Raw genomic sequence first — 57,671 nt, 5'->3', positions numbered from 1 at the left:
CTCAAGAATAATAATCATTCTCGGAGTGTAGGAGGTAGGGGTCGATGGTTGCCTCCTCCTTCCAATTTTGTAGTAGAATTAATCCTGTACATTATTAATCAAGTTTTTCTTTGTAAGTGTATATGGAATTAACTGATTCCCTCAAGAAATTGCTCAGTGAAACTGCACTTCAATTAAAAGGTGCAGCTAAAAGAAGATTCATGGCCCAAACAGTCTTAGAATTAGGCTATGGGGGACAAACCCTTGCTGCACAGGAGTTAGGCTGGAATCGAACTACTATTCGTAAAGGAATTAAAGAACTAAAAAGAGGTATTATTTGTGTTGATAATCATTCAGCTAAGGGGCGGAAAAAAGCAGAAGAACATTTACCTTTTCTATTGGAAAACATCAAAAGTTTAGTGGATTCTCAAAGCCAAACTGACCCAAGTTTTAAAAGCCAAAGGCTTTATGTGAGACTGAGTGCGGCCGAAGTCCGAAAGCAATTAATCTCTAAATATGGGTACAGTGATGAGGATTTACCGAGCGAGGAAACTATTCGGGTTAAATTAAATAACTTAGGTTATCGTCTGAAAAGAGTCGCTAAAGTTTTACCTCAAAAAAAATTCCAGAAACCGAGGCAATCTTTGAGGAATTAGCTAACATTAATCGGGAAGCGGATGAAGACCCTACGATGTTACGTCTTAGTTTGGATGCCAAAGCCCGTGTTAATATTGGACTATTTGATCGAGGAGGTAAGAATAGAATAACTGTCGAAACAAACGATCATGATTTTAATCCGAAAACAACCCTAACCCCTTACGGAATATTTATTCCAGAATTTGATGAGTTGTTTTTGTATTTCACTGCCTCCACAGTCACCAGTGACTTTATTGTTGATATATTAGAAGATTTCTGGGAGTCGGAAAAATCTCGTTTTGAGAAAATTAAAACTTTGATAATTAATCAAGATAATGGACCAGAAAATAATTCGAGACGAACTCAGTTCATGAAACGTATAGTTGAGTTTTCCCAAAAATATCAAGTTAATATACGTTTAGCTTACTATCCCCCTTACCATAGTAAATATAATCCTATTGAACGAACCTGGGCTGTGTTAGAAAACCCTTGGAATGGGAGTATTTTAGATGAAATCGAAACGGCTTTGAAATTCGCCCAAACTATGACTTGGAAAGGAAAACACCCGATTGTTAAGTTGATTACTGAAACTTATGAAAAAGGAGTAAAGCTTACTAAAAAAGCCATGGAAAAAATCGAAGAAAAAATCGAACGTCTCACAGAATCAACGAATCAAGACTTTCCCGATTTGGGACAATGGTTTATTGATATCTATTATGATAAGACCTAGTTTGTAGTTAACTAAGATGGTTAGCTAAAAACTGTCTTTGATTCTTTAACTTGTCCTTGTTATACTCGAAAAAGCTCGGAAGTATAAGAGTTTGTGCTGCCTATTTTTTCGGAAAAATAGGTTGTAATACCAAATTTCTAAATCCATGACAGACATCCACGCTCGAATGCTTGCCAAACCTTCATTCGTTGTGACGCAAATAAAGAAAAATGGTATAATGGGAGACTCTTTGTTTTCCTAGACAAAAATAATTACTTTTTCAAAAAAACACTTTTCTATTTTTTTGTTGGGTATTTTATTCTCTGGAAGTCCCTTAATTTTGCTTAGGTACTTATAGGTAAAAATTCTCAGCGTCAAGTACCAGAGAAACCAAGTATTTTAGGTTCTTCGTTACTTGGTATGGTTCAATAGGGTGGCATAAATCGACTAAATCCTTATCTGGTAAGAGATTTGATTGATTAGTTCGCTCTAGATCGAAAACAATTAACAAAAATCGCCAAATGTCTTTCTCTATGAGAGTTTCATTCCTTATAACCCTGTACGTTGCATAAGACAAACCGAAGAACCGTATTTTAGAGGTTTTGAACTGTATCGTAGGGCATAGGAGAACAGGCTTCTGTAAGGTCGCGAAAGTCTGAGGAGAGAACCACCTCTGAGTTGGATTTCGCCAGGAATCTAATTCAAGTGGACTCGTTGAGCCAGAAATTCTCAGCAGTGATGCTAGTGGGACTTAAACGATCAACAAGAGTATAATAGAGTATAATTGTTAAAGAATAAGCACTTTACGTTGAAAGATCAGCGATGAAAGAGACAACCCCAGCCGCGATGCCCCCATGCTTTGACCGATGGTGTCGGCGGTTTGACAATTGCTTCAAAAACGAAGCGCAAAAAAACGGCTTCAGACAATATTTAGGGTCTGCTGAAAAAGTTTTTCCTAGGGGCAGGGTGTAGGGTGTGGGGTGTGGTGCGATTCGTTGGCTAGAAACTAGACAGTAAGACGTTTAGAGGATTAGCCGCTTGGTAAATGTAGTACCTTGATAACTTTATAACCCTACAGGTGCGGGTTAGTAATAACCTTAGTCCTGTCCTCTAGATGCCTAGAGTGACGGCATTTCCTGCTGCTTTAGACTTGGTACATCTGAGGTAGTGAGCGAGGAAAAAAAAAGCGGTATCTGATAGCCTAAATCAGAAACCCGTTGAGCCAGAACCTATGGATAGCCCTGGGGCGAAGATACGAATTAACCATCGTCAACACCCACGAGCCAAAAGGCTGACAGGCTCGAAACAAAAGTTAACAGAGTTGGGGCTGATAGCTCATACCACTATCAGTAAGGCATTCCCGTTACTCTGTTGTGGACAGTATCATCCTAAGGGTTCAACCAATGGTTATAGGGAACGAAGTAACCCTGATTGACTCTGCCCGTTCGGGGCAGTAGGAAACCATCCGCAAGTCAATAGAGGGAGAGGATGTCCTTAAAAGCCAAGGCTTTGAGTAATATCAAAGATATGCTGACAAAGGACGGGTAACTAGGAAGTCTAAGCAACAATCAACGGTCATATACGCCCTAAAACCAACAATCTTGTCTGGTGGGGATACAGCCAAGAGGGTTGAATAGACAAGGAAATAATAATTCCCATTATTATTCTACTAATGACAGTAGCCTAGTTACTCAGGAGCCGGATACGGCGAAAGTCGTAAGTCCGGTTTTGAAGCAGGGGGTGGGAAGGCGACTTCCTGCTCTACTGTAACGGGTGTGGGGTTTTACCGATTTTGAGGGGGTCAATTACCTAATTTTCAGGGAAAAAGTCCCTGAATTTACCCCTGATCACTCCCATATCTGGTACTTTTTGAGGGGAAAAAAGTCCAAAAGTCTTATCCAACAAGGTTTTTAGATTTATTCAGCCAGCCCTATTTAGGAGGATTATTAGGGGAAAGTGAGAGGAAAAACCTCACTCAAATGGCCAATAATGCCGTCGGAGTAGTTTATAACCGATTACATCACTTTTTGACCGAATCTCCTTGGTCAGACCGTCAGGTGAATGAATGTCGGTTGCAAGTGATGAACCAATGCCGCCAGACGCAAATCCCCCGAGGATTTTCCCTGATTGTCGATGACTCAGGACATCGAAAAAGTGGCAATCTGACCGCCGGAGTTGGCAGGCAGTACCTAGGAGAAATTGGCAAGACAGACAACGGAATAGTCGCCGTCACTACTCATCTCTACGACGGCAAAAAAAGTGTCCCCCTAGACATTGAAATTTATCAACCGGCTAGTTCCTTAGCCGAGGGGAAAGAAGACAAAGAATTTAAGAAGAAACCAGAGATAGCGATAGATTTAATTGACCGGAGCTTAACCAGAGGCTATCGACCGAAAATCGTCTTAATAGATGCTGGTTATGGCAACAACACAAATTTTCTCAAAGCCCTGGAAGAAAGAAAGCTAAAATACTTAGGAGGATTGGCAAAAAATCGAAAAGTAATTATTGAAAAAGAAGGGGGTGTGGAAGAAACAATCCAGCTTGAGCAACTAGCAAAAAGCCTATCAGAAAAGGATTGGGAGAAAATCACCCTAAATCTAGATAAAGAGAAAACGGTTTGGGTAGCGGTATTCAGAGCGAAAATATCTCAACTAGAAGGAGAAAGGAACTTGGCGATCGTCATGAATGCAAGTTCAATGGAAAAAGCCACAGAGGTGGACTATTTCATCACCAATGTAGTTGAGGCAGATACAGTAACAGCTTCGTGGATAGTGAGGACTTACACCGAAAGAAATTGGGTGGAAGTATTCTACCGAGAAGCCAAAGGATGGTTAGGGTTAAGGGAATATCAAGTCAGGGATAAACGAAGCTTACTTCGTCATTTTATCCTGGTGTTTTGTGCCTATACATTTATCCTGTGGCATAAGTTAACTGGGGGATTGCAAAGGCGGTGGGCGAATCGACCTTTAAACACTTTTGTGGAAGCCTTGGAAGCTTTTCGGACAGCGATGTCTTTCCGTTTCTTTGAGTGGCTGACCGAGAATCGGGATGTGTTTGCCGCTTACAAAGCCAGTTTAGGCTTTGTTTGGGCTTGAAATTTGTTTAAGTCCCATTAGGAATTAGTAGCCTCGTGATTACCAGCGATGGCGATAAAGTGTCTAATCCCAAGCATTTTAAAAAGCATTATCGGAGACTGCGAAAGGCCCAAAAAAGCCTTTCTAGAAAACAGAAAGGGTCAAAAAATCGGGAAAAAGCAAGAATCAAAGTAGCCAAGATTCACGCTCAAATCACCGATAGTAGAAAAGACCATTTACATAAGCTAACCACTCAATTAGTTCGTGAAAACCAAACGATTGTGGTTGAGAATTTAGCCGTCAAGAATATGGTCAAAAACCCGAAATTATCTCAGGCAATATCTGATGTAAGCTGGGGAGAAATCACCCGACAATTAGCCTATAAATGCCGTTGGTATGGGAGAAATTACATCGAAATAGATAGATGGTTTCCTAGCTCTAAAAGGTGTAGTAATTGCGGGTATATTGCCCTTGAAAATGCCGTTAAATGTTCGAGAATGGGACTGTCCAGACTGTGGGACTCACCATGACCGAGATATTAACGCTAAGCTAAAACGCACTTAAACCACCTAAAATAGAAATAGTAATTTTAGAAAAATCCTACTTATGCCAGCCAAAGATTTCCTAGACTTAGAAGAAAAGAAAAACTTACAAAAAGCTCTTAAAGAAGAAGAAAGAGCAGAGGTTAGGGAAAGAATTTTAATGTTTCTCTTGCTAAACGACGGAAAAACTCAACGAGAAATAGCTGACTTTATTGGCTGTTCACTCAAAACGGTCGCCCCTTGGTGTGTTCACGGCGATCCTAACAATTTAGAAAGTCTAGAAGATGGGAGAAAAAATGGAAATCATAAAAAAGCCACAGAGGAATATATTAATTTACTATTAAAAATAGTTGATGAAGACCCGAAGGAATTTGGATATGAATTCGGGAGATGGACAGCGGCAAGATTAGCAGAGCATCTAGAAAAGGAAACAGGAATTAAACTGAGTGGCTCGCAAGTGAGAAGAATATTGAGAAGAAAAAAGTATGTGTATATCTGGGCGAAATATAGTCTAGAAGATAAGCAAGACAAGAAATTAAGAAAAGCATTTAAAGAAAAATTAGATGAATATTTAAGGTTGGCTAAAGAAAAGCCAGAGTCAATCCAGGTATGGTTTTGGGACGGGGCTTTCAAGGTGGCGACGCAGGTTCGCCACACAGCCCCTCATGAGTGTGGATTTAGTTTGAGAGTAATAAGAAGGAGAGCTTGGACAAAAAAAGGAAAGCGAAAAAAAGTGAATGGACAAAGAAAAAGAGGAAGGGTGAATGTGATGGGAGCCTTAAGATATAATGACAAAAAACGAGTCTGTTTTATGATCAAAAAAGGAAATTCAGAAACTTTCCATGAACAATTAAAGAAACTTCATGAAGAGATTCGTCAAGAATGGATAAACTTGGGAAATCTGCCCGAAGATTTTCGAGAAAAAGGACCGAAAATTATCATCATATTAGACAATGCTAGTTATCACAAAAAGAAAGATGTTATTGAGCAGGTGGAAAAAGAGTTGCCCAATATTAGGCTAGAGTTTTTACCAGCTTATAGTCCAGATTACAACCTAATAGAATTAGTATGGCATTCCGCTAAAGAATACATAGCTAATCGAGAATTTGAAAATAAAGAAGAACTGGAAAAAGTAGTCAATCAGCTTTTAAATGAAGGGGGATTGATTATTAAATGGAGTAGAAAACTTAAAAATAAGGGTAATGCTGTCAATGTAACTTAAATGCGTAAAAGCTTAGTAAAAATATTTTGGCCGCAGGGCTTGCGGTGTCAGTCTGTAGAGCGACCATAAGACCAGAACAGAGTAAATCTGTTAAGGCAGGTGCGAAAAATCCTTCGGGAAAGAAGCAGAAACCTAAATCGTGAGGTTTGGGAATCACCGTCCGTTTCACGGCGGCGAGGATGTCAAGTCAAGACTAAAAGTTTTTCTAGTTAGGGTTTGCGGCAAAAAGTTTTTCCTGGGGGCAGGGTGTGGGGTGTGGGGTGTTAGGGTGTTAGGGTGTTAGGGTGTTAGGGTTTTATAGCGGTTCTCACACCTGTGTGGCACACTTAAACCTTTGCTAATTAAGCTTTTCAACATCGATAGTGTACCTCTTGCGAACAGGAAACGCTATAGTTGAAATTCCCCATTCCCCCATTTCCCCATTTCCCCATTTCCCCACTTCCCTACTTCCCCACTTCCCCACACCTTTGAAACAGGATTTAGTATTAGTGGTAACAGCAGCTACCCAATTTTTTTTGGTATTTGCTATGCTGATTGTTAACAATTTGTAATCTTTGGGAAATTTCCTCAATACTGCATGGTCGTTTCTGCTACAATTCCACCCCTAGCTCAAGATACCCTCGCCCTGAAAGCGGTGTGGGCAAATGTCGGCTATGATAGTTGTCCCTACCATTACAATTTCCATCTTCATACCCATTGTTCCGATGGTCAAATGAGTCCCCAAGACTTGATGAGACAAGCGTTAGACATCGGACTAAAAGGATTAGCAATTACTGATCATCACTCGATCGAAGGTTATCGACAAGCCCAAATTTGGCTAGAAAATGAGCATTTAAAGGGTTCTCTACCCCATCTCTGGACAGGGGTAGAAATTACGGCGAATCTCTTAGAGACAGAAGTGCATATTCTTGGCTATGGTTTCGATCCTACTCATACCGTTTTGACTCCCTATCTGCAAAGAGCCAAACCGGAAGGAGATCTAGCTTTGGCCTCTAGAGTCATTAACAGTTTACAGCAAGCGGGGGCCTTAGTGGTTCTCGCCCATCCCTTTCGTTACCATCGCCCCGCAGCCGATTTAGTAGCGGCGGCGGTAGAATTGGGTATTGATGGTATTGAGGCCTTTTATGCCTACGGCAATCCCAAACCCTGGCTACCGAGTCAACGGGAAACCGAACAAGCTCTCGCTCTTAGTCGTCAATATCAATTATTTGCCACCTGTAGCACCGATTCCCACGGTAAATCTTTATTACAGCGCATTTAGCCTGATCCCGGGATTAACTGTAAAATAACTAAATTGACTAAACTCGCTCCCTTCTCGATCGAGTGTTAGTTTTTTATGGCCAAAAACAGGGAAGTGGGGAAGTGGGGAAGTGGGGAAGTGGGGAAATGGGGAAATGGGGAAATGGGGAAATGGGGGAATGGGGAAATGGGGAATTTCAACTAAAACCCTAACACCCTAACACCCTAAAACCCTAACACCTATTCGCCACCTGTAGCACCGATTCCCACGGTAAATCTTTATTACAGCGCATTTAGCCTGATCCCGGGATTAACTGTAAAATAACTAAATTGACTAAACTCGCTCCCTTCTCGATCGAGTGTTAGTTTTTTATGGCCAAAAACAGGGAAGTGGGGAAGTGGGGAAGTGGGGAAATGGGGAAATGGGGAAATGGGGAATTTCAACTAAAACCCTAACACCCTAACACCCTAAAACCCTAACACCTATTCGCCACCTGTAGCACCGATTCCCACGGTAAATCTTTATTACAGCGCATTTAGCCTGATCCCGGGATTAACTGTAAAATAACTAAATTGACTAAACTCGCTCCCTTCTCGATCGAGTGTTAGTTTTTTATGGCCAAAAACAGGGAAGTGGGGAAGTGGGGAAGTGGGGAAATGGGGAAATGGGGAAATGGGGAAATGGGGGAATGGGGAATTTCAACTAAAACCCTAACACCCTAACACCCTAAAACCCTAACACCCTAACACCCTAACACCCCAACACCCCAACACCCCAACACCCCAACACCCTGAATGAAAGATTTATTCCTTTACACTTGCTGGTTAATTCCCATTTATGGCTTAATTGGTTCGATTTTAACCTTGCCTTGGTCTTTAGGCATTATTAGTCGCACCGGTCCGCGGCCGGCCGCTTATATTAACCTATTGATGACCGTATTAGGGTTAATACACGGAACGATCGCTTTTAATCAAATTTGGCATCGAGAGACGATTAAACTGACTTTTGAATGGGTAAAAGTGGCCGATCTTAGTTTATCCCTTTCGATCGAACTTTCTCCCGTCAGTTTGGGGACGCTGGAAGTGATTACCCTCGTCAGTCTCTTGGCCCAAATCTATGCCCTTGGCTACATGGAAAAGGATTGGTCTTTGGCGAGATTTTATGGCTTAATGGGCTTTTTTGAGGCAGCTTTGGGGGGAATTGCCCTGAGTGACTCCCTACTATTCAGTTACGCTTTCCTAGAGATGTTAACGGTCTCTACCTATCTCCTCGTCGGTTTTTGGTATGCCCAACCTTTGGTAGTAACCGCGGCCCGAGATGCCTTTTTAACCAAGCGCGTCGGCGATATTATTTTATTGATGGGTTTGGTGGCTCTGTCCAGTTACGGAGAAGGATTGAGTTTTTCTCAGTTAGAAAATTGGGCAGTAAATAACCCTGTACCGCCTCTGACGGCGACTTTGTTAGGATTAGCCCTTATTGCTGGTCCAACGGGTAAATGCGCCCAATTTCCCCTGAATTTGTGGCTAGATGAGGCGATGGAGGGACCAAATCCAGCCGGAATCATGCGGAATTCGATCGTGGTTTCGGCGGGGGCCTATGTTTTAATTAAGCTGCAGCCGGTGTTTACCCTATCTCCGATCGCTGCCAATGTTTTAATAGTGTTGGGGACAATGACGGCAATTGGTACTTCTCTGATGGCCTTATCCCAAATTGATATTAAACGGGTTTTATGCCACTCCACCAGTGCCTATCTCGGTTTGGTCTTTATTGCGGTGGGATTAGGTCATGTGGATATCGCTTTACTAATTTTATTCTCCCATGCGATTGCAAAAGCTTTATTGTTTATGAGCGCAGGAGCCTTAATTCTCACCACCAGTAACCAGAATATCACGGAAATGGGGGGAATTTGGGCAAGAATGCCGGCTACAACCACGGCCTTTTTAGGAGGTTCCGCGGGGATGACGGTTTTAATGCCCCTGGGGATGTTTTGGACATTAAAACGGTGGTTAAGTGGTGAATGGGCGATTCCTTGGTGGTTATTAGCGGTTTTAATCTTTGTTAATTGTCTTAGCATCGTCAATCTCACGCGGGTCTTTCGTTTAGTCTTTTTGGGACAAACCCAAAGTAAGACCCATCGCACCCCGGAAGTGGCTTGGCCGATGGCTTTGCCCATGGTATCGTTGATTTTAATCGTTTTATTGGCCCCGATTATTCCCCTACGTTGGGATTTTTGGCTATCTTTCACCAATCCTCTCGTTAATAACCAGAGTTTTACTATTGTCTGGGGTTTTCCCTTACTGATGGCCTCTGGAGTAATTGGCCTAGTTATCGGGTTAATGGTAGAGTTAAGACGAGCTTGGGCGAGACCAACTGGGTTAATCCTGCGATTCTTGCAAGATTTGTTCGCTTATGACTTCTATCTTGATCGCATCTATCAGTTTACCGTGGTTTTAGCGGTGGGAAGCCTGTCAAAAATTACCGCTTGGCTCGATCGTTATATTATTGATGGTCTGGTTAATTTGGTCAGTTTAGCGACGATTTTTAGCGGCAGTGCCTTAAAGTATAATGTTTCTGGTCAATCACAGTTTTATGTTTTGACTATTCTTTTGGGAATAGGGGGATTAATCTGGCTCTTATTAAACGGTCAATGGTCATTGATAACTGATTATTGGTCATCCCTTTTGACTCATTGAACCTCTGTGTATCGCTCCCTAGTCTTCCGGTCGCGGACTAGGGAGGGAAAGCAGCGGGATGAATCTGCTCGGGGGGGACAGACGGTTAAAATCGGTCTTAGCTTAAAACCCCACACCCTGCCCGCGGGAAAAACTTTTTCAGCAAGCCCTATTTGTGTTATAATTGGTTGGTCAAAAATGCTGGTGTAGCTCAGTGGTAGAGCAGCTGATTTGTAATCAGCCGGTCGCGGGTTCAAATCCCATCACCAGCTTTAATCTCTCACTCCCAATCGAACTTTAAAAAACCTACTTCCCACTTCCCACTTCCCACTTTCAAACCGAAGACCCCTGAACGGAAATTTAAACCAGACAAAACCATTCTAGGGACTGGGGTTCGCAACTGTGGCACACTAGAGAGTAGAACTGAATTGACGGTAAGGTCTTGACTAATCAAATTACCCCTTTCGACCCCCTTCACAACCACGACGAGACGGGACATGACCACGAGTCAAAAGGGACTCCCCACGTCCATAGCGAAGCTTCCCTGAAGCAAATTATTAACCGTCTCTCGCGCATCGAAGGACATATTCGCGGCATCAAGACGATGGTATCGGAAAATCGTCCCTGTCCCGAAGTTTTGATGCAAATTGCCGCTATTCGCGGGGCGATTGATCGCGTCGCCAGAATGATCCTCGACGAACATCTGAGCGAATGTATTGCCCGGGCTGCCCAGGAAGGTAGTATCGAGACAGAAATTGAAGAATTAAAGGCCGCCTTGGATCGCTTTTTACCCTAGATTGTGCTATAATGAGAAGTTGGCATTTTTTAGGCAGAGAGCGATTACAGGAGGTGAATTAGGTTAATGACCCAAGTGGTAGTTGGTCAGAACGAGGCGATCGAATCAGCCCTGCGTCGTTTTAAGCGACAGGTAGCGAAAGCGGGAATTTATGCGGATATCAAAAAGCATCAATTTTTTGAAACCCCTCAAGAAAAGAGAAAGCGTAAAGCAGTAGCCCGGAGACGACAAAGAACCCGTCGTCGTTAAAACTCCCCAAGTCAGAAGCCGCTCGCAAGCTTCTGGCTTGCTTTTATTTTAACCTAGTGGTGGGGGTTGGGTTTTAGGGGTGTGGGAAGTGGGGTGTGGGGTTGGGGGATGGGGAGATAGGGAGAAAAAAGCTGATTACTGATCACTGATCACTGATAACTGACTCCTGAAGGCTTTTTCGCTTAAGATAAAGTTTAGCCCTCGATCGAGTTCTAGTGTTTTCATGGTATTACAACTGCGGGTCTACGTTCCCGAACATCCTCTGGTTAAGCATTGGCTGGCGGTCGCCCGCGATCAAAATACCCCCTCGGTACTGTTTAAAACAGCGATGACGGAACTAGGGCGCTGGTTAACCTACGAAGCGGCGCGGCAATGGTTGCCGACCCTGGAAACTAGCGTTAAAACCCCTCTAGCGGAATGTGCCGCTACTTTTATCGATCCTAGCGTACCGATCGCCGTAGTTCCGATTTTAAGGGCAGGATTAGCCCTGTTGGAAGGGGCCCAAAGCCTTTTACCCCTAGCTAGTACCTATCACCTCGGTTTGGCCAGAAATGAGGAAACCCTGGAGGTGAGTTGTTATTTAAATAAATTACCGGCCAGTTTTGATCCGGCCACGAGAGTCTTAATTCTCGAACCGATGTTAGCCACGGGGGGATCAATTTCCATGGCAATGGCAGAAATTACCGGCAGAGGCGTTGATCCTACCCTGATTCGCCTGATTTCCGTGGTGGCTGCCCCGCCAGCTTTACAGAAATTGAGTCAAAATTATCCCAGCTTGAACATCTATACGGCTATTATCGATGAAGGATTAAATAGCGGCGGTTACATCGTGCCGGGATTGGGCGATGCCGGCGATCGAGCTTTTGGAACCTATTAGGAGAAAAAGGGATTATGAGTCAGCGAGATGGGTTTACGGGCGGTTTTTTAGCCGGTGCGATTGTCGGTGGTTTAGTGGGCGGTGTTTTGGGGACAGTGTTGGCTAATCGCGGCCGTCGCGGTTTAGCAGATGGGGATAATCAAGCTTTTTTGGAGGAGAGCCGCAATGGGCGCTTGACTCCAGAGGAAGGCATGGAAGTGGCCCGCCGCAGTTTAGAAGATAAAATTGCCCAGTTAAATCTAGCGATCGATGATGTGCGTCAACAGTTAGGAGCGGTACAGGAAAACGGTAGCGATCATTAAATAGGGCTGGCTGAATAAATCTAAAAACCTTGTTGGATAATATCTTAAGAATAATGTGTTGACAATTAGGCAGAGCCTTGCAACCAGGAAAAACAATCATCGCTTATACCATTTTTCTAAATTCCTGACAGACATAGAGCTTCTAAAATCCAAGACCATCCCGTCAAATACCCGATCGTGTCATTGGATAGAGAATTTAAAAGATGGTAAAGTTTACTTCTTAAGTTATCAAGGGAGTTAAAATTGCCCCAGGCCAATAGGTTTTTCAAATATAGCCAAACTCTCTCAATTGGATTTACTTCTGGACAATAGGGAGGTTGATAAAATAGGATAATATTATCAGGTATTTCTAGGTCGGTCGCCGTATGTGCGGGAGCATTATCTAATTGAATAATATGTAATTCCTCAGAAAAAGCTTGAGAAAAAAGCGTTAAATATTGATTAAAACATTCCCCATCTAAATGAGAAAATTCATAGAAAAAACTGCTACCTGTTCGAGGTTCTATTAAACCATAGAGCCAGAGATATTGAAAATTATACTGAAAATTACCAAGGGGCTTTATGCCTTTAATTGTTATTTTATCTCTGACAATGGTATGACAGCCGAAGCGACTTTCATCTTGACACCAGAAGCGGACTTTTAAATATTGACTAACTTTTTCAGATTCCTTTTCTAGTAAAGCTTGTAGCTGTTCAGATAGATTATTTTGGAATATTTTTACTTCTCCTGGTAATTGTTTTAAATTTTGAGGTCGAGCCACTTTTAATTTAGCTTGTAATTCATTTCTTACGAGACGGTAAACAGTTATATAACTGGTGGGTATTTCTAAAATAATTGATACCCAAAAATGAATTTCTTTATAACTTTGAAATCCTTCTGGGTCTTTTAATTCATTCTGAATTAGAGCGGCTTCTTCCACTGAAATCTTTTTGGGTCTTCCCAGTTTTTCTGGTTCTGACAAGAGATTTTCTATCCCTCCTTCTCGATAACAACTTAACCAGCGATGAATAGTTCTTTCTGAGCGTCCTATTAACACGGCGAGATGACGAACCGTTTCTACCTCCTTAATTTTTAGTAGATACAGGGATTGTACTTTAGCAAAGTTTAAAGAGGTTACTTGTTGCTTCAACAAGGATTTTAAGTCTTCTACTGACTCAGCAACATTAATATTAGGGACTCCACTCATTGCCTTTTTACCACACAAACTATACCTTTACCAAGTATGACATACTTTTTGAAAAATGGTATTAGACTTGATCGCACAAAAACAACGAAATCTAAAACCGTAATTTTCCGTTAGAATTAGCAGTAATCAAACACCACGCTTGCGGGAGCTATGGTTAACCTCACCTATAACAAAAATCGCCCTCTTCCCAGCGCCGAAGACTTGCCCTCTTCCGACGAAACTCCAGTGGATAATCAGTTACAGAATGATATTCCCAACCTTGTATATTGAGAGAGGTGGTAGACCGTCCCAACCTTGGTCGGAAAAGACCGCTTCGTAGCAAGGGTCACCACCATAATCTCCCTGACAAAACTCGAACAGTCGCCGGGGTCGTGGCGAAAACAATCAATTGTTAAGCTAAGAGACCGTATCGGGCAAGGATGAGTAAAATCAAGGGGATGCTCTCCAAAATAACCATCAATTCTGCTTGCTTTAGTTAGGTTCAATCAGGGAAAATATCTCTCAATGGGTAGGCATTGACATTAGTAAAGCGACCCTAGATGTTTACCTTCGTCCCCTCGGTAAAGCGATGAAAGTTGCTAACACAAAGGAGGACATATCTAAACTGGTCGAAACCCTAAAATCCTACACTGTCAACCTCATCGTTCTGGAAGCGACAGGAGGTTGAGAAACTGAACTGGTGATTCAATTACAAGAAGCGGATTTACCTGTAGCCTTAATTAATCCCCGTCAAGGAAGAGACTTTGCCAAAGCTACTGGTAAATTAGCCAAAACCGATGCCATTGACGCTCAAATCTTAGCTCATTTTGGCGAGGCAATGCAACCGCAAATATTAGCGGTTGAGTCGGAAGAATCTCGTCAATTGGGCGACTTAATTAGGGTCTGCTGAAAAAGTTTTTCCTGGGGGCAGGGTGTGGGGTGTGGGGTGTGGGGTGTGGGGTTTTACCGGTTTTGAGGTGGCCAATTACCTAATTTTCAGGGAAAAAGTCCCGGAATTTTCCCCCTGATCACTCCCATGCCGGGTACTTTTTGATTGACAAAAAGTCTAAAAGTCTTACCCAACAAGGTTTTTAGATTTATTCAGCCAACCCTAATTAGTCGTCGCCGGCAACTTGTCGAGATGCGGACTGCCGAAAAAAACCGACGGGAACGCGCTCGCGGTAAAGCTTTGGTCGATATCGAAGCCCATCTTGAGTATCTCGATAACTGCCTCGAAAAACTCAATCAAGAAATTGAGGAATTGACCCAAGCTAACCAACAATGGCTCGAGAAAGTTAATTTACTCAAAACCGTGCCGGGGATTGGTCAAGTAATTTCTACTACTCTCGTCTCCGACTTACCAGAACTCGGTCAATTAACCGCCAAACAAATCTCTCGCTTAGTCGGTGTCGCACCGATTAATCCTGATAGTGGTCAACATAAAGGTAAGCGAATGATTCAGGGAGGTCGCGCTCAGATTCGGGCGACTCTTTACATGGGAGCGGTGGTAGCTATGGGTCATAATCCGGTGATTAAAACCTTTTACGAACGCCTAGTCGGACGAGGTAAATCAAAAAAACTGGCTCTGACTGCTTGTGTGCGGAAAATCTTAGTTATTCTTAATGCAATGGTTCGCCAAAATCAGCCTTGGCAGCTTGCTGACAATTTACCACCTTGTTCCTAGAGATTCACACTTTTTGTTATCTCTGATCAAGGGTTGCGCTTGCTTTGGTTTAACCTGAGCGACTTAGTTTTTGCTGCGCTTTTTTCTGGCTTGAGATTTTAGGTTCGACAGCAACTCCTTGATTGTTTTTTGAGTTACCCCTTGACAATCAAGACAGTCGCTACTGCTAAGTTTATTAGCCTTAATTTGGACCAGTCGAGATGATTGGTATTTTGGGGTAGATATGGCTGTCTATTATAATCCAGAGGAATCAGCTTTTGTACCCGATGGTTTCTTGTCCCTTGGAGTCAACCATGATACGGGAGAAAGAGGTCGGTTAAGCTATGTTTTGTGGCAAGAAAAGTATATCTTGCCGATTTTGTTTTTAGAGGTAATTTCCGAGAAGTATAATAGTGAGTAAGTACCTAAGCAAAATTAATTACACATCTAAGCCACTACTCCGTCAGACTTCTGGTGTGAGGAAACAGTGAACTGAAAACTCAAATCCGATCCCTAATAGCTGTCTCCCGTCTCCCGTCTCGGAGTCTCCCGTCTCGGAGTCTCCTGTCTCGGAGTCTCGGAGTCTCGGAGTCTCGGAGTCTCGACTAGGAAATTAATTTTGCACGACTACTTAGGGTTTGCTGAAAAAGCTTTTCCTGGGGGCAGGGTGTGGGGTGTGGGGTGTGGGGTGTGGGGTTTTATCGATTTTCAGGTGGTCAACTACCTAATTTTCAGGGAAAAAGTCCAGGAATTTTCCCCCCGATCCCCGCAATGGCTGGCACTTTTTGAGGGGAAAAAAGTCCAAAAGTCTTATGCAACAAGGTTTTTAGATTTATTCAGCAGACCCTACTTATCCATAAAGGGTGTCTTTTTCCTTTATCTTTCCGAAAGTCCTTGACTTGTTTTAGTTTTTCTATTAAGCTCAACATATATTTAAAAAGTTGGCGGTCACTTATCATTTTACCTGACAGTGATCGCTTTTACTTTTGATATTCTGATGGGAGAATGAAACAGCCCTAGGGGTTTGGGGGGTAGAACCCCCCAAAAGCTTGGATTGAGTAATAAAATCGGAAGTAATGCCCAATTTTAGCCGAGAGTTTCCAAGTAAAAATCCCAATTGGTAGATTGACAAAAATGAGATGCACCCTTACCTCCTGCCTTTTGCCTTTGTTAGCCTATTCTTTTTTGTCGCTACCCGGAAAAGCTCGACCTTGAATATTTTCTAAAGCTGAAACTGCCGCCCTGGAACCGGCGATAATATCTCGTTCTTCTCCCCCTAAATATAAGCGGCCAAAACTGCCCACGGAAGTAACGTGTAGGATATTAATTAAAGCAGCTTTTTCGGCCTGATTAGCGGCCAGGGAAGCGTAGGCGGCCGGTTGCACTTCTAGAACGTATAAAGTCTGTCCCGCCATTAACATCATACCCCGAGAACTACGGTTAATTAATTGGGCTTGGTAAGCGTCAATGTTGCGAATAATTTGGCTAGAGACAATTTGCGGTTTCAGACAATCGCGCTGACTAACGCCTAAATACTGCAAAATTGCCTGACCGGCCGCCCTGACCTCTCCCTGACTGCTAGAATGGAGTTCTAAGAGTCCGTAGAGTCGTTCTACGAATAGAACCCCCGGACGAACCACGGCGGATTTGAGGGCAATATCGGTGATGCGATTAATCTCGATGCCGGGGGAAATTTCAATCCAGAGGGAAGCATCCCCGGGTAAGGGTAAAAATCCTTGGGCGACTGTACCGATGTAAGCGGCGTGTTGAAGCTGTAAATTGTCAAGATAAACGTAACTGCGAAGTTCTACACCCAAGCTAATTTCTCCCTCTCTGGTCTATCTTAAAAGTTATGGGGACAGTGATAGGTTCTGCCGCCCTATCGATCGCCTTGAGGCTACAGTTAGACCTAAAATGTCTTTAAGTCCCGTTTCTGTCCTCTGGCAAATCCCCATTCCAGCCCCGGAGCGACGATTAATCAATCCTTAATTAGGGCTTAGGCATTACCATCTTTCACTATAGTATAGAATTAGTGGCCTTTAAATTTGCCTGATAGAAAGGGTAAAAAACTATAATTATGGGGACAAACTCAGGGAAAAACCAGCATGACGATTCTTTTAGGGGGAGATATCGGGGGAACTAAAACAATCCTGCGTTTAGTGGATTGCCAAAACTCATCGGATAGTCCCCAACCCCGGCTAATTACTCTCGATCAAGAAATTTATCCTAGTAAACAATACCCCGATCTGGTGCCGATCGTCCAGCAGTTTTTAGCCCGACAAACCACTATTCCCCCAGTGGAAAAAGCTTGTTTCGGTATTGCCGGTCCAGTGGTTAACAATAGTTCCGAATTGACTAATTTAAGTTGGTCTCTAACTGGCGACCGCCTAAGCCACGAGCTGCAGATTGAGCGGGTAAAATTAATTAATGATTTTGCGGCGATCGGTTATGGGGTGTTAGGATTAGCCCCAGAGGAGCTGCACAATCTACAGTCGGCCCCAACAGTACCAGAGGCCCCGATTGCGGTTATCGGTGCGGGGACGGGGTTAGGAGAGGGTTTTTTGATTCCTGTGTCGAAGGGTAAATATCAGGTGTTTGCTAGTGAGGGTTCCCACGCCGATTTTGCCCCTCGATCGAGTTTAGAATATCAACTATTAAATTATCTCTTGGAACTCTATAATATCGAGCGCCTTTCGGTGGAGCGAGTGGTTTCTGGTCCTGGAATCACTTCTATCTATCGATTTCTCCACGATAGTAACTCTAGTCAGTCATCGCCAGCCATGGCGGAAATTTACCGCACTTGGTTAGCAGAAATGGGTAAACCACAAAAAACCGTGGATTTAGCGGCTAAAATTGCCAGTTTTGCCCAAGATGACTCGGATGATCTCTGTTATCAAACCATGAAAATCTTTGTCGAGGCCTACGGTGCGGAAGCGGGCAATTTAGCCCTCAAGTTGCTTCCCTACGGAGGATTATACATAGCGGGGGGGATTGCGGCCAAAAATCTTCCCCTAATGACTGAGGGGAGCTTTATGAAGGCTTTTCGGGCTAAAGGTCGGATGAGGGAGCTATTAAGCAATATTCCCGTCCATATCGTCCTTAATGCCCAAGTGGGACTAATGGGGGCAGTTTCCTGCGCTAGTCAGCTATGAGGGAGGGTTGACTGGATTTTACCAACAGCAGCAGCGATTGAGGTAAGCGATCAAAAAAATGTTCTCCATGACGGTTTTCCTGCCCTTGGCTGTGCTTGGGCGGGCTTAGATGTTATTTTTGGGGTTTATCGACAAAAGCGGCTAGAAAGCCTAAAAAATGCCGATCAACAGCTAGAAAAAGCCCTACTGTCCTGTCAAGAAAAAATGTTAAATTGCGACCGGGCCAGTTTTGCCGACAAACTGCACTGGCGCGGTGATGGAAAACAGCCTAGGGCAGTTGCTCTGGCTGGGGGGTCAATGCTATGATTAGGGAGACTTTTGCGGGTATAGTTCAGTGGTAGAACGTCACCTTCCCAAGGTGAATGTCGCGCGTTCGAGTCGCGTTACCCGCTTCTGACGACAATTGATTTGACATACCCCACGCCGTAAACGGACGTGGATTCTTCTCGCATCACTGCTGTGAATTTCTGGCTCAACGAGTCCACTTGAATTAGATTCCTGGCGAAATCCAACTCAGAGGTGGTTCTCTCCTCAGACTTTCGCGACCTTACAGAAGCCTGTTCTCCTATGCCCTACGATACAGTTCAAAACCTCTAAAATACGGTTCTTCGGTTTGTCTTATGCAACGTACAGGGTTATAAGGAATGAAACTCTCATAGAGAAAGACATTTGGCGATTTTTGTTAATTGTTTTCGATCTAGAGCGAACTAATCAATCAAATCTCTTACCAGATAAGGATTTAGTCGATTTATGCCACCCTATTGAACCATACCAAGTAACGAAGAACCTAAAATACTTGGTTTCTCTGGTACTTGACGCTGAGAATTTTTACCTATAAGTACCTAAGCAAAATTAATTACACATATCTAACCACCTCTTGCCTCTTGCCTCTTGCCTCTTGCCTATCTTCACTAGGAAATTAATTTTGCACGACTACTTAGGGTTTGCTGAATAAATCTAAAAACCTTGTTGGATAAGGCTTTTAGACTTTTTTTCCCTGAAAAAGTGCCTACCATTGGAGTGATTGGGGGGAAAATTTAGGGATTTTTTCCCTGAAAATTAGGTAATTGACCACCTGAAAATGGGTAAAACCCCACACCCCACACCCCACACCCCACACCCTGCCCCCACGAAAAACTTTTTCAGCAGCCCCTACTTATTGTCCTTGAGTAAAAAATGCAAGTTGTAGCCGTGCAAAGTATAGCTTACCTGTGACCACAAATACTTCCTTGACCGCTTCAAATCACACAAGTCTTTAGATAAGGGCTGTACGATAACCCAAGTAGATTACATTGTTGAGATTGCGTTATTCTTCTAGTAGTTGGGTAGGGTGCGTTAGGCAATCCCTTGTTTTTAGGGCAGAAATCAAGCTCTGAATAAGCTTAGACGCACTTACATTGCACTTTAATATCCTGGAACGCCTTGTAGATAGGGATACGAGTAGGAAACTTAAATGCGTCTAAGCTTATGGCGTTGTCAGATCAGAACCCACATTCCGCACCCTAAGTGTCACAACGTCTCAAAAGAGGAAGGGGCGTGAGTCAAAATACTTATCTAGAGGAGTGAGTTGGCGGCAAGCTGCCGGCAACTAAGCCGAAAATTTCAGAGTTCCCCCGGTCATTCTCAATAAACAGTGCTTGTTGAGAATGACTAGGCAATCAGACTTAACATCTAGGGGGAGATGTTCCAGTTGCTCGCTTTGTTTTGTCACCCCTTGAAGTCAATCCATCTGGTCAAGATAAGAGATAATATTCCTGGCAAGGTTTGGGAAAAAATCTCAAAATGTTGCGCCTCTCATCCGTTAAGTTGCTAATCTTTTGATTGTCTTGAATACGGACGAGATGAATCCCTTGAAAGCACTGAAATATCCAGCGTAACGTCGGTCGGTCAGTTAACTTACCCAACGGATTTTTCAGTCCCGTCTCCTGCTGTTTTAAACTTAAACGAAGTTGTCTTTGACCAATAGTATAAACCAGCAGGCACAAGCCCATGAGCATGGCCATGACCTCGATTCTATGGGGAGATTTGAGAAAGACACTGTGGGCAAAAAAGCAGGGGTCTTTGAGAAAAGAAAATCCTCTTTCCGGAGCTTGTTGCCCTTTATATTTTTTGAGTATATCCTCACTGCTTAATCGTTGTTTCTCCAAATCGTTAGTTGCTAAAACGAATCGTCCTGCTCGTTTCTTTAGCCTCTCAATGGCGGTCAAATTCAACTCTAATTCGGCTTGAACTTGATAGCTTTGAGAGGGTAAATCGTCTTTTGATTTGAGTTTTGACCCCTGGGACTCAGGCGGAATGAGATTGACTTTAATCTCCGTTAACTGATGAGATTTTAAGGAGTCAGATAATCCTTTGGCTATCGCCAACGCCACCGCTCTATTCTCAAATTCTCTTCGGGATAGTTGCCGGATTTTTTCTTGGGCAGAATTCTTTTCCTGCTCGATTTTTTTCTCTAATTTTTTCAAGTCTGATTCTTGTCTAGCTTGACTTTCAACTAGCAACCATCTTTGTTCTATCCCCCCATAGTTAGAGATGGTTTCCCGCCAGGAATAACCCGGTATTTCTGAATCGGTTAACTCTTTTTCTGAGATGCTATCAACCAACTCTTGAGCCTCTTTAATGCTTAATGGTACTCGAGACAACCAACGCATTTCTTTCATTAGTTTTAAATTCTCTTTGCTATAGAGGGCGCTATCGCCGACTATTAAACTGTCAAAGTCAACTTGTTTTTTAAATTCTCGGGCGATTTGACCAAAAACCGCTTTGTCCGCTTCATTTCCGTCCCCTACTTTCAGGAATAAAGGTACATCTCCATCCCCACTTACGATTAAGTCAATCATAAATTGTTTTAAGTCAGGTCTTCGGTCGCGGGAGTATCCGTAGGTAATTTTTATTGGCTGTTGTCTGGTTTCAATTTCTTCTCCCACTGCTCCTGATTTCAGGATTTCTACTGTTGGGTATTCCTTTTTATATTCTCCTTCTACTGATAGAGAAGTCGAATCTAAATGGGAGTTCTCGGTTGCTACACCAAATTTTTTCACGGCGGCTAAACTGATGAGTAGGAAAATACCCGAAACATCCAGTTGATAAAGTTTGTCCATTACTCGACCAATTTTATCATCATTCAAGTGCTTGGGTTCGATGCCCTCTCCCAGCAGATGTTCGGTTGCTTTATCTTCAAAAAATTGAGGAAATAAATACAAGGCTCGGGAGACAAATCCCAATCCATTCAGGATAATTGCTTTCACTACTTGCCCCGCTGTGACAATTTCTCCTCGCTCAATTGAGACTTGTTCGTTGATAATTTCAACGATTCCTATTTCATCGATAATTCCGGCTACTAATCCCAGATGGTCTAGATTTTTGACTTCAATTTCTGTTGATTGATTCATGGTCGAACAGTCCACTCGCCTCAGTTTTCCAACAATTCCTATTTTTTCATAATTAGGGGTCTCAAGACCCCCCTAGCGGCCACCGAGAAAACCTTCACCAGCTAGGTATTTTTACTCAAGTCTCTGGAGGGGGACAGCTTACACCATTTTTCTTTATTCGCGTCACAACGAACACCGGCTTGGCAAGCATTCGAGCGTGGATGTCTGTCATGGATTTAGAAATTTGGTATTATGTGACAGTTGAGGGTGCGGAATGTGGGTCAGAATATGAAAGATGCAATGCAATCCTTGCTATCAAAGTAATTTCAGTTCCAAGCTGATTCGGATCATCTTTCAATTTGACAACGCCCCCTACTGAGGAGCATTTCACTTTCTTTTCATTGCATTAACTTGACATTTAATCTGGCCCAGGTTATTAAGTGTAATGGAGTGCGTAGTCTACGCACTTTGCCCTAATAAAAAGTAACAAAGGGAGCATCTCACCTTTGCAATGAGCATAAATACTTAGTGGAAAAATAGGCTTTTCGAGGGTAATTCTTGTTTTAATTCTCCATGTACGCAGTCTTTAAAAGCCTCTATTTCGTTCCAAGACACGATTAAGAGTGGCTTTTAGGCTAAGTATAATTACTTATCGCGTAAGTGAGATGCTCCCGTAACAAACGACTTAAAATGATCACCAACATTTCTAGACAACTAGCCACTGGCACTGTTGCTATCGCGGCCAGTGTTGCCGCTCTCAGCTTTGCCGGTGCTGCCCAAGCAGCGAGTATGATAGCCGTAGGGGGGAATGCAACGGCCGGTTCGTGGGGAACTACCAACCCGACCCTCACTCCTGGAACGACCACCGGATTGGTTGGGACTCCTACGGGCGAATTTGCGGGTCTGGGCTTCGCGGCCGTTAGCGTTTTGAAGGCTATTACCCTTATCGGCACCCCCCCTATGACACCAATACCAGTCAGCCACACGTTTACGAATCCTAGTCCCATAATTGGTTTTGCTAGCATAAATGTGGGCGGTGGTATGACAGTTGCTATCACTCCTACAATCTCTACGGGTGTCTATAATTAGACCTCTTGCATAATTTTTTTATGGTATAATATAAGGTTTTGCTTTTTTCTCAATTCTTAGATTGAAGTGGAAAAAAGAATAAAATGTGATCTTAGGTCAGGAAATCATCTATAATTTTGCTATGTTTATTAGCAAAATTATGGATTATCAAAACTTATCAGATGAACAATTCAAACGCCGTTTCGGTGTGTATAAACAAACATATAGAAAGATGGTAGAATCAGTAAAAAGTGTTGAAGCCGACTCTAATTCACCATCTAAAAGGGGACCGAAACCTAAACTATCTATAGAAGAACAAGTTTTAGTAACGTTAGAATATTGGCGAGAATATAGAACATATTTTCACATTGGTACAAGCTGGGAACTATCAGAATCAACTATATGTCGGATTGTAAATAAGACGGAAAAAATGCTTTTACAATCGGGAAACTTCCGTTTAAAAGGAAAAAAAGCTTTACTCAATCAAGCAGAGATACCGGTCATAACGGTAATGGATGTAACGGAAACTCCCATTGAACGCCCCCAAAAGAAACAGAAAGATTTTTTTTCGGGTAAAAGAGGTTATCATACTTTAAAATCCCAATTAGTAGCTGATCAAAATACAAAGGAAATTATCTGTGTCTTTTGTGGGAAAGGTAGAGGTCATGATTTTAGTTTATTTAAAAAAAGTCGAGTTCGTTTTCATCCTTTAACTACCAGCATAGAAGACAGTGGTTATCAGGGAATAGCTGCATACCATAGTAATAGTTATACACCGAAAAAGAAATCGAAAAATAGAAAATTAACAGAGTTAGAAAAAGAGTATAACAAGGCTTTAGCCAAAGAAAGGATTATCATTGAACCTATAAATAGGAAACTCAAAATCTTTAAAATCTTATCCTGTAAATATCGGAATCGTCGTCGAAGATATAGTTTAAGAGTTAACTTGTTGGCGGCTATTTATAACGGTGAGTTAGGGATAGGTATAGCAGCTTCTTAAAAGTTGCCTAAAGATTAATCAAGTCAAGGAGAATTTATTCTCAATTTTTATAATTGAGATAGTTTGTGCCGCTTAAATAAAGAGGTTTTGATAACCAAATTAAAGCAGCTCTAAAGAGTTTTGAGTTAAAAGTTAAACTTCAAGTTTTCATTCAGGACAAATGTACTGATTAACTAATTTTTTGGGGAAAATTAGTTAACCCATCATTATAACATATAATTAATTTGCAAGAGTTCTATTCTATGATGGGTATGAAGACCACTAATTACAATGTAATGGGTTCAGCGTTTTTTGACTATGCGAGTCCTACCAGTACCGATGAGATGGGAATTTTCAACCTGACCGTCACGTCCGTTGGTCCGGGATGGATCTATAATTTAATTCTCGAAAAAGGCGTTTTCGCAGCAGTTCCCGAGCCCTCTGCTATCCTGGGTATCCTAGCGGTTGCCGGTGTTGGTGCTTTTGCTCGTCGCAAGAGCTAGTCACTGTCAATAGAGCAAAAATAATGGAAAAAACAAGCGTTAAGCTTAACCTTAACGCTTGTTTTATTGTCTAGAGAAGGAGATGGGGAAGTGGGAAGTGGGGAGTTCGAGCATTTGTATTAAAATATCCAATACGCAATTTAAATGCAGTATACTGTTCACTTAACAATCCCACTGGTCACTGATAATTGATCACTGATCACTGATCAGCCATTCCGAGGCCCTTTCACCTAAATCTAAGGCCAGACTAACCGCTTTACCGAGACGGGGACGCTCGCGGGTTTCGCGGATAAAAGCTTGAAATTGACTAAAACCACCCCATTCGTGGAGATAATTAGCGATCACATTGAGATGTTCCAGATATTCGGACTCGGAGAGGGGAAAAGAAGCTTGTTCGAGATATTTCCACATTACCTGGACATGAACCTTATCTTTGATGCGTCGCAGCTGGATATCGTAGGAACGACCCCATTTTTCTAGTAATAATTGCTGTAAGTCCACACCCGTCATGGTTGCTATCGCTTCTCAGATGTCAGTCGGCCTCTTGATTTTATCACAAATGTCAGGGGAAGACCGCTCAACTAAACTTACTCAAACTTACTTAAAAGCCTGAAAGCTTAGTCATTCGTAGTGGGTCAAGCACGGAGCGGATTAAACGGCAAACCCTTTATTCCCTGGTCAATGACATCAGGAATTACTTTTCTAATGATGTTAAATGCCCCATTGACATCGGCATTTAACAACTGATTTGTTCCCATTTTATACAGTCCCCTAGCTAACCTTTTTCCCTTAAATAATGGTTTTTCTTCACCATATTTAGGTAACTCATCCCTATCTAAAGCACTGGATTGTGAGGTATAGGATTCTTCAGTTATTATGACTTTTATTCCTTTTAATTGAGCTTTGTAGGTTAACATTTCTATTAATCTATTATGGGGAATATTGACAAATTGTTGATTATTCCTTTTTCCTAGATTAAGAGATTGTTTCATCCGCTCATTATGCCCAATTATTAACGTCCCTATTTGATGAATAGTACACCAATCTATTACTCTTTTACTGGCTGTGTGTAGATAATTTTCTACTCGACAGTTTCGTTTATGGGTTAGGAATAGCAATCTCTTAGATGAGGGTTGATTATTTCGAGTTTTTAATTGAGCTTGTTGTTGTGACCGTTGTTTGTTGTAGAAGGTGTTAATTGCTTTTAACGGTCTGCCATTGACCAAAAGAGGTGCTACACCTGTTTGATTTGTAGTTACAGCCATTAAGTTATTAACTCCTAAATCTACCCCAGCTATCTGTTGTTTATCTGTGGTTTCCGACCGTCTTTCATAGACTATTTCAATGACATAACAGCTACTTTTGGGGACAATTCTCACTTCAATTATTTCTCTTCGGGAAGTGGTCATTTTTAAGTCGCTCATAGACAAGTGACAAATTCCTTCTTTTAAAGGTTTTTTATAAATTGATTCCTGAGAATATATTAGCAGGTTCCTTCCTTTGGTTTTGTCCTTATACTTAATGATTTTGGGTTTTCCTAAAAATTTTTCAGGGTGTTTTTTCCAAGCTCTAAAAGCGGCAAAATAACTAACCCAAGCTTGCTCCAATTTTCTGATTATCTGCGTGCTTCGGTTTCGCGGGTAAAGCTAAATAATCTGAGGTTTTAGATACCAGATGATAGAGTTGATTAAAACTCAGTTTTTGGGAGTTTTCAAAGAAATATTGGCGATAATGGTAGTTAGCTAGATTGAACAAATTTTTTGACAAGAAGGCATAATGGTCGATTTCTGACCATAAGGGATGATTTTGACTGATAATATGACGTTCAACTAGCTTCATGTCTTGATTATACCTGATAACGTTCTTAAAATCTATCGGTCGCCAAAGTTACTTATTTTAGTTGTATAGCTACAGAAATGAGTAGCTTTAAAAAGCTTTAGGCAGGGCTTGCTGAATAATGGTAAAACCCTTTTAAAATAAGGCTTTTGACCTGTTCAAGTCCGATGTTAGTGCAAGAAAATAGGATTGGGACTTTCAAAAACCTTGCATTATCCTTCTTGTGGTACATCGCTTGGTACAAAAAACAAGGGCAACAAAGCCTGAAACGACCGGCTACTGACGACCGACGACCGACGACCGACTCCTACCCCCAGGAAAAACTTTTTCAGCAGACCCTAGGTAGGTTTTTGGTTTCTGTAGTTAACCCTCGGTTTTACCGAAGGGATGACACTCTCGCCATCAACCGCTTCGCGGTGTAAAGGGAGTCCTCTTGCTCCAATTTAGATAGACCTGTGAACCACACTTTCAACCTGATGAACTTTACTCCACTGTGACACTTTTGGCTAAATTGCGCGGCTGATCCACGTCTAAACCGCGACGGGCTGCGATATGATAGGAGAGCAATTGTAGGGGAATTACTGTTAGAATTGGCGATAATAGTTCTTCAATTTCCGGCACATACAACAAATCATTAAAGACTTTTGGCGCTTCCGTATCGCTGTCGGCAACTACTCCCAATAATCGCGCATCCCTTGCTTTTGCTTCCTGTGCATTGGAGAGAACCTTATCATAAACTATCCCCGGCATAGCAATCGCTACTACGGGAACTTTTGCATCTAAAAGCGCGATTGGTCCGTGTTTCATTTCTCCGGCTGGATAGCCTTCCGCATGAATATAACTGATTTCTTTGAGTTTTAAGGCCCCTTCTAAGGCAATGGGGAAATTAATCCCCCGTCCCAAGAAAATAAAGTCTTGGGTGTCATTAAATTCATGGGCCAATTCTTCGATCGCTTTTTCCTGTGTTTCTAAGACAGTTTCGATCGACCTTGGCAGCGATCGCATTCCATTAATAATTTCCTCGATTCTCTCTAAAGACAAAGTTTGACGACGATAGGATAAATCCAAAGCTAAGAGATAAAAACCCAATAATTGTGCCGTAAAACTCTTAGTTGCCGCCACCCCGATCTCGATTCCTGCTTGGGTATTAATAATCTGATCGACCATTTGTGCTAGGGTACTTTCGGGGCGATTAGTAATACCGATAATCCGGGCCTGATATTTTTTTTCTAATCCTAAACGACGCTGTTTTTCCGTTTCCAAAGCCGCTAAAGTATCGGCTGTTTCCCCCGATTGCGTCACCCCGATAGTTAGAGTATTGGGCATCAGGGGCGTGGGTGCATAGCGAAATTCCGAGGCGTACTGTACCCTGGTGGGAATACCTGCCAACTGCTCAATCAAGTATTTACCGACTAAACTAGCGTGCCAACTGGTTCCACAGGCTAAAATCTGAATATGTTCTAAATTATCGTAAATTTCTTCAGAAAAATTAATATTTATTGGGTTGACATTATCCTCATTTTGTGCTGTCCAATGGGGATGCAGATAGGTTCCTAAACAGTCGCGTACCACTCCGGGTTGTTCGTAGATTTCCTTGAGCATGAAGTGACGATAACCCTGTTTTTCTACGGTCGTCGGACTCCAATCGAGGACTCTGGGGCTTTTACGGACTCTTTTGCCCTCAAAATTATAAATTTCTACTCCCAAGGGTGTTAACCGAGCGATTTCGCCATTATCCAGGGACAGCACCGCCCGGGTATGGGGAACCAAAGCACTGACATCGGAGGCACAGAAAAACTCCCCTTGACCGAAACCGATGATTAAAGGGGCGTGTTGCCGCACGACAATCAATTCATCGGGATAATCGGGACTAATCACCCCTAGGGCAAAGGCCCCCTCTAAACGTTCAATTGCCCTTAAAACTGCCTTGAGGAAAGGACTCACCCCCAAGTAGTCTTCATCGGTAGGTTTGGGTAGATAACTGGCGATTAGATGGGGAATAACTTCTGTGTCGGTTTCCGAGTCAAATATACAGCCTTTCTCCTTTAATTCTGTTCTTAATACCTGAAAATTTTCGACAATGCCATTCTGTACCACTGCCACCCGTTGACTATTATCGGTGTGGGGATGGGCATTACTTTCTACGGGTTTGCCGTGGGTTGCCCAACGGGTGTGACCGATGCCAATTTGGGAGGGATTAACTTCCTGTTCTAATTTTTCCCGCAGATTGTAGAGTTTTCCCTGGGCGCGGACTCGATGTAATTCACCTTCGAGAATTGTGGCAATTCCTGCCGAATCATAACCCCGATATTCTAAACGTTCCAAACCAGCTAGGAGAATATCGATCGCTGTTTGGGTTCCGATATAGCCAACAATTCCGCACATTCTTTCCCTGACCCCATTTAGGCTAAGTCCGATCTATTCTATCGCAAGCGTGACACTTGTTTGCTTAGAGGCTAAAGACGCACTGACAAGGGCAAAGTTTCCTCTAATGGGACTCATCCTTCGCTCATTTTTGGGAGCAAGATGGGGTCAAAGAGGTCTCAAACGGCTCTTTTCCTGCGTCCGCCCAATCGACGAACTTGACGAGAACCAGTAGGAACCATCCAGATTGGGGCATCTGGGCGACGAGCTTCAAGGCGATCACAAGCGGCTATTTCACTCGCGTCAATTTCAAAGTCTCCAGTTTCGAGAGCGATTGCCACAATCTTGCCATGATTACCTTGCTCGACTTGAGAACGTACCTGAGTCTCATAAATCTCATCGCTGCGTCGGGCAAATTCTTCTTTGCTGTAGAGAGGTTGTCGCACTGTCCTTGGCGCGTGACCCTGTGGCAACTTTTGCCCCTCTATTTTAGATCTCTTGCAAAAGTAATCAAGATATATCCTTTTGTCGGTAACGAAGTTCGTAATTGTAGATACCAGCAATCAAATTCAATCTCAGACCAAATCGCCGTCTGCGATTTCTGTATCTTGATGAAAGTATCCGAAATATTTTGAGACGACGATGAATATGTTCTATAACTATGCGCCGTTGTGATAACTGACGATTGGCTTTTTTTTGCTCTTTACTTAGTTTTTCTTTTTTCTTTTTTTTATGAGGAATTTGACTGTTTTGATGGAGCTTCTGAATTCCTTGATAGCCTTTATCCCCTAATATTTCTATTTCCTTATTTAACCTTATTTTGCTCTCTTTCCACAGTCGAAAATCATGGACTCTTCCTTTCTCACAACGGACACAGATTACCTGCTCGCTTTTTTGGTCGCAACGCGCTCGCTGCGCGAGATCGGCAACGACTTGCGACTTTAATGTGTGGTATCCCTGCTTGCCACTATAGCATGATTTCTGTTTTTTTTTGGGTCTTTCTATCTCCTGTTCTGACACATCCACCACTATTACTTCTATTTCACTATTACTTTCTAAGAGGGCTTTTTTTCCGGGTAGATTAAACAGACCTGATTTGATGAGAATATTCTCTACTTTCCTAACAATTCTATACGCCGTTGATTCGTTAACACCCCAACTATTTCCCCGATGAAAATAGGTGCGATATTCTCGCCAATATTCTAATGTTATTAGTAGTTGGTCTTCCCTACTCAATTTGCTAGGTCTACCTGTCTTTTTTTGCCAAACTTTTTCTGCCTTTAGGACTGTTACCATATCCTTAAATGTATCTGGATACACGCCACACAAGCGTTTGAACTCTGTTGGCTTTAAAGTTTTTACTTGTTCGTAATTCATCTTTCAATCTTAACCCGCATTTCTCACAAACTGAATTAAGAACCTAATTTGGAGGTTAAAAGTTGGTGTTTTTCAAAAATAAGAGAAACCCGCTTAGTTATCAAGGAATAATCTGACTAAACTAATCAAAAAATTCCTGAATTACTGGAAAAATTCCGTCAATTAGGGAAAATGTTCACGACAAAGTTAGCTGAATTTATAAGCAGCCATTTTTAAGACTATTTAATGATCTTTGAAAACTCTTCAACTTATCCAGTTCCCGCTATCGCTTGAATTCTAGAGTAAGCTATCGCTAAAATATCTTGATAGGGACAAGAACTGGCAATTGCGATTAAAATTCTTCTGACACTAACAGTAATTCTAGCTCCTAATTTAAGGAAATTAAGGCGAATTGTTCCCACTGTCGCTTTGGCAAAAGAAGTTTTAGCCAAACAATTTTGACGAAAAGCTTGCATTAAAACATAAGCCATTGATGACAACCAAAGTCTTAATTGATTACTCTCAAATGTCTGTGTCGAATTCCGGTCAGCAAATAAGTCTAATTGTTGCTCTTTAATTCGATTTGACCTCTCCCCTCTGGGGCAATATTTTTCAGTGTAAAGTTTAGATGGGGGAATCTTTGATGCAGGTAAAGAAGTCACAACGTGGCGAATTTTTACGCCCTCACTACCAGGACAAACTTTTGTCACCACTCTTCTTGAACGGCTCCAGGATTTTTGGGTTTGATAACATAGGGAACGATACCAAGTCGATTCTGGTACCAATTTCGCCAATTCTCCTAACTCTTCATCGGGAGAAAATAACGTCTCCATTAATTCAGTAACTGGCTGAAGTCTTTGCTCGTAATCTGCCTTAGCTTTCTCAATTACATCGGTCGCTCGTAATTTTAATTGACTATTCGTTGCCATTGCTAAAACATAATCAACTCCTGCTTGACTTTCGCAAAATTTCATGATATCTTCACGGGAATAGGCACTATCTCCTCGTACTAATATCTGCGTATCTGACCATTTTTCTCGAATTATACCGATTATTCGCTGCAATTCTTCTAATGCTCCCCCAGCAGTATCTACATGAGAAGACCGGAGTTTAGCTACTAATAAATGATGCTCACAGAAAATATACAAAGGAGCATAACACACTCCTTTATAATAAGTATTGAAAAACGCTCCCTCTTGATTTCCATGCACTTGGTCATCGGTGACATCCATGTCTAAAATAATTGGTTTCGGTGGCTTTTTGTAGGATTCTAGAAAGATGTCCACAAAAGCTTTTTCAATTTCTTTGGGGTTAGGCTCGATTTTATGGTAACGACTGTTCTCTTGATTGATGACTGTTTCCGGACAATATTCTAGTCGATTAATTGTACTTTTTCCCGCTAAATTTGCTTGGGCTGAGTCAATAAAATTTAGTTTTTTCAATGCTATTGCTAAAGCTGGAGCATGACGTAATTTATCATGATCATTGACATCCTCATATCCCAAAACTATCCCATAAACTCTTTGTGCGAGTAGTTCATGAACTGAATAATCTAGATAGGATGAATTTCGATAATCTCGAAAACATTCGGCAAACCGAGCCGTTATTTTTAGCTTTTGGTCTAACTCTGCCATCAAAATAATTCCTGCATCTGAGGTGATTTTTCCTCCCTCAAAATTAGCGATTACTTGTCTTCCATTGAGGTTTCCAAAATTTAATTGATTGAGTCGAGACTGGTCTGAACTAGGAGTCATAAACTTGACATACTTTAAATAGTTTTAATGATTAAATTATAGCAAGCTTTTGACTTCATTCTCTACTTAAAATTGAGACTTTATCAACTAATTAACCTAAAAATACGCATTTTAAATTTGTTCTTTTTTCAAGGTCTAATTGATGATGAGCTTAAGTTGAATCCTAACAACACACTGTCGTTTTTGCTACAAGGCGATCACCCAGTCAAAACCCAGATTTTGTAAGGCTTCGGGGGTTGGTGATCGTACTTTTTGTGAGAAATGCGGGTTAACTCTTGGACTATTTTATCCTATTTTGTCTAGACTTATGCAAGAGATCTTTTAAACTAGGGGTTGCTGAATAATGGTAAAACCCTTTTAAAATAAGGCTTTTGACCTGTTAAAATCCGATGTTAGTGCTGCGAAAATCGGATTGAGACCTTCAAAAACCTTGCATTATCCTTATTGTAGTACATAAGCTGGTACAATAAGAGAGGGTAACAAAGCCTGAAACTCCCGACGACCGACGACCGACTCCTGACGACCGGCTACTGACTCCTAACCCCACCAACAAACTTTTTCAGCAAACCCTAACCTAAACATTGGCAATCTTCGCTAACATTCCTCAACTGGGCCCACAAGAGCGGCGTACTGCTACGCAGTGCCTTCGGCATCGCACTTAGACTCATAATCGGAGTCTCCTGTCTCGACTAGGAAATTAATTTTGCACGACTACTTAGGCCCGCATTTCTCACAAAAAGTACGATCACCAACCCCCGAAGCCTTACAAAATCTGGGTTTTGACTGGGTGATCGCCTTGTAGCAAAAACGACAGTGTGTTGTTAGGATTCAACTTAAGCTCATCATCAATTAGACCTTGAAAAAAGAACAAATTTAAAATGCGTATTTTTAGGTTAATTAGTTGATAAAGTCTCAATTTTAAGTAGAGAATGAAGTCAAAAGCTTGCTATAATTTAATCATTAAAACTATTTAAAGTATGTCAAGTTTATGACTCCTAGTTCAGACCAGTCTCGACTCAATCAATTAAATTTTGGAAACCTCAATGGAAGACAAGTAATCGCTAATTTTGAGGGAGGAAAAATCACCTCAGATGCAGGAATTATTTTGATGGCAGAGTTAGACCAAAAGCTAAAAATAACGGCTCGGTTTGCCGAATGTTTTCGAGATTATCGAAATTCATCCTATCTAGATTATTCAGTTCATGAACTACTCGCACAAAGAGTTTATGGGATAGTTTTGGGATATGAGGATGTCAATGATCATGATAAATTACGTCATGCTCCAGCTTTAGCAATAGCATTGAAAAAACTAAATTTTATTGACTCAGCCCAAGCAAATTTAGCGGGAAAAAGTACAATTAATCGACTAGAATATTGTCCGGAAACAGTCATCAATCAAGAGAACAGTCGTTACCATAAAATCGAGCCTAACCCCAAAGAAATTGAAAAAGCTTTTGTGGACATCTTTCTAGAATCCTACAAAAAGCCACCGAAACCAATTATTTTAGACATGGATGTCACCGATGACCAAGTGCATGGAAATCAAGAGGGAGCGTTTTTCAATACTTATTATAAAGGAGTGTGTTATGCTCCTTTGTATATTTTCTGTGAGCATCATTTATTAGTAGCTAAACTCCGGTCTTCTCATGTAGATACTGCTGGGGGAGCATTAGAAGAATTGCAGCGAATAATCGGTATAATTCGAGAAAAATGGTCAGATACGCAGATATTAGTACGAGGAGATAGTGCCTATTCCCGTGAAGATATCATGAAATTTTGCGAAAGTCAAGCAGGAGTTGATTATGTTTTAGCAATGGCAACGAATAGTCAATTAAAATTACGAGCGACCGATGTAATTGAGAAAGCTAAGGCAGATTACGAGCAAAGACTTCAGCCAGTTACTGAATTAATGGAGACGTTATTTTCTCCCGATGAAGAGTTAGGAGAATTGGCGAAATTGGTACCAGAATCGACTTGGTATCGTTCCCTATGTTATCAAACCCAAAAATCCTGGAGCCGTTCAAGAAGAGTGGTGACAAAAGTTTGTCCTGGTAGTGAGGGCGTAAAAATTCGCCACGTTGTGACTTCTTTACCTGCATCAAAGATTCCCCCATCTAAACTTTACACTGAAAAATATTGCCCCAGAGGTGAGAGGTCAAATCGAATTAAAGAGCAACAATTAGACTTATTTGCTGACCGGAATTCGACACAGACATTTGAGAGTAATCAATTAAGACTTTGGTTGTCATCAATGGCTTATGTTTTAATGCAAGCTTTTCGTCAAAATTGTTTGGCTAAAACTTCTTTTGCCAAAGCGACAGTGGGAACAATTCGCCTTAATTTCCTTAAATTAGGAGCTAGAATTACTGTTAGTGTCAGAAGAATTTTAATCGCAATTGCCAGTTCTTGTCCCTATGGCTCTTCGGGAATTGTTATGCAAATAATTAACTTAAAATAAAATTCGATGAGAGCGCCTACGCTCAAAAGTAGCTGAAATCCATACAGGGAAGGACTTAAGGCACAAACAGGTTAATACCAAAAGATAGACAATTGAGTTAAGATTTGATATAATAGCCAAAAACGAGATTATTTTACTTATGATACTTGACAAATTTTTGAACCTAAAAGGAACCTGTATTCAAGGCTATCTACACCTAGAAAATATCGGTATAGTTTGCCGAATCGAATCTAAAAATCAAAAAGCAACCTGTCCTCGTTGTGGGTTAGAGAGCGATAAACTCCACCAAAATCATCGACATTTAGTCAAAGATTTACCAATCTCAGGACAACCAGTGTACCTACAGGTTAATCGTCGTCAATTTAAGTGCGGTAATTGTCAGAGACCCTTTAGCGAAGAGTTAGATTTTGTCGCCAAGAAACGAACCTATACGAAAAGACTAGCCGAGAATATACTCGAACAATTAAAAGAAGGAGATATTTTAAATGTTAGCCGAAGAAATAACGTAACGGAAGAAGAGATTCAAAGAATGGTAGAGGACATCGCCGAAGAAATTACAGAGCCAGATTTATCGAAATTAAAAAGGCTAGGAATTGATGAAATCGCTCTAGTCAAAGGACAAAAAAATTACTGTGCGGTTTTAGTAAATTTAGATACGGGAAAACTAATAGCTATTCTAGAGAAGCGAACACAAGAAGAGTTGAGGGAAACGCTTACTGGGTGGGGAAAAGAGGTGTTAGAGCAAATTGAAGAAGTGAGCATAGACCTTTGGTTGCCCTATAAAAATTTGGTGAAAGAATTGATGCCATCGGCCGAGGTAGTCGCCGATAGATTCCATGTCATGAAACAAATTAATCAAGAGTTAGACGAACAGAGAAGAGCGGAAAAAAGAGCCGTAGAAGCGCAGAAAAATAAAAAACAGAAAGCGGAAAAAGAAGCGAAGCTAGAAGTTTTAAAGCGAAGTAAATATAGCCTGTTAAAAAATGAAGAAGATTTAACGGAACCCCAAAAAATTAAACTAGAAGCTATCAAAGAAAAATTCCCAAATTTGAAAAAGATGCAGAAATTAAAGGAAGAATTCAGAAAGATTTATGAAACCTCAGAGAATCCGACAGAGGGACTGCTATCCATCTCGGAATGGTTGGCAAAATCCTCCAGTGTTTTTACCAAGAGTTGTCAAACAATCCGAAACTGGTTTGGAGAAATCATTAGTTATTTCGAGCGAAGGACAACGAATGGGGTGGTCGAGGGAATCAACAATAAACTTAAACTAATAAAACGGAGAGGCTATGGCTTTAGAAACTTTCGGAATTTTTGGGTTAGAAGTATGTTATCTTGGCATCTTGTATGTTGATTTAGCATAAAGGGTAACGAAGAGCCGTCCCTATCAAGATATTTTAGCGATAGCTTACTCTAGAATTCAAGCGATAGCGGGAACTGGATAAGTTGAAGAGTTTTCAAAGATCATTAAATAGTCTTAAAAATGGCTGCTTATAAATTCAGCTAACTTTGTCGTGAACATTTTCCCTAATTGACGGAATTTTTCCAGTAATTCAGGAATTTTTTGATTAGTTTAGTCAGATTATTCCTTGATAACTAAGCGGGTTTCTCTTATTTTTGAAAAACACCAACTTTTAACCTCCAAATTAGGTTCTTAATTCAGTTTGTGAGAAATGCGGGTTAGGGCTTGCTGAAAAAGTTTTTCCTGGGGGCAGGGTGTGGGGTGTGGGGTGTGGGGTGTGGGGTTTTATCGATTTTCAGGTGGTCAACTACCTAATTTTCAGGGAAAAAGTACCTGAATTTTCCCCCCAATCACTCCAATGGTCGGCACTTTTTGAGGTCAAAAAAGTCTAAAAACCTTATCCAACAAGGTTTTTAGATTTATTCAGCAAACCCTACTTACTTACAGATCAGAGGCAGGCGTTGACAATTAACGTAGGATTAGTTAGTATGATGATCTAATCCTACCGGGCTGTCCTAGGCAGTTTATGGCAATGAGTAAGAAAGTCAGCATAACCTTAGACGACGAAGTTTTGGACTTTGTAGATCGACTAGCAAGCAATCGTAGCCGCTTTATAAATGATGTTCTCTGGCAAGAGAAGAGAAGGATTTTTATGAAAGAGCTAGAAGATGCTTATAAAGATCAGGCAAATGATCCAGAGAGCCAAGAAGAAATTTCTGTCTGGGATATTGCAGTGGGCGATGGTCTAAATGCCTAATGGAAGACTAACCTACAAGCGAGGAGAGATATGGTGGGTCGATCTGAAACCCGTTGTTGGTCTTGACATCCTCGCCGCCGTAAAACGGACGGCGATTCCCAAACCTCACGATTTGGGTTTCTGCTTCTTTCCCGAAGGATTTTTCGCACCTGCCTTAACAGATTTACTCTGTTCTGGTCTTATGGTCGCTCTACAGACTGACACCGCAAGCCCTGCGGCCAAAATATTTTTACTGGCGTTAATATCTCGGTCATGGTGTGTCCCACAGTCTGGACAGTCCCATTCTCGAACATTTAACGGCATTTTCAAGGGCAATATACCCGCAATTACTACACCTTTTAGAGCTAGGAAACCATCTATCTATTTCGATGTAATTTCTCCCATACCAACGGCATTTATAGGCTAATTGTCGAGTGATTTCTCCCCAGCTTACATCAGATATTGCCTGAGATAATTTCGGGTTTTTGACCATATTCTTGACGGCTAAGTTCTCAACCACAACCGTTTGGTTTTCACGAACTAATTGAGTGGTTAGCTTATGTAAATGGTCTTTTCTGCTATCGGTGATTTGAGCGTGAATCTTGGCTACTTTGATTCTTGCTTTTTCCCGATTTTTTGACCCTTTCTGTTTTCTAGAAAGGCTTTTTTGGGCCTTTCGCAGTCTCCGATAATGCTTTTTAAAATGCTTGGGATTAGACACTTTATCGCCATCGCTGGTAATCACGAGGCTACTAATTCCTAAGTCAATTCCGATGGCTTTATCTGTTACTGGTAAAGGCTTAATCGTTGGGTCATCAAATCTTATTGAGATATGCCAACGTCCAGAAGGATGCAATCTGACTGTTACTGTACTTGGGTCACAAGCTTCTGGTATTTGTCTTGACCATCGAATAGGTAAAGGTTCTGTGCATTTGGCTAAATAGATTTGTTTGTCTTTGAACTTAAAAGCAGATTTAGTAAATTCAGCACTTCCTCCTTGATGTTTTTTCTTAAAGTTAGGATACTTAGTCCGACCAGCAAAGAAATTAGTAAAAGCTGTTTGTAGGTGTCTTAACCCTTGTTGTAAAGGTACACAGCTAACTTCGTTTAAAAACTCTAATTCTTCTTGTTTTTTCCAATCGGTTAGCATTGAAGAAGTTTCAGTATATCCTACTCTTTCTTGTCTTTCGTACCAAGCTTGTGTTCGTTCGTGGAGAGCTTTGTTGTAAACTAATCTTACACAGCCCAATGTGCGCCGCAATAGCGACTCTTGTGTTGGTGTGGGGTAAAATCGAAACGAATAGGCTTTTTCCATATCCCGCATTCTAGCATATATCGTGTAAATGTGCTAAGATTTAACAGCAAAGCCGCCGTAAAACGGCGGGGTTTCAGACCCAAAATTTTCGATGAAACCGATAAAGAACGCCCTTGCCTGATTTTACAAAACGATATGGGCAATCAAAATGGAACAACGACAATAGTTGCTCCATTGTTGCTGGGGAAAAAGACTTATCCTTTTGTTGTGAATATTACACCGACAGTGCAGAATGGACTAGACGGAGATCGACACATCAACTTAAGTCAAATGAGGGCTGTAGATTCTCAGAGAATTAAGAATCAACAGGGTGTTTTAGAAGACGTTTATTGGGAAGAAATAGAGAAAGCAGTCTGTATTGAACTCGGTTTCAGTTTAGCTTTTAAGTCTTCATAGCGCGATGCCGAAGGCACTGCATAGCAGTACGCCATCGCCCTAGGGTGCGTTCCCTAAGGTGGCTCCTACTGCTCCACCGATCGATTTTTGGGAACGCACCCTACACATTGATTGAAACTGTGAGTTTAAGTGCGACCGCTGATCTTAATAAGTACCTAAGCAAAATTAATTACACATCTAAGCCACTACTCCGTCAGACTTCTGGTGTGAGGAAACAGTGAACTGAAAACTCAAATCCGATCCCTAATAGCTGTCTCGGAGTCTCGGAGTCTCGGAGTCTCGGAGTCTCGGAGTCTCGGAGTCTCGGAGTCTCGACTAGGAAATTAATTTTGCACGACTGCTTATTGATGCGTGCAGAATAGATGGGCAGCTTTGGATGGACTTTCTTGAATCGCAAGCTGGGATAGCTTGGGTCTTCTTTGAATTGCCGATACTCTTTACGGGTCTGCTCTTGAATCGGTTTTGGAAGCTCAGAAAACATCTCCCGAAAACGAGCAGTGGTACAAGACTTCACAACGTTTCCTGGTCTAATTCTTGAGTCTTGCCCGATCGATGTTCTGCCATTGCTTCGGCTGCTAGTTTAGCCAGCAAGTTTGGTGAGCGGGCAAAGGAGTCATCCCATCGCTGCTCTTCTTCGAGTTCTGCCAAAATTAGGGTTGCGATCGCGTCCTGTTGAGCGGTTGACAAGGTTTTTAATTGGGCGATCGCCTGCTCAAGTCGTTCAGTCATATAGTTACTAATTCTGTACGCAAATATTGCATCTAGAATTAGCTTTGTACGCTTTGACCCGTACTGGGTTAACTACGAACCTCTCTATCGGATTCCCGCTAAAGGCGGCCTCTCCGACTACCTTTCTTCCAATATTTAAGGAACCATTAATATCTGCTCCATAGAAATAACCCGACGAGCTTCTGAATAGTCCTCTTTTAATTCTCTTGCCTAAATAGCTTTTTTGCTTTTGAATAGACTCTAAGTCCAAGAAACTACATTTAGAGGTATAGCTTTCATTAGTTGTTTTGACCTCTATTCCTACTAAATTTGCTTTATAGGTAAGTTGTTCGATCAACCTTGAATGAGGAATATTTACGAATGACTGGTTATTTCTATCTCCAATATTAATGTTTTGTTTCCAGCCTTGATTATGACCAATAACTAAAAGGTTAATTTGATGAGCTAGTAATTTATCAATAATATATTTACTAGCGGTGTGGAGGTAATAATCCACCTGGCAATTACGCTTTAAAGTTAAACCTTGTATTCTTTTACTGGTCTTCTGTAGACTGGGTAATTCCGATTTGAGTTTAGCTAGTCTCTTGTTGTACTTTTGATTGCAGGATTTTAAGGCTTTTCCACATACTAAAGTTGGCTGAAATTCGGGAATATTAGAGGTAACAGCAGCTAGGTTATTTAAGCCTAAATCGATAAAAGCATATCTTTCTCCCTCTTGACTTGATGAGGATGGTTGTTCATAGACAATCTCTAAACAATAAGCACCCAATTTAGGAATAATCCTGACCTCTAAGACTTCCTTTAAATTAGTTTTAAATTCTCAATTAGTCCCTGATAGCTTGATTAAACCTTGCTTCAACGCTTTTTGAGAAATGGCTTGATAGTTATAAGTTAAAACGTTTCTACCTTTTTCCTTGTCTTTGTATCTTGGCAACTTAGGCTCTCCTGTAAATTTATCTGGCGATTTTTTGGATTGTTCTTTCGCTTTTTGGTAGGATTTAAAGGTTTTTTCTACTTGCTTTAATACTAACTGACTTACTTTGGCGGGTAAGGCTTGATAATCTGGACTCATTTTTAAGGCATGATGTAACTCAGTCATTGTTAAAAATGGTTGATGTGAAAAGAAAACTTGACGGTTTAAATAAACAGCACAATTATACAGATTCTTCGATAAAAATCCTAATTTATCAATTACTGAATAATTTTTGTGATTAAATTTAATTAGATGTTTTTGAACTAATTTCATCATTCTCCTCAAGGCATTTAATTAAACATTCTGTCTTTCTATTTCGTCGTCTTAATGAGTATAATCGAGCGCAAAATGAGGTAATTATGCTCACGAAGTCTTGCCTTAAATCGTCTTTTCTTTCTTCTGCTAGATTAACGACCTCTAGCTCTCTATTTGTTTGAGTTAAAAGAACTTTCAGATAATTAAACCCTACTCTGCTTAAACGATCTTTATGTTCTACGACAATCAAATTATAATCAGTTTGTTCTAGAAGTTTTAATAATAGCTTTCGATGATCATTGACTCCACTTCCTACTTCTTTAACTACTCGAACAATTTGATAGCCTTTCGCAATACAATAAGCTTCCAATCTTTTTGCCTGAGTCTCTAAGTTAGATTGATTTTCTGAACTAGAAACTCGCGCATAAATAGCTACTTTATTTTCACCGCAAGAACGGTCATCTTCAAAAATAATAATTGTTCCTGTAGGAAGACGTTCTCCTTGTAACTGCCCTCGATTCCACATTCTCCAAGCAGTGTCATAACTGATCCCTTTTTTCTTAGCATAATCTGATAGTTTCATGTGAACTGCAACGTAAACTTGTACTAACCATATTAGCAGTTGTTTGCAGTCATTTGCATATATTTTTTACAAAACTTTACAATACAACATCTAACGTATAGGGCTTAATATATTCTAGCTTCCACGTTGCTACAGCGATGGCGTACTGCTACCCAGTGCCTTCAGCATCGCACTCTACTTCAACGCTTCGATCGTAACTAAACCACCCTCAACTGCCTGAATTCGCAAATCGTATCCTCGTAATAGCTGCATCCCAATCAACGGAACCGTCTCTGATTCGTTGATGTAAATCTCACGATATTGCCCGTCCCAGATCACAAGCCCGATGTAAACTTCAAACGTGCAGAAAGTCCCATCGCCTAATGTCGCAAGATCTCGACCCTCCCAAATAAACCCTAACCTAGCAATTATGTCAGACGGCAAGGTGAGAAAACCCGAAAATCCTGTATCAATTACAGCATCTACTATCTGCATAGTTTCATTATTTCTGACCGCGATCGCCAACATCGCCTCACACCCTTGATTTACACGACCTTGCATCCCACATTCCGCACCCTAAGTGTCACAACGTCTCAAAAGAGGAAGGGGCGTGAGTCAAAATACTTATCTAGAGGAGTGAGTTGGCGGCAAGCTGCCGGCAACTAAGCCGAAAATTTCAGAGTTCCCCCGGTCATTCTCAATAAACAGTGCTTGTTGAGAATGGCTGGGCAATCAGACTTAACATCTAGCGTCGAGATGTTCGAGTAGTGCTTAAGTTTTGTCACCCCTTGAAGTCAATCCATCTGGTCAAGATAAGAGATAATATTCCTGGCAAGGTTTGGGAAAAAATCTCAAAATGTTGCGCCTCTCATCCGTTAAGTTGCTAATCTTTTGATTGTCTTGAATACGTAGGAGATGAATCCCTTGAAAGCACTGAAATATCCAGCGTAACGTCGGTCGGTCAGTTAACTTACCCAACGGATTTTTCAGTCCCGTCTCCTGCTGTTTTAAACTTAAACGAAGTTGTCTTTGACCAATAGTATAAACCAGCAGGCACAAGCCCATGAGCATGGCCATGACCTCGATTCTATGGGGAGATTTGAGAAAGACACTGTCAGCAAAAAAGCAGGGGTCTTTGAGAAAAGAAAATCCTCTTTCCGGAGCTTGTTGCCCTTTATATTTTTTGAGTATATCCTCACTGCTTAATCGTTGTTTCTCCAAATCGTTAGTTGCTAAAACGAATCGTCCTGCTCGTTTCTTTAGCCTCTCAATGGCGGTCAAATTCAACTCTAATTTGGCTTGAACTTGATAGCTTTGAGAGGGTAAATCGTCTTTTGATTTGAGTTTTGACCCCTGGGACTCAGGCGGAATGAGATTGACTTTAATCTCCGTTAACTGATGAGATTTTAAGGAGTCAGATAATCCTTTGGCTATCGCCAACGCCACCGCTCTATTCTCAAATTCTCTTCGGGATAGTTGCCGGATTTTTTCTTGGGCAGAATTCTTTTCCTGCTCGATTTTTTTCTCTAATTTTTTCAAGTCTGATTCTTGTCTAGCTTGACTTTCAACTAGCAACCATCTTTGTTCTATCCCCCCATAGTTAGAGCTTGTTTCCCGCCAGGAATAACCCGGTATTTCTGAATCGGTTAACTCTTTTTCTGAGATGCTATCGACTAACTCTTGAGCCTCTTTAATGCTTAATGGTACTCGAGACAACCAACGCATTTCTTTCATTAGTTTTAAATTCTCTTTGCTATAGAGGGCGCTATCGCCGACTATTAAACTGTCAAAGTCAACTTGTTTTTTAAATTCTCGGGCGATTTGACCAAAAACCGCTTTGTCCGCTTCATTTCCGTCCCCTACTTTCAGGAATAAAGGTACATCTCCATCCCCACTTACGATTAAGTCAATCATAAATTGTTTTAAGTCAGGTCTTCGGTCGCGGGAGTATCCGTAGGTAATTTTTATTGGCTGTTGTCTGGTTTCAATTTCTTCTCCCACTGCTCCTGATTTCAGGATTTCTACTGTTGGGTATTCCTTTTTATATTCTCCTTCTACTGATAGAGAAGTCGAATCTAAATGGGAGTTCTCGGTTGCTACACCAAATTTTTTCACGGCGGCTAAACTGATGAGTAGGAAAATGACCGAAACATTAAGTTGATAAAGTTTGTCCATTACTCGACCAATTTTATCATCATTCAAGTGCTTGGGTTCGATGCCCTCTCCCAGCAGATGTTCGGTTGCTTTATCTTCAAAAAATTGAGGAAATAAATACAAGGCTCGGGAGACAAATCCCAATCCATTCAGGATAATTGCTTTCACTACTTGCCCCGCTGTGACAATTTCTCCTCGCTCAATTGAGACTTGTTCGTTGATAATTTCAACGATTCCTATTTCATCGATAATTCCAGCTACTAATCCCAGATGGTCTAGATTTTTGACTTCAATTTCTGTTGATTGATTCATGGTCGAACAGCCCACTGCCTAAGTTTTCCAACAATTCCTATTTTTTCATAATTAGGGGTCTCAAGCTCCCCCTAACGGCCACCGAGAAAACCTTCACCAGCTAGGTATTTTTACTCAAGTCTCTGGAGGGGGACAGCTTATGTGACAGTTGAGGGTGCGGAATGTGGGCTACGATATGCACGGCAATGTCTGGGAATGGTGCGCCGATACTTGGCACGATAATTATCATGGTGCGCCGAGGGATGGCAGTGTCTGGATAGAAAATGGGGATGATAATCGTTCTCCTCTGCGGGGCGGTTCTTGGTACTACTATCCGCCTTACTGCCGTTCCGCTTCCCGCGACAACTACGGCCGCCGCGACCTCAACTTCAACCTCGGTTTTCGGGTGGTGTGCGGTGCTGGGAGGACCCTGTAACCCTTTTTCTCTTTTTTTCCCTTTTTACCCTTATTCCCTATTTTTTCTCTTTTCTTTTCTTTCCCGCCTAAGGGCGGGTCGATTTTTTTGAGAAAATGGCGTTAATGTTAAATTTTATGAAGGCGATGAAAGAGTTATCGGTTATCATACTAAATCCGTTGAGTATGGGCTACATATCAGGAGAGGCACTCATGCAAAAGGGGGAATAAATAGGGTTTGCTGAAAAAGCTTTTCCTGGGGGCAGGGTGTGGGGTGTGGGGTGTGGGGTGTGGGGTTTTACCCATTTTCAGGGGGTCAATTACCTAATTTTCAGGGAAAAAGTCCCGGAATTTTCCCCCCAATCACTCCAAAGGTCGGCACTTTTTGAGGGAAAACAAGTCTAAAAACCCTATCCAACAAGGTTTTTAGATTTATTCAGCAAACCCTAAATAATCAGTTTTTAATAACCAGATTTATAAAGAGGATAGGAAAGTGGGGATTGAGAAGTGGCAAGTGGCAAGTGGGTTTTTAAAGTTCGATCGGGAGTCAATCATACCATTAAAAACCGATTTAGTAAGTAGCTAGACACAATTAAATGCACATATTTAACTACCTCTTGCCTCTTGCCTATCCTAACCAAGAAGTTAATTTTGCCCTATTACTTATCAGTTCCCATCTGTTGCCCCTAAGCTTTCTGTTCCTGTTTAGATTTATGTAGGGGATCCATATAAATCTCTAAGCGCTTAAATACCACAGAGGAAAGGGTAGTTAAAACCAAATAAACTACAGCAACAGCGATATAAATCTCGAAAGCTTTATAGGTAGTGGCTACCATTAACTGACCTTGCCGGAATAACTCTTCAAAACCGATTACTGCCGCTAAACTGGTATCTTTAATTAGGGTGATAAATTCATTCCCCAAGGGTGGCAACATCCGGCGAAAAGCTTGGGAAAAAATCACCTCGTGCATGGTTTGCACTGGGGACATTCCTAGACTAGAACAAGCTTCCCATTGACCATTATCGATCGATTGAATACCGCCGCGCATAATTTCAGCTAAATAGGCCGCCACATTTAAACTTAGGGCAAATAGGGCCGCCGGTAAACGATCTAAGTCGATATTTAAGCCAATTTCTCGGAACAACCCTGGCAAACCAAAATAGATCAAGAATAATTGCACCAGCATCGGTGTTCCCCGAAAGAAATCCACATAGATGCGGCAAATTATTTTTAACCATTTGTAGGGAGAAATCAGGGCAATGGCCACTAAAGTTCCGCCGATTAACCCGAACAGAAAAGACAGAACTGTTAACAGAATTGTCCAGGGAACCCCTTTAAAAATCAGGTTATAGAATAATTCTCCCCAGTTAAAACTTGATTCCTGTAAATTCTTTAAAGCTGGGGCAACTAAAGGTAATTCTGGCGGTTTTTCTCCAAACCATTGCCTAAAAATAGCATCGTACCGACCACTTTCTATGACTCGACCGAGAGCATCATTAATTAACTGGAGATAGGGGGAATTTTTGGGTAAAGCAATGCCATAGAATTCCTCCGTTAATAATTCTCCGACAACTTTTACTCCCCGTAAACCCGCTTGTTTAATTGCATACAAAGTCACGGGTTTATCGTTAACTACCGCCTCAACTCGACCATTAATTAATTCCTGCAAAGCTAAAGCCGCCGAGTCAAATTGACTAACTGTTGCCCCCGGTATTTTTGTCGCTTCTAAGGCTCCCGTTGTGCCAATTTGGACGGCAATTCTTTTGCCTTTTAAGTCTTCAAAATTTTTAATTGTCTTATTATCTTCCCGAACAGCGATCGCTAAACCAGCCCTAAAATAAGGTCGAGAAAAAGAAATCGCTTGGGCGCGTTCGGCGGTGATAGTCATGCCACTAATAGCGGCTTCCACTGTTCTCGCTTGTAGAGCCGGAATAATGCCATCAAAGGGTAAATTTCTAAAGTCAATGTTGAGATCGGCTTCCTCCCCAATCGCCCGCATTAAATCGATATCAAACCCAGTTAATTGTCCCCCTTGTTGAAATTCAAAGGGCGGAAAAGTCGCTTCCGTTGCTACTCGAAAAGGATTAGGAGGGGTCTGAGAAAAAGCCGGAATAACAGTTAATCCGAGCGCCAAGACTAATCCTAACAAGGCAAAGATAACTCTCTGTACCGCCCGCCCTCGCCAAAATTTAATCATTTTTTAATTGTTTCTCCTTGATTTTTTCGCTCAACTAAGTTATTAATTTCGTCCTACTTCCCACCCAAGACAGATGTAGAGAGACTATTTGAGTATTATGATTATTCCTCTTGATAAAATGTCGTCAAGGATACAATCTGGCAGAAACTAATCTGGATACTTTTATACAGAATGTAAAATTTTTTACGAGAGGACATCATGACCACTACCACCCCTGTGATTGTTAGTGAAGGTTTACGCAAAAGTTACGGCTCTTTAGAGGTACTTAAAGGAGTTACAGGCACTCTTTATCAAGGGGACGTGGTATCGGTAATCGGTCCCTCTGGCTGCGGCAAAAGTACCTTTTTACGCTGTCTCAATCGTTTGGAAACAATTAACGGTGGCCGCTTGGAGGTGATGGGGATTGACATCTCTTCCCCGAAGTTAAATCAATCGGTCCTCCGCAACTTACGCAGCCGGGTAAGTATGGTGTTTCAACACTTTAATCTTTTTCCCCATCTCACCGTTTTACAAAACTTGGTGTTGGCCCCCAAGCAAGTGTTACACCACTCGGAAAATGAGGCTAAAGATACGGCAATTCATTATCTGGAAAAGGTGGGATTAGCCCCAAAAGCCGATGTTTATCCCGACCAATTATCGGGAGGACAAAAACAACGAGTGGCGATCGCTCGCAGTCTCTGCATGAAACCAGAGGTGATTTTATTTGATGAACCCACTTCGGCCCTGGATCCGGAATTAGTCGGGGAAGTGTTAAACGTTATGCGTCAATTGGCCGATGAGGGGATGACTATGGTAGTCGTCACCCACGAAATGCAGTTCGCTAAGGAGGTCTCTAACAAGGTTTTGTTCTTTAATCAAGGTGTCATCGAAGAAGCAGGTGATCCCGACACCTTCTTTAATAATCCCCACAGCGAGCGCTTACAAGCCTTTTTAAGTCGCATCAATAGTAATTAGGGTTTGCTCAATTCAGTATTCAGGAGACAGGAGACAGGAGACAGGAGACAGGAGACAGGAGACAGGAGACAGGAGACAGGAGACAGGAGACAGGAGACAGGAGACAGGAGACAGGAGACAGGAGACAGCTTTTTTCTCCCCACACCCTACACCCCACACCCTACACCCCACACCCTACACCCCACTTCCCCACTTCCCCACTTCCCCACTTCCCCACACCCCACACCCCACACCCCACACCCTACACCCCACACCCCACACCCTACACCCCACACCCCACACCCCACACCCCACACCCTACACCCCACACCCCACACCCTACACCCCACACCCCACACCCCACACCCGTTACAGTAGAGCAGGAAGTCGCCTTCCCACCCCCTGCTTCAAAACCGGACTTACGACTTTCGCCGTATCCGGCTCCTGAGTAACTAGGCTAATGTCATTAGTAGAATAATAATGGGAATGATTATTTCCTTGTCTATTCAACCCTCTTGGCTGTATCCCCACCAGACAAGATTGTTGGTTTTAGGGCGTATATGACCGTTGATTGTTGCTTAGACTTCCTAGTTACCCGTCCTTTGTCAGCATATCTTTGATATTACTCAAAGCCTTGGCTTTTAAGGACATCCTCTCCCTCTATTGACTTGCGGATGGTTTCCTACTGCCCAGAACGGGCAGAGTCAATCAGGGTTACTTCGTTCCCTATAACCATTGGTTGAACCGTTAGGATGATACTGTCCACAACAGAGCAACGGGAATGCCTTACTGATAGTGGTGTAAGCTATCAGCCCCAACTCTGTTAACTTTTGTTTCGAGCCTGTCAGCCTTTTGGCTCGTGGGTGTTGACGATGGTTAATTCGTATCTTCGCCCCAGGGCTATCCATAAGTTCTGGCTCAACGGGTTTCTGATTTAGGCCATCAGATACCGCTTTTTTTCCTCGCTCACTACCTCAGATGTACCCGGTCTCAAGCAGCAGGAAATGCCGTCACTCTAGGCATCTAGAGGACAGGACTAAGGTTATTACTAACCCGCACCTGTAGGGTTATAAAGTTATCAAGGTACTACATTTACCAAGCGACTAATCCTCTAAACGTCTTACTGTCTAGTTTCTAGCCAACGAATCGCACCACACCCCACACCCCATCACCCCACTTCTCCAACAATTGTAAAGAAATGTTACAATTATGCTGTCATAACAGCTTACCATCTTGACAGGAGGGAAAGACAGTGGTTATAGTAAGGACACATACCCGGGTAAACCAATTTAGTGATATGCAAGACAAGCAAAAAGTCACACTGTACCTTCCCCCTGGAGTCCATCGTCAACTAAAGATAAGAGCCGCGATCGATGAAGAATCGATGTCAGGGCTGGTGGAGAAAGCGATCGCTTTCTACCTAAAATACCCCGAAAAGGTAGAAGAAATCGAAGCCGCCGCCTATGGCAAAACCTATCAGGTTCATGTCTGTCCCGAGTGTGATGCCGCCTTAGTGATGAAAGAAGATCGGCTAAGGTCAATCAAACGCCAGCCCGGAATAGTCGGCGACGAGTTCCCGCTCGAAGTTCCCGAACCCGTTGGCGCTCAAGGAACCGCAGAGGGAGAAGCAGCCTTAGTTCCCTGCTAAACTCTCGGTAGCCGCCCAAGGTCTAAACCGTTACCACAAATAGGGTCGATGTTATGAAAGAAGAGCTAGAAATTCTCGTCAAGGCTCAGTATCCCCTGATTTACCTCGTCACCTCCGAGGAGGAAAGGGCGGAAGAAGCCATCAGCAAAATAGCCCAACTAAATACACAACATCGACGGGTGTTTGTCTGGACTGTCACCCACGGCATGATCGAACTAGGTCAACCGCGCCAAACCAGTCAACATAATACCGTGTCGCCAGAAGCGGCGATCGAATGGGTAGTGCGTCAACGGGAAGCGGGCATCTACATCTTCAAAGACCTGCATCCGTTCATCACTTCCGCTCCGGTCACTCGCTGGTTGAGAGATGCGATCGCAAGCTTTAAAGGAACCGAAAAAATCATTATTTTAATGTCTCCCCTGCAAGAAGTCCCCATAGAACTAGAGAAAGACGTAGTAGTTCTAGATTTTCCCCTGCCGGACATGGGAGAGTTAGATACAGTTCTCTCGCAACACCTAGGCAAAAATCAAAATCGTCGTACCACCACAGAGGTCCGGGAAAAACTCCTGAAAGCGGCCTTAGGCTTAACCAAAGATGAAGCCGAAAAAGTTTACCGCAAAGCCCATGTAAAAGCGAACAAATTGACGGAAGACGAGGTAGAAATCGTCCTTTCCGAGAAAAAACAACTGATTCGCCGCAACGGAATTTTAGAATACGTTGAAGAAGACGAGACCATCAACGCCGTCGGTGGTCTGGAAGAATTAAAAAAATGGTTAAAACAGCGATCGAACGCCTTTACAGAAAGAGCCAGAGGTTACGGACTCCCCCAACCGAAAGGAATGCTAATTTTAGGAGTACCAGGCTGTGGTAAGTCCTTAATCGCTAAAACCACCTCGCGCCTCTGGGGTTTACCGCTCCTGCGCTTAGATATGGGACGGGTTTACGATGGTTCCATGGTGGGACGGTCTGAGGCTAACCTGCGTAATGCCCTAAAAACTGCTGAATCCATCTCTCCGGCCATTCTTTTCATCGATGAATTAGATAAAGCTTTTGCCGGTGGCACGGGATCCGCCGATTCCGATGGGGGAACCTCTAGCCGCATCTTCGGCTCCTTCCTGACTTGGATGCAGGAAAAAACCTCGCCCGTCTTCGTCATGGCCACAGCTAACCGGATTGAACGGCTACCGGGGGAATTTCTCCGCAAGGGGCGCTTCGATGAAATCTTCTTTGTCGATTTGCCCAATTCCGAAGAAAGACAAGATATCTTTAATATTCACCTGACTAAACGACGCTCCGACATTTCTCGCTTCGATTTGGAGCAGTTAGCCAAGGTATCCGATGGGTTTTCCGGTGCGGAAATAGAACAGGCGCTGATTGCCGCCATGTATGAGGCCTTCGCCCAAGATCGCGAATTCACGCAATTGGACATTATTGCGGCGATTAAGGCGACTCTGCCCCTATCTCGCACCATGACCGAACAGGTAACTGCCCTGCGTGATTGGGCCAGACAACGCGCCCGACCTGCTTCGGCCTCCGTCGCTGAGTACCAGCGATTGGAGTTCTAACAGACTTTCGCCCGCTCCCAACGGGATGAAAGGCTAGTTCTCAGGGACTAGCAATGCCTCGAAAAGCCGCTTGGCGGCACTCTTTAACTCTCAATCTGTTGTTGTTGATTCTTATCTACAAAGAGGAAATTCCAATGTCTCATTTTAGCACTCTCCGGACCAAAATCACCGATGCCGAAATCCTCAAAGCTTCTCTCCGCGACCTCGGTATTAGCGTAAAAACCGAAGCTGATGTTCGTGGTTACAACGGTCAACGGGTTCGCTCCGACATCGTTGCTGTTCTCGATGGCGAATATGATCTCGGTTGGTCCCGCAACACCGACGGCAGTTTCGATTTAATCGCTGACCTCTGGGGTGTAGCCAAAAAACACAATCAAACCGAATTGATCAACTCGATCAACCAAAAATACGCTGTGAACAAAACCCTATCCGAAGTGAAACAGCGCGGTCTGCAAAACGCTAACGTTAAGCTAGTCGTTCAAAGCTAAGATTTACAGCGCGTTCCCAAGCCTAGGGGTTGACCAGTTCGGTTAACCCTTTTTTCTGTCTATTCAGAAATAAGAGCAAGCTGAGATTCATTTATTTGCACAACATCTTGAAGACGAGTAATCACAAAATCACGCTCTAAATATGACAGCAAAGCTCCAGCTTTTGGCCCACGCTCTTTACCTAAGAACGATAAATAAACAGCTTTAAATGCAAGGGGTTGCTGCATTTCTAACTCTTTTGCTGTTGCAAATAAAGTTGTTTGCAATTCGTCAGCTTCCCAAACCTTAACATCTGTCAAGCTATGAGTTAGCTGTCTGAGATAAGCAACCTGCTCTTGAGTCAAGTCCCTAACTTTCTCAGGAACCCTGTCAAGATAAAGAACCAATTTCTCTTCTTCGTCAGCATAGTCCGCCAACCATTTTTGGGCAACTGAAATCCTTTGATTGGCAATTTGCCAATCATATTCGCTTAAAGCCTGATTACTACGTTTTTCAATCTCTTGACGAATATCGAGGTGAGGCACTTGCAGTAAAGAAATCAGCGTGCTGAGATCAACAGGATGGTAAGGCTTAATTGCTCCATCAAGTTGAGAGTAAAACAATGGCATTAACTCTTCAGGCAAAGCAGATTCTTGCTGGGCATCTGCTGATAAAGCTTGATACTTATCAGCTAGAGAATCGTAGTCTCTAAATAGCCTGGTTGTCGTTTCATAATTGGGCGCAAAGTTAATAACCGTCTTAGGCTGAGTTCGTAGCATTAAAAATCGAAGTAGCTCAGGAGGAAGTAACTCAGCGATTTCTTTGGCGCTTGAACCAACCCCCTTTGATGAACTCATCTTCGTGCCATTGACCAAAATGAATTCGTAGGGTGAATGGAAAGGTGGCTGTTTTCGTAGCACTTTTCGGCAAATTGCATTCGCAACATCTCTAGATCCTCCTTTCTGGGAGTGATCTTTACCCGCAAGCTCAATGGTGATTCCCAATAGATCCCACTTTGCCACCCACTCAACTTTCCAAGGTAATTTACCATTGCCATTAAAAGGAGAAACCCAGCCTGAATGACCACAACCTTGAACCCAATCCGTTGCATCAGGTTTGCAAGTGTAGAAAACTTCTGACCCGTTATAATCTGACACAACCGTTGTTGCAATCTTGCCGCAATTTTCACAAGCGATCTGAAAGGGATACCAGTTATCTGGCCGACGCGCTTTGCTTACCTCTAGATAGGCTTCTCTGACCAAATGAGCGTTTTTGAGGAAGGTATCAATGTAGGAATTCAAGCGACCTGAGCGGTATAGATCACGCAAGTAGTAAACCTCTGGTCTAACCCCCAAATGCTCGAAAACCTCTAGAAACTCCCCCATGAAGTACTTTGCATAATCGCTGGCACTATTGTCCGGTGAAGGGACATTGCAAAGGGGAAACCCTAAGTAAGGTGCAAACTTCTCTCGATCGAGATAATGGGGAACAGTATCAAGTGCATCATAATCATCAACACCATAGAGGAATTTCGATGATTTACCACCATGTTTCAAGGCTCGATCAATCACATCATGGATCACAACCCCTCTCAACGATCCAACATGAACTCTTCCAGACGGTGTTTTTGAATCGTTGACAACTTGGTTTATTTGTGCATCCGCAGCAATTTTGTCGGACCAAAACATGAATTAACCTTATGTATCTACAGTCTTTACATTTTACATTCTAAGGGAATATCCAACACTTGACATACTCAGTTATCTGGAGTAGGTCGAGATGAGGTGTAAATCTTTGGCCTGGGTTCAGGGTATCGTCTTCTTTGTGCCATCTAACTTTGACCAGTTCGGTTAACCCTTTTTTCTGTCTCTGGGCTATGTTAAAAATAGTAAAATTAACTTGACAAAAATGCTCCGACCCGAAGAAAGAACTAAACTCGATCCGACCAAAGACAGCGATTTTTATGCTTTTCCCCGCTTCGTCACCCACGTGGATGAGGGTTTTATCGATCGATTAACCGCTCTCTACCGAGAGATATTATCGCCGAATACGCGCATTTTAGACCTGATGAGCAGCTGGGTGTCCCATTTACCGGAGGAGATGGAATTTGAGCATATCGAAGGTCACGGGATGAATGGGGAGGAGTTAGCCAAAAATCCCCGCTTGCATAGTTATTTTGTCCAAGACCTGAATGCACAGCCAAAATTGCCCCTAGGGGATAGTTCTTTTGATGCGGTGTTAATCACAGTGTCGGTGCAGTATTTGCAGTATCCAGAGGCGATTTTTGCGGAACTGTATCGTATTTTAAAGCCTAATGGTCTGGTGGTGGTCAGTTTTTCCAATCGGATGTTTTACCAAAAAGCGATCGCTGCTTGGCGCGATAATAGCGATTTAGGCCGGGTGGCCCTAGTGAAATCCTATTTTAAATCGGTGGCGGGATTTAGGGAAGTACAGGCGATCGTTCGTCCTGCTACTACCCCCAGTTTCCTGCAAATGTTAGGAATTATGGTTGCCGATCCCTTCTATGCAGTGATAGGAAAAAAAGAATCTTCTCTAGGATTATAGTCATCGTTAACAATCAGAGGGTGTAGGTCTAACGTTGCCCATCACCCGCCGCCAATGACTTGGGATGATTTAGATAACTTTAGCATAAGGTCGGGTGCAGTGATTTGTTAGATCGCTTCTAATTCTTACCTAGAATCTTGTCATACTCGGAGTGCGATCCAACCCAGAACCAAACTATCTTTTCTTCCTCTGAATTCTTAATCCCTAATGCTCGCCATCCAATGCCGACTCTGACTGACCAGATTTTTTCTCTTGGTTTCACCTCTTTGAACTCTAGGCTGGGGTGAAATGGATTTTCTTTCCAAATCTGGTAATTTTTCTTGGCTGTTTCTTGTACCCTTTGCGGCAAACTTAGAAAAAGTTGACGAAACCTCTTGGTTCTGGATGACTTCATTCTTCCCCAAAGCCTTTATCTTCTGTTCTCCCCTCTTGTTCTTCTATCAGAGCTTCCTGTGCCATTGTTATTAAAGCTCCCAATTCCATATCCTCGTTGGAAAGGCTTTTCTGCCATTTTAATTCACCTTCAATATCTTCCAGCAATTGTTGAGCAAGTTCATCTTGAAGATGCTCTGGCAGTTTCTGGATTTCTGTGAATGCTTTTTGCAATAGAGTAGTCATGTTTTGTTCATGTTTTACGGGTATTGAACTATTTTACTACTTTTTCTACTCTTGCAATCTAACGGTTTAAGTTTGTCTATAGCTTTATTGTCAACGACTTTAGGGAATAACGGGCTTCAATAAAAGGGCTTCTGAGGGCTGCTCAAGCATTAATAAGCTGTTCGTAATTTAAATTGCTTGTTGAGACGAGGCAAGAGGCAACAGTAAAGGAATTGGAGGAGATTCGGCTAATCTAAGAATAAGCAGTTTAAATAGGGTTTGCTGAATAAATGTGAAATGTAGGCAAGGTAGGGGTTTTGTGGCTTTACGAGCGAAACAGGTGCAAGATTTTTGCGTCTTCATCGGCCCGCGTCCTGTAGGGGCGAAGCATTCGGGCAATAACCTATCGGTGAAACCGGAGATTTTCTATCCGAATGCTTCGCCCGTACTTTTTGCCGCAAACCCTAAATATGTCTTAGCTTACCAGCGCGTCCGCTTCGCCCTAATCTCAATCCTGTTGTGGCAACGATATCAGAGTTTTGTTTTTTACTTTTTGAACAGTCAACCAAACATTTAAACCGTCCACAACTGCTGTTGCCGTTGTGCTAGAATGGCGAAAAATTCTCGCAATTGATAATTATGTTAGCAGAGTTAGCCGCCGCCGAAATCGCTAAAATCGCCTTTGAAGCTGTTATCGGTAAATTAACGGAAGGAGCAATGGATAAAGGTGTAGAATTGTGGCAAAAAATTAAGCAAAAGTTACAAAAGGAACCCACCGCAGCTCAGGTTTTAGCGGCAGCCGAACAAACTAAATCCGAGGCGATGATTGAACAGCAAGTGGTTCCTTTTTTACAGGTAGAAATGCTCAAAGACCCCAATTTTGCCCAAGAAATCCAAACCCTAGCACAACAAATTATGACAATTAATCAGAATCAAACAGAAACAAAAACTCAAATTGGTACACAAATAAACAAAGATATTAAACAACAATTGAACATTCAAGAAGTTAAGGGTAATTTAAATCTAGGAATCCCTCCTGAATGACTGGCGGATCTGCACGCAACAGCAGACGCAATAGAAAATAATCGCAGTAGTCAAAGGAGTATTTTCAAGGGAGGAGATGCTCGAAAACGTCTCGCCTATTGGCAGGGAAGGGAGGAGGAAATCACCCAAATTAAGCAGTGGTTTAATGATCAAAATGTTGCGATGATTGGCATCAAAGGAGTTGGATGAATTGGAAAATCTACCCTAGCCAGCAAAATTTTTGAGGAGGAAATTCCCCTCGATCCTTCCCTAGGGGACGATGAAGATTTATTCCCAAAACGCTTTTGGTGGGAAGCGGGAAATCTGGGCGGATTTAGTGGTTTAGCTCGCCAACTCCTGACGGACTTTGGTTATCCTGTCCCCGAAAAAGAAATAGATTTACAGGAAGCTTTAATCAGACAATTGCAACGCCATCGCCACCTAATTATTATCGATAATCTAGAGAGTTTATTAGGGGAAGATGGTTCTTGGAATAATGAATTTTATCAGCAGTTTTTCACTGCTTGGATAGAAAAAGGTGACACGAGCAAAATTATAGTCACCACCAGAGAAAAGCCCAAAACTAGGGGTTTTAACCGTTGGATCGAGCTAAAAGGTTTGAAACCTCCTGAAGGGGCGCAATTGTTAGCAGAATCGCAAATAACAGGGGATCTAGAGAACTTTTCTCGACGGGTGGATGGTCATCCATTACTCCTGCGATTGGTGGCGGATTTAATCTTAGCAGAATTTCCGCAAAATCCCAGTTTAGAAAGGTTAGCGGATTTAGGATTAGGAAATTTATCGCAACTTTTGAGCGATCCGCAGGTGGTGGGGAGTCATCGTCAAGAGACAGTGGGAATTGCTTTAGTTTTAGATGCTAGTTTTCAGCGACTTAGCCAAAGACAGCAGGAATTATTCACTAAAACCAGCATTTATCGCCGAGAATTTGATTCTCCGGCAGCCAAAGCAGTGATGGATAATTACCCGGAGATCGCACTGTCCGAGATCACGGCAGATCTGCGAGAATTACAGCGACGATCATTATTAGAAGAAAAAGAGGAAAATCGCCAGCGAATTTTTAGTTTTCAGCCTTTAGTTTGGGAATATGCACAATACAAAGCCGGCGATCAAAGGGAATTACACCAAAAAGCGATCGCCTATTATCTTTCTATTGCTCAACCCGACTCCTGGGAAATCCTCAACGATGTGCAACCTTACCTAGAAATTTTCTATCATCGCTATCAGTTAACCGAGTACGACAATGCTTTTGATATTCTCCGTGCTATCGATGATTTTCTCACCCGACGGGGGTATTATCAAACCCTAGCCGATTATTACCTTGAATTAGTCACTGTTTACCAACAACAGGAGGAGCAAACCAACTGGAAATATACCGTATCCCTCACCAGTTTAGGCAATGTTTACAATTCCCTAGGAGAATACCAAAAAGCGATCGAGTTTCATCAACAGTCTTTAGCAATCTTTCGGGAAATCGGTGATCGGGGAGGTGAAGCGGCATCCTACAATAATTTAGGCAATGTTTACAATTCCCTGGGAGAATACCAAAAAGCGATCGAGTTTCATCAACAGTCCTTAGCAATCAAACGCGAAATCGGTGATCGGGGGGGTGAAGCGAAATCCTACGGTAATTTAGGCAATGTTTACTATTCCCTAGGAGAATACCAAAAAGCGAGCGAGTTTCATCAACAGTCTTTAGCAATCGATCGGGAAATCGGTGATCGGGGGGGTGAAGCGTATTCCTACAATAATTTAGGCACTGTTTACTCTTCCCTTGGAGAATACCAAAAAGCGATCGAGTTTTATCAACAGTCCTTAGCAATCAAACGGGAAATCGGTGATCGGGGGGGTGAAGCGAAATCCTACGGTAATTTAGGCAATGTTTACAATTCCCTAGGAGAATACCAAAAAGCGATCGAGTTTTATCAACAGTCTTTAGCAATCACACGCGAAATCGGTGATCGGGGGGGTGAAGCGTCTTCCTACAATAATTTAGGCAATGTTTACAATTCCCTTGGAGAATACCAAAAAGCGATCGAGTTTTATCAACAGTCTTTAGCAATCACACGCGAAATCGGTGATCGGGGGGGTGAAGCGAATTCCTACATGGGTTTAGGCAATGTTTACCGTTCCCTAGGAGAATACCAAAAAGCGATCGAGTTTTATCAACAATCCTTAGCAATCACGCGAAAAATCGGTGATCGGTGGGGTGAAGCGGCATCCTACAATAATTTAGGCAATGTTTACTATTCCCTAAGAGAATACCAAAAAGCGATCGAGTTTCATCAACAGTCTTTAGCAATCAAACGGGAAATCGGTGATCGGGGGGGTGAAGCGAATGCTTGGTTTAATCTGGGACTTACCTACTATAAACTCAAACGTATATCGGAAGCGAAAGAAGCATTTCTTCAGTCGCGGGAATTATTTCAAGCATTGGGGTTAGCAGCGGATGTTCAAGATTGCGATGATAAAATTCGGCAATTAGAAACCCAAAAATATCCCTTAATCGTTGCTTTCTTTCTGGGGGTGATTAAGTTTCCTTTAGTTTTAATTGGGGGGATAATAGTGGCATTGTGGCGATTGTTAAAAAGATGGTTGAGGAAAGCATAATTAGGGGTAGGATGGGTTAAATATCCCTTATTTTTAACCTGAGTTTCACATCTGCTAATTTCCCCTCATAACTACCCTAAAGTGAGAAATTATAGTAATATTTCTAAGGATTGCCAGAAAAGAAAGAGCGCCACGCTGCTGTGCCGATCGCTCCTCCTAAAAGAATAATTAACGTCCAAACTTGATTTTTTTGGGTTCCTTCCACCTTTTCTAGTCTTCTATCCATCCCATCGACTTTCTCAGTTAGTTTTGCCTGTCCTACCTCTAGCTTAGTTAGCCGTTCGTCGATTTTATCAAATTTCTGGTTAAAATCCTTCTGTAGGCTGTCAAATTTCTGGTTAACATCCTGTTGGAAGGTATCGATTTTTTGGTTAACTTCCTTGATGCTGTCTTTGATTTCCTTGAGGACGGATTCAAGACTATAAGTAACGGTTTCGTTAGACATTTTGGTAACATCCCTGGGAGTAATGATAGTACAATAATTTTATCTTAATCCTAAATCCGGTTATTAAAGACTGATTACCTAGCATTTAGTATTATGGCAATATTTCTAAGGATTGCCAGAAAAGAAAGAGCGCCACGCTGCCGTGCCGATGGCCCCTCCTAAAAGAATAATTAACGTCCAAACTTGATTTTTTTGGGTTCCTTCCACCTTTTCTAGTCTTCTATCCATCCCATCGACTTTCTCAGTTAGTTTTGCCTGTCCCACCTCTAGCTTAGTTAGCCGTTCGTCGATTTTCTCAAATTTCTGGTTAAAATCCTTCTGTAGGCTGTCAAATTTCTGGTTAAAAT

The 57,671-nt window shown here is 42.2% G+C and carries 52 protein-coding genes, 2 tRNA genes and 9 pseudogenes (1 of these 63 cut by a window edge); 39 read left to right on the top strand and 24 right to left on the bottom strand.

Features of this window, described 5'->3' with window-relative positions; all coding sequences use genetic code 11:
* Nucleotides 1-122 precede the first annotated feature (122 nt).
* Nucleotides 123-1,345, top strand: a protein-coding gene (locus MAE_RS29500) for an ISAzo13-like element ISMae28 family transposase (RefSeq protein ID WP_125730310.1) whose coding sequence is annotated in 2 segments (ribosomal slippage) — nt 123-603 and nt 603-1,345 — 1,224 coding nt in all. Because the reading frame shifts where the segments join, the coding sequence is not laid out codon by codon here.
* Nucleotides 1,346-1,676: 331 nt separating this feature from the next.
* Here MAE_RS29500 and MAE_RS29490 read toward each other — a convergent pair.
* Complete coding sequence (locus MAE_RS29490) at nt 1,677-1,835, bottom strand: hypothetical protein (protein ID WP_231859771.1); 159 nt, start codon at nt 1,833-1,835, stop codon at nt 1,677-1,679.
* 311 nt (nt 1,836-2,146) lie between these two features.
* Between MAE_RS29490 and MAE_RS33360 the strand changes: the two genes are divergently transcribed.
* The 14 genes and pseudogenes from MAE_RS33360 to MAE_RS11895 all read left to right on the top strand — a co-directional run bounded on the left by MAE_RS33360 (nt 2,147) and on the right by MAE_RS11895 (nt 12,298).
* Nucleotides 2,147-2,296 carry a hypothetical protein gene (locus MAE_RS33360; RefSeq protein WP_012263821.1) on the top strand — a complete coding sequence of 50 codons (150 nt, stop codon included), beginning with the start codon at nt 2,147-2,149 and terminating at the stop codon, nt 2,294-2,296.
* 887 nt (nt 2,297-3,183) lie between these two features.
* Nucleotides 3,184-4,419, top strand: a complete 1,236-nt coding sequence (locus MAE_RS11950) for an IS701 family transposase (protein ID WP_080506973.1) — start codon at nt 3,184-3,186, stop codon at nt 4,417-4,419.
* Nucleotides 4,420-4,430: 11 nt separating this feature from the next.
* Nucleotides 4,431-4,962 (top strand): annotated as a pseudogene (locus MAE_RS11945) (RNA-guided endonuclease TnpB family protein); the annotation flags it as partial.
* A gap of 42 nt (nt 4,963-5,004) precedes the next feature.
* Entirely contained in the window at nt 5,005-6,162 is a 1,158-nt protein-coding gene (locus MAE_RS11940) for an IS630-like element ISMae23 family transposase (RefSeq protein WP_012265805.1), read from the top strand.
* Between the two features lie 14 nt (nt 6,163-6,176).
* Nucleotides 6,177-6,305 (top strand): annotated as a pseudogene (locus tag MAE_RS36415) (RNA-guided endonuclease TnpB family protein); the annotation flags it as partial.
* The gene (locus MAE_RS33355) at nt 6,302-6,445 is read left to right on the top strand and encodes a hypothetical protein (protein ID WP_158303520.1); all 144 of its coding nucleotides are present in this window, start codon (nt 6,302-6,304) and stop codon (nt 6,443-6,445) included. The pseudogene MAE_RS36415 and the gene MAE_RS33355, both read left to right, overlap by 4 nt.
* 294 nt (nt 6,446-6,739) lie before the next feature.
* The gene (locus MAE_RS11930) at nt 6,740-7,423 is read left to right on the top strand and encodes a PHP domain-containing protein (RefSeq protein WP_004162466.1); all 684 of its coding nucleotides are present in this window, start codon (nt 6,740-6,742) and stop codon (nt 7,421-7,423) included.
* Between the two features lie 62 nt (nt 7,424-7,485).
* Nucleotides 7,486-7,614, top strand: a complete 129-nt coding sequence (locus MAE_RS35720; RefSeq protein ID WP_269453987.1) for a hypothetical protein — start codon at nt 7,486-7,488, stop codon at nt 7,612-7,614.
* Between the two features lie 582 nt (nt 7,615-8,196).
* Nucleotides 8,197-10,095: an NAD(P)H-quinone oxidoreductase subunit F gene (locus MAE_RS11925; RefSeq protein WP_004162467.1), complete on the top strand. Its 1,899-nt coding sequence runs from the start codon at nt 8,197-8,199 to the stop codon at nt 10,093-10,095.
* Nucleotides 10,096-10,274: 179 nt separating this feature from the next.
* A tRNA-Thr gene (locus MAE_RS11915) sits at nt 10,275-10,346 on the top strand.
* Nucleotides 10,347-10,516: 170 nt separating this feature from the next.
* Nucleotides 10,517-10,870 carry a metal-sensing transcriptional repressor gene (locus MAE_RS11910; RefSeq protein WP_002781887.1) on the top strand — a complete coding sequence of 118 codons (354 nt, stop codon included), beginning with the start codon at nt 10,517-10,519 and terminating at the stop codon, nt 10,868-10,870.
* A gap of 66 nt (nt 10,871-10,936) precedes the next feature.
* Nucleotides 10,937-11,119, top strand: coding sequence for a 30S ribosomal protein S21 (gene rpsU, locus MAE_RS11905; RefSeq protein ID WP_002738938.1), 183 nt, complete (start codon nt 10,937-10,939; stop codon nt 11,117-11,119).
* A 223-nt stretch (nt 11,120-11,342) separates the two neighbouring features.
* Entirely contained in the window at nt 11,343-11,996 is a 654-nt protein-coding gene (gene upp / locus MAE_RS11900) for a uracil phosphoribosyltransferase (RefSeq protein WP_012265802.1), read from the top strand.
* Between the two features lie 14 nt (nt 11,997-12,010).
* Entirely contained in the window at nt 12,011-12,298 is a 288-nt protein-coding gene (locus MAE_RS11895; RefSeq protein WP_002798884.1) for a hypothetical protein, read from the top strand.
* A 116-nt stretch (nt 12,299-12,414) separates the two neighbouring features.
* Here the strand turns inward: MAE_RS11895 and MAE_RS11890 are convergent, their stop codons facing one another.
* Nucleotides 12,415-13,485: an IS630-like element ISMae27 family transposase gene (locus MAE_RS11890; RefSeq protein WP_012265278.1), complete on the bottom strand. Its 1,071-nt coding sequence runs from the start codon at nt 13,483-13,485 to the stop codon at nt 12,415-12,417.
* Nucleotides 13,486-13,635: 150 nt separating this feature from the next.
* On the opposite strand from MAE_RS11890, the pseudogene MAE_RS32105 reads away from it, so the two are divergent.
* The 5 pseudogenes from MAE_RS32105 to MAE_RS36075 form a co-directional block, all read left to right on the top strand.
* Nucleotides 13,636-13,749 (top strand): annotated as a pseudogene (locus tag MAE_RS32105) (Uma2 family endonuclease); the annotation flags it as partial.
* A 220-nt stretch (nt 13,750-13,969) separates the two neighbouring features.
* Nucleotides 13,970-14,356: pseudogene (locus MAE_RS36410) on the top strand (IS110 family transposase); the annotation flags it as partial.
* A gap of 219 nt (nt 14,357-14,575) precedes the next feature.
* Nucleotides 14,576-15,148 (top strand): annotated as a pseudogene (locus tag MAE_RS34335) (IS110 family transposase); the annotation flags it as partial.
* Between the two features lie 157 nt (nt 15,149-15,305).
* A pseudogene (locus MAE_RS29470) lies at nt 15,306-15,545 on the top strand (Uma2 family endonuclease); the annotation flags it as partial.
* Nucleotides 15,546-15,794: 249 nt separating this feature from the next.
* A pseudogene (locus tag MAE_RS36075) lies at nt 15,795-15,974 on the top strand (hypothetical protein); the annotation flags it as partial.
* A gap of 328 nt (nt 15,975-16,302) precedes the next feature.
* Here the strand turns inward: MAE_RS36075 and MAE_RS11870 are convergent.
* Nucleotides 16,303-16,944 (bottom strand): hypothetical protein, encoded by a 642-nt coding sequence (locus MAE_RS11870; protein WP_002766539.1) that lies wholly within the window; start codon nt 16,942-16,944, stop codon nt 16,303-16,305.
* 288 nt (nt 16,945-17,232) lie between these two features.
* Between MAE_RS11870 and MAE_RS11865 the strand changes: the two genes are divergently transcribed.
* The 3 genes from MAE_RS11865 to MAE_RS29460 all read left to right on the top strand — a co-directional run bounded on the left by MAE_RS11865 (nt 17,233) and on the right by MAE_RS29460 (nt 19,117).
* Complete coding sequence (locus MAE_RS11865; RefSeq protein WP_012265795.1) at nt 17,233-18,279, top strand: glucokinase; 1,047 nt, start codon at nt 17,233-17,235, stop codon at nt 18,277-18,279.
* A 320-nt stretch (nt 18,280-18,599) separates the two neighbouring features.
* A tRNA-Gly gene (locus MAE_RS11860) sits at nt 18,600-18,671 on the top strand.
* Nucleotides 18,672-18,958: 287 nt separating this feature from the next.
* Nucleotides 18,959-19,117, top strand: a complete 159-nt coding sequence (locus tag MAE_RS29460; RefSeq protein WP_231859771.1) for a hypothetical protein — start codon at nt 18,959-18,961, stop codon at nt 19,115-19,117.
* Nucleotides 19,118-20,012: 895 nt separating this feature from the next.
* Here the strand turns inward: MAE_RS29460 and MAE_RS11855 are convergent.
* Nucleotides 20,013-21,671: an IS1634 family transposase gene (locus MAE_RS11855; RefSeq protein WP_012265792.1), complete on the bottom strand. Its 1,659-nt coding sequence runs from the start codon at nt 21,669-21,671 to the stop codon at nt 20,013-20,015.
* A 669-nt stretch (nt 21,672-22,340) separates the two neighbouring features.
* On the opposite strand from MAE_RS11855, the gene MAE_RS34945 reads away from it, so the two are divergent.
* The 3 genes from MAE_RS34945 (at nt 22,341) to MAE_RS34940 (ending at nt 24,200) form a co-directional block, all read left to right on the top strand.
* Complete coding sequence (locus MAE_RS34945; protein ID WP_050766291.1) at nt 22,341-22,739, top strand: hypothetical protein; 399 nt, start codon at nt 22,341-22,343, stop codon at nt 22,737-22,739.
* Nucleotides 22,740-22,860: 121 nt separating this feature from the next.
* Complete coding sequence (locus tag MAE_RS11845; RefSeq protein WP_041804711.1) at nt 22,861-23,718, top strand: IS5-like element ISMae4 family transposase; 858 nt, start codon at nt 22,861-22,863, stop codon at nt 23,716-23,718.
* A gap of 251 nt (nt 23,719-23,969) precedes the next feature.
* A complete protein-coding gene (locus tag MAE_RS34940) occupies nt 23,970-24,200 on the top strand; it encodes a PEP-CTERM sorting domain-containing protein (protein WP_012265789.1) in 231 nt (76 codons plus the stop codon).
* A gap of 192 nt (nt 24,201-24,392) precedes the next feature.
* On the opposite strand, the gene MAE_RS11835 is transcribed toward MAE_RS34940, so the two are convergent.
* The 3 genes from MAE_RS11835 to MAE_RS36405 all read right to left on the bottom strand — a co-directional run bounded on the left by MAE_RS11835 (nt 24,393) and on the right by MAE_RS36405 (nt 26,039).
* Nucleotides 24,393-24,710: a DUF3067 family protein gene (locus tag MAE_RS11835; protein WP_004162464.1), complete on the bottom strand. Its 318-nt coding sequence runs from the start codon at nt 24,708-24,710 to the stop codon at nt 24,393-24,395.
* Nucleotides 24,711-24,835: 125 nt separating this feature from the next.
* Entirely contained in the window at nt 24,836-25,807 is a 972-nt protein-coding gene (locus MAE_RS11830; RefSeq protein ID WP_231859770.1) for an RNA-guided endonuclease InsQ/TnpB family protein, read from the bottom strand.
* The gene (locus MAE_RS36405; RefSeq protein WP_012265787.1) at nt 25,788-26,039 is read right to left on the bottom strand and encodes a hypothetical protein; all 252 of its coding nucleotides are present in this window, start codon (nt 26,037-26,039) and stop codon (nt 25,788-25,790) included. The genes MAE_RS11830 and MAE_RS36405 overlap by 20 nt, the downstream gene beginning before the upstream one ends.
* Nucleotides 26,040-26,203: 164 nt before the next feature.
* Here MAE_RS36405 and MAE_RS33345 point away from each other — a divergent pair, with 164 nt between their 5' ends.
* Nucleotides 26,204-26,458, top strand: coding sequence for a hypothetical protein (locus tag MAE_RS33345; RefSeq protein WP_012265786.1), 255 nt, complete (start codon nt 26,204-26,206; stop codon nt 26,456-26,458).
* Between the two features lie 61 nt (nt 26,459-26,519).
* On the opposite strand, the gene glmS is transcribed toward MAE_RS33345, so the two are convergent.
* The 4 genes from glmS to MAE_RS11805 form a co-directional block, all read right to left on the bottom strand.
* Nucleotides 26,520-28,421 (bottom strand): glutamine--fructose-6-phosphate transaminase (isomerizing), encoded by a 1,902-nt coding sequence (gene glmS / locus MAE_RS11820; RefSeq protein ID WP_012265785.1) that lies wholly within the window; start codon nt 28,419-28,421, stop codon nt 26,520-26,522.
* Nucleotides 28,422-28,579: 158 nt separating this feature from the next.
* Entirely contained in the window at nt 28,580-28,873 is a 294-nt protein-coding gene (locus MAE_RS11815) for a hypothetical protein (RefSeq protein ID WP_041804068.1), read from the bottom strand.
* Between the two features lie 37 nt (nt 28,874-28,910).
* Complete coding sequence (locus MAE_RS11810; protein ID WP_012265782.1) at nt 28,911-29,777, bottom strand: IS5 family transposase; 867 nt, start codon at nt 29,775-29,777, stop codon at nt 28,911-28,913.
* Nucleotides 29,778-30,025: 248 nt separating this feature from the next.
* Entirely contained in the window at nt 30,026-31,510 is a 1,485-nt protein-coding gene (locus tag MAE_RS11805; RefSeq protein ID WP_012264152.1) for an IS1380-like element ISMae9 family transposase, read from the bottom strand.
* A gap of 988 nt (nt 31,511-32,498) precedes the next feature.
* Here MAE_RS11805 and MAE_RS11800 point away from each other — a divergent pair.
* From MAE_RS11800 to MAE_RS11790, 3 genes are all read left to right on the top strand, one after another.
* Nucleotides 32,499-33,968 carry an IS1380-like element ISMae9 family transposase gene (locus tag MAE_RS11800; RefSeq protein ID WP_012265781.1) on the top strand — a complete coding sequence of 490 codons (1,470 nt, stop codon included), beginning with the start codon at nt 32,499-32,501 and terminating at the stop codon, nt 33,966-33,968.
* A gap of 139 nt (nt 33,969-34,107) precedes the next feature.
* A complete protein-coding gene (locus tag MAE_RS11795) occupies nt 34,108-35,322 on the top strand; it encodes an ISL3-like element ISMae36 family transposase (RefSeq protein ID WP_012265780.1) in 1,215 nt (404 codons plus the stop codon).
* A 640-nt stretch (nt 35,323-35,962) separates the two neighbouring features.
* Nucleotides 35,963-36,187 carry a type II toxin-antitoxin system MazE family antitoxin gene (locus MAE_RS11790; protein WP_012265779.1) on the top strand — a complete coding sequence of 75 codons (225 nt, stop codon included), beginning with the start codon at nt 35,963-35,965 and terminating at the stop codon, nt 36,185-36,187.
* A gap of 105 nt (nt 36,188-36,292) precedes the next feature.
* Here MAE_RS11790 and MAE_RS11785 read toward each other — a convergent pair.
* Nucleotides 36,293-37,481: pseudogene (locus MAE_RS11785) on the bottom strand (RNA-guided endonuclease InsQ/TnpB family protein).
* A 30-nt stretch (nt 37,482-37,511) separates the two neighbouring features.
* Here MAE_RS11785 and MAE_RS11780 point away from each other — a divergent pair.
* Nucleotides 37,512-37,877 (top strand): type II toxin-antitoxin system PemK/MazF family toxin, encoded by a 366-nt coding sequence (locus MAE_RS11780; RefSeq protein ID WP_050766290.1) that lies wholly within the window; start codon nt 37,512-37,514, stop codon nt 37,875-37,877.
* Between the two features lie 510 nt (nt 37,878-38,387).
* On the opposite strand, the gene MAE_RS11775 is transcribed toward MAE_RS11780, so the two are convergent.
* From MAE_RS11775 to MAE_RS11750, 5 genes and pseudogenes are all read right to left on the bottom strand, one after another.
* Nucleotides 38,388-38,606 carry a hypothetical protein gene (locus MAE_RS11775; RefSeq protein ID WP_012265775.1) on the bottom strand — a complete coding sequence of 73 codons (219 nt, stop codon included), beginning with the start codon at nt 38,604-38,606 and terminating at the stop codon, nt 38,388-38,390.
* 7 nt (nt 38,607-38,613) lie between these two features.
* Nucleotides 38,614-39,852, bottom strand: a pseudogene (locus MAE_RS36070) (RNA-guided endonuclease InsQ/TnpB family protein).
* The gene (locus MAE_RS11760; protein WP_012265773.1) at nt 39,824-40,417 is read right to left on the bottom strand and encodes an IS607 family transposase; all 594 of its coding nucleotides are present in this window, start codon (nt 40,415-40,417) and stop codon (nt 39,824-39,826) included. Before MAE_RS11760 ends, MAE_RS36070 begins: the two are co-directional and overlap by 29 nt.
* 174 nt (nt 40,418-40,591) lie before the next feature.
* On the bottom strand, nt 40,592-40,957 hold the full coding sequence (locus MAE_RS11755) for a hypothetical protein (protein ID WP_012265772.1): 366 nt from the start codon (nt 40,955-40,957) through the stop codon (nt 40,592-40,594).
* A gap of 246 nt (nt 40,958-41,203) precedes the next feature.
* A complete protein-coding gene (locus MAE_RS11750; RefSeq protein ID WP_012265771.1) occupies nt 41,204-42,862 on the bottom strand; it encodes an IS1634 family transposase in 1,659 nt (552 codons plus the stop codon).
* A gap of 154 nt (nt 42,863-43,016) precedes the next feature.
* Here MAE_RS11750 and MAE_RS29435 point away from each other — a divergent pair, with 154 nt between their 5' ends.
* Nucleotides 43,017-43,277, top strand: a complete 261-nt coding sequence (locus tag MAE_RS29435; protein WP_231859769.1) for a formylglycine-generating enzyme family protein — start codon at nt 43,017-43,019, stop codon at nt 43,275-43,277.
* A gap of 664 nt (nt 43,278-43,941) precedes the next feature.
* Here MAE_RS29435 and MAE_RS11745 read toward each other — a convergent pair.
* Complete coding sequence (locus tag MAE_RS11745; RefSeq protein WP_012265769.1) at nt 43,942-45,453, bottom strand: ABC transporter permease subunit; 1,512 nt, start codon at nt 45,451-45,453, stop codon at nt 43,942-43,944.
* 198 nt (nt 45,454-45,651) lie between these two features.
* On the opposite strand from MAE_RS11745, the gene MAE_RS11740 reads away from it, so the two are divergent.
* Nucleotides 45,652-46,407: an amino acid ABC transporter ATP-binding protein gene (locus MAE_RS11740; protein ID WP_012265768.1), complete on the top strand. Its 756-nt coding sequence runs from the start codon at nt 45,652-45,654 to the stop codon at nt 46,405-46,407.
* 146 nt (nt 46,408-46,553) lie between these two features.
* Here the strand turns inward: MAE_RS11740 and MAE_RS34505 are convergent, their stop codons facing one another.
* The gene (locus MAE_RS34505) at nt 46,554-46,745 is read right to left on the bottom strand and encodes a hypothetical protein (RefSeq protein WP_158303518.1); all 192 of its coding nucleotides are present in this window, start codon (nt 46,743-46,745) and stop codon (nt 46,554-46,556) included.
* Between the two features lie 938 nt (nt 46,746-47,683).
* On the opposite strand from MAE_RS34505, the gene MAE_RS11735 reads away from it, so the two are divergent.
* From MAE_RS11735 to MAE_RS11725, 3 genes are all read left to right on the top strand, one after another.
* Complete coding sequence (locus MAE_RS11735; protein WP_012265766.1) at nt 47,684-48,034, top strand: hypothetical protein; 351 nt, start codon at nt 47,684-47,686, stop codon at nt 48,032-48,034.
* Nucleotides 48,035-48,087: 53 nt separating this feature from the next.
* A complete protein-coding gene (locus tag MAE_RS11730) occupies nt 48,088-49,599 on the top strand; it encodes a stress-responsive protein Ycf46 (protein WP_004162436.1) in 1,512 nt (503 codons plus the stop codon).
* A 134-nt stretch (nt 49,600-49,733) separates the two neighbouring features.
* Nucleotides 49,734-50,087: a DUF1257 domain-containing protein gene (locus MAE_RS11725; protein ID WP_002731874.1), complete on the top strand. Its 354-nt coding sequence runs from the start codon at nt 49,734-49,736 to the stop codon at nt 50,085-50,087.
* A 59-nt stretch (nt 50,088-50,146) separates the two neighbouring features.
* Here MAE_RS11725 and lysS read toward each other — a convergent pair whose 3' ends face one another.
* Nucleotides 50,147-51,754 carry a lysine--tRNA ligase gene (gene lysS, locus MAE_RS11720; RefSeq protein WP_012265765.1) on the bottom strand — a complete coding sequence of 536 codons (1,608 nt, stop codon included), beginning with the start codon at nt 51,752-51,754 and terminating at the stop codon, nt 50,147-50,149.
* Between the two features lie 220 nt (nt 51,755-51,974).
* Between lysS and MAE_RS11715 the strand changes: the two genes are divergently transcribed.
* Entirely contained in the window at nt 51,975-52,631 is a 657-nt protein-coding gene (locus MAE_RS11715; protein WP_002756909.1) for a class I SAM-dependent methyltransferase, read from the top strand.
* Nucleotides 52,632-52,749: 118 nt separating this feature from the next.
* Here MAE_RS11715 and MAE_RS36065 read toward each other — a convergent pair whose 3' ends face one another.
* Entirely contained in the window at nt 52,750-53,025 is a 276-nt protein-coding gene (locus MAE_RS36065; RefSeq protein ID WP_012265764.1) for a hypothetical protein, read from the bottom strand.
* Entirely contained in the window at nt 53,022-53,249 is a 228-nt protein-coding gene (locus MAE_RS11705; protein WP_012265763.1) for a hypothetical protein, read from the bottom strand. The genes MAE_RS36065 and MAE_RS11705 overlap by 4 nt, the downstream gene beginning before the upstream one ends.
* A 618-nt stretch (nt 53,250-53,867) precedes the next feature.
* Between MAE_RS11705 and MAE_RS11700 the strand changes: the two genes are divergently transcribed.
* Together MAE_RS11700 and MAE_RS11695 are read left to right on the top strand one after the other, a co-directional pair.
* Nucleotides 53,868-54,272, top strand: coding sequence for a hypothetical protein (locus MAE_RS11700; RefSeq protein WP_004162443.1), 405 nt, complete (start codon nt 53,868-53,870; stop codon nt 54,270-54,272).
* Between the two features lie 951 nt (nt 54,273-55,223).
* The gene (locus tag MAE_RS11695; protein WP_231859792.1) at nt 55,224-56,879 is read left to right on the top strand and encodes a tetratricopeptide repeat protein; all 1,656 of its coding nucleotides are present in this window, start codon (nt 55,224-55,226) and stop codon (nt 56,877-56,879) included.
* Between the two features lie 103 nt (nt 56,880-56,982).
* Here the strand turns inward: MAE_RS11695 and MAE_RS11690 are convergent, their stop codons facing one another.
* On the bottom strand, nt 56,983-57,324 hold the full coding sequence (locus MAE_RS11690; protein WP_002776981.1) for a DUF4164 family protein: 342 nt from the start codon (nt 57,322-57,324) through the stop codon (nt 56,983-56,985).
* 105 nt (nt 57,325-57,429) lie between these two features.
* On the bottom strand, nt 57,430-57,671 hold the 3' portion of the coding sequence (locus MAE_RS11685; protein ID WP_012265760.1) for a hypothetical protein. Its footprint extends 199 nt past the window's final position; the window shows 242 of its 441 coding nt (coding positions 200-441); its start codon lies off the right edge, out of view; the stop codon is at nt 57,430-57,432.

This window comes from Microcystis aeruginosa NIES-843, assembly GCF_000010625.1.
GTDB lineage: Bacteria > Cyanobacteriota > Cyanobacteriia > Cyanobacteriales > Microcystaceae > Microcystis > Microcystis aeruginosa.
This window is presented reverse-complemented; position numbering and strand designations above follow the sequence as displayed.

Excerpts from the sequence above, each read along its gene's own strand:
- MAE_RS11895 (WP_002798884.1), top strand. The coding sequence starts at position 12,011 with ATGAGTCAGCGAGATGGGTTTACGGGCGGTTTTTTAGCCGGTGCGATT.
- MAE_RS11750 (WP_012265771.1), bottom strand. The coding sequence starts at position 42,862 with ATGAATCAATCAACAGAAATTGAAGTCAAAAATCTAGACCATCTGGGA.
- MAE_RS11690 (WP_002776981.1), bottom strand. The coding sequence starts at position 57,324 with ATGTCTAACGAAACCGTTACTTATAGTCTTGAATCCGTCCTCAAGGAA.
- MAE_RS11890 (WP_012265278.1), bottom strand. The coding sequence starts at position 13,485 with ATGAGTGGAGTCCCTAATATTAATGTTGCTGAGTCAGTAGAAGACTTA.
- MAE_RS34945 (WP_050766291.1), top strand. The coding sequence starts at position 22,341 with ATGATCACCAACATTTCTAGACAACTAGCCACTGGCACTGTTGCTATC.
- MAE_RS11725 (WP_002731874.1), top strand. The coding sequence starts at position 49,734 with ATGTCTCATTTTAGCACTCTCCGGACCAAAATCACCGATGCCGAAATC.
- MAE_RS11760 (WP_012265773.1), bottom strand. The coding sequence starts at position 40,417 with ATGAAACTATCAGATTATGCTAAGAAAAAAGGGATCAGTTATGACACT.
- MAE_RS11835 (WP_004162464.1), bottom strand. The coding sequence starts at position 24,710 with ATGACGGGTGTGGACTTACAGCAATTATTACTAGAAAAATGGGGTCGT.
- MAE_RS11865 (WP_012265795.1), top strand. The coding sequence starts at position 17,233 with ATGACGATTCTTTTAGGGGGAGATATCGGGGGAACTAAAACAATCCTG.
- MAE_RS11700 (WP_004162443.1), top strand. The coding sequence starts at position 53,868 with ATGTTAGCAGAGTTAGCCGCCGCCGAAATCGCTAAAATCGCCTTTGAA.
- MAE_RS11790 (WP_012265779.1), top strand. The coding sequence starts at position 35,963 with ATGAGTAAGAAAGTCAGCATAACCTTAGACGACGAAGTTTTGGACTTT.
- MAE_RS11855 (WP_012265792.1), bottom strand. The coding sequence starts at position 21,671 with ATGAATCAATCAACAGAAATTGAAGTCAAAAATCTAGACCATCTGGGA.
- MAE_RS11925 (WP_004162467.1), top strand. The coding sequence starts at position 8,197 with ATGAAAGATTTATTCCTTTACACTTGCTGGTTAATTCCCATTTATGGC.
- glmS (WP_012265785.1), bottom strand. The coding sequence starts at position 28,421 with ATGTGCGGAATTGTTGGCTATATCGGAACCCAAACAGCGATCGATATT.
- MAE_RS11695 (WP_231859792.1), top strand. The coding sequence starts at position 55,224 with ATGGATAATTACCCGGAGATCGCACTGTCCGAGATCACGGCAGATCTG.
- MAE_RS33360 (WP_012263821.1), top strand. The coding sequence starts at position 2,147 with ATGAAAGAGACAACCCCAGCCGCGATGCCCCCATGCTTTGACCGATGG.
- MAE_RS11795 (WP_012265780.1), top strand. The coding sequence starts at position 34,108 with ATGATACTTGACAAATTTTTGAACCTAAAAGGAACCTGTATTCAAGGC.
- MAE_RS36065 (WP_012265764.1), bottom strand. The coding sequence starts at position 53,025 with ATGAAGTCATCCAGAACCAAGAGGTTTCGTCAACTTTTTCTAAGTTTG.
- MAE_RS34940 (WP_012265789.1), top strand. The coding sequence starts at position 23,970 with ATGAAGACCACTAATTACAATGTAATGGGTTCAGCGTTTTTTGACTAT.
- MAE_RS11845 (WP_041804711.1), top strand. The coding sequence starts at position 22,861 with ATGTTTATTAGCAAAATTATGGATTATCAAAACTTATCAGATGAACAA.
- upp (WP_012265802.1), top strand. The coding sequence starts at position 11,343 with ATGGTATTACAACTGCGGGTCTACGTTCCCGAACATCCTCTGGTTAAG.
- MAE_RS11810 (WP_012265782.1), bottom strand. The coding sequence starts at position 29,777 with ATGAATTACGAACAAGTAAAAACTTTAAAGCCAACAGAGTTCAAACGC.
- MAE_RS33345 (WP_012265786.1), top strand. The coding sequence starts at position 26,204 with ATGTTAGTGCAAGAAAATAGGATTGGGACTTTCAAAAACCTTGCATTA.
- lysS (WP_012265765.1), bottom strand. The coding sequence starts at position 51,754 with ATGTTTTGGTCCGACAAAATTGCTGCGGATGCACAAATAAACCAAGTT.
- MAE_RS11940 (WP_012265805.1), top strand. The coding sequence starts at position 5,005 with ATGCCAGCCAAAGATTTCCTAGACTTAGAAGAAAAGAAAAACTTACAA.
- MAE_RS11930 (WP_004162466.1), top strand. The coding sequence starts at position 6,740 with ATGGTCGTTTCTGCTACAATTCCACCCCTAGCTCAAGATACCCTCGCC.
- MAE_RS11800 (WP_012265781.1), top strand. The coding sequence starts at position 32,499 with ATGACTCCTAGTTCAGACCAGTCTCGACTCAATCAATTAAATTTTGGA.
- MAE_RS11730 (WP_004162436.1), top strand. The coding sequence starts at position 48,088 with ATGAAAGAAGAGCTAGAAATTCTCGTCAAGGCTCAGTATCCCCTGATT.
- MAE_RS11740 (WP_012265768.1), top strand. The coding sequence starts at position 45,652 with ATGACCACTACCACCCCTGTGATTGTTAGTGAAGGTTTACGCAAAAGT.
- MAE_RS11735 (WP_012265766.1), top strand. The coding sequence starts at position 47,684 with ATGCAAGACAAGCAAAAAGTCACACTGTACCTTCCCCCTGGAGTCCAT.
- MAE_RS11715 (WP_002756909.1), top strand. The coding sequence starts at position 51,975 with ATGCTCCGACCCGAAGAAAGAACTAAACTCGATCCGACCAAAGACAGC.
- MAE_RS11755 (WP_012265772.1), bottom strand. The coding sequence starts at position 40,957 with ATGCAAGGTCGTGTAAATCAAGGGTGTGAGGCGATGTTGGCGATCGCG.
- MAE_RS11705 (WP_012265763.1), bottom strand. The coding sequence starts at position 53,249 with ATGACTACTCTATTGCAAAAAGCATTCACAGAAATCCAGAAACTGCCA.
- MAE_RS11775 (WP_012265775.1), bottom strand. The coding sequence starts at position 38,606 with ATGACTGAACGACTTGAGCAGGCGATCGCCCAATTAAAAACCTTGTCA.
- MAE_RS36405 (WP_012265787.1), bottom strand. The coding sequence starts at position 26,039 with ATGAAGCTAGTTGAACGTCATATTATCAGTCAAAATCATCCCTTATGG.
- MAE_RS11805 (WP_012264152.1), bottom strand. The coding sequence starts at position 31,510 with ATGACTCCTAGTTCAGACCAGTCTCGACTCAATCAATTAAATTTTGGA.
- rpsU (WP_002738938.1), top strand. The coding sequence starts at position 10,937 with ATGACCCAAGTGGTAGTTGGTCAGAACGAGGCGATCGAATCAGCCCTG.
- MAE_RS11745 (WP_012265769.1), bottom strand. The coding sequence starts at position 45,453 with ATGATTAAATTTTGGCGAGGGCGGGCGGTACAGAGAGTTATCTTTGCC.